The sequence below is a fragment of the Myceligenerans crystallogenes genome, assembly GCF_039529775.1.
Classification (GTDB): domain Bacteria; phylum Actinomycetota; class Actinomycetes; order Actinomycetales; family Cellulomonadaceae; genus Myceligenerans; species Myceligenerans crystallogenes.
In genome coordinates this window covers 57,672-115,342 of sequence record NZ_BAAANL010000001.1, presented here as the reverse complement: position 1 = coordinate 115,342, position 57,671 = coordinate 57,672, and the positions used below count along the sequence as shown (strand labels likewise).

Annotated in this window: 46 protein-coding genes and 1 tRNA gene (2 of these 47 cut by a window edge); 12 read left to right on the top strand and 35 right to left on the bottom strand. The window is 72.3% G+C overall.

Annotated features, from left to right (window positions below):
• Positions 1 to 1,237, bottom strand: the start of a protein-coding gene (locus ABD208_RS00495) for a glycoside hydrolase family 9 protein (protein WP_344098703.1). The gene continues 1,541 nt to the left of window position 1, outside the view; only the first 1,237 of its 2,778 coding nucleotides appear in the window; it begins with the start codon at positions 1,235 to 1,237; its stop codon lies beyond the left edge, outside the window.
• A 221-nt stretch (positions 1,238 to 1,458) separates the two neighbouring features.
• Between ABD208_RS00495 and ABD208_RS00490 the strand changes: the two genes are divergently transcribed.
• Positions 1,459 to 1,662 (top strand): ribbon-helix-helix protein, CopG family, encoded by a 204-nt coding sequence (locus ABD208_RS00490; RefSeq protein ID WP_344098702.1) that lies wholly within the window; start codon positions 1,459 to 1,461, stop codon positions 1,660 to 1,662.
• Complete coding sequence (locus ABD208_RS00485; RefSeq protein WP_344098701.1) at positions 1,659 to 2,036, top strand: type II toxin-antitoxin system death-on-curing family toxin; 378 nt, start codon at positions 1,659 to 1,661, stop codon at positions 2,034 to 2,036. The genes ABD208_RS00490 and ABD208_RS00485 overlap by 4 nt, the downstream gene beginning before the upstream one ends.
• A gap of 9 nt (positions 2,037 to 2,045) precedes the next feature.
• Here the strand turns inward: ABD208_RS00485 and ABD208_RS00480 are convergent, their stop codons facing one another.
• The 7 genes from ABD208_RS00480 to ABD208_RS00450 form a co-directional block, all read right to left on the bottom strand.
• Positions 2,046 to 2,933, bottom strand: coding sequence for a hypothetical protein (locus ABD208_RS00480; RefSeq protein WP_344098700.1), 888 nt, complete (start codon positions 2,931 to 2,933; stop codon positions 2,046 to 2,048).
• Positions 2,934 to 2,992: 59 nt separating this feature from the next.
• Positions 2,993 to 3,739, bottom strand: coding sequence for a glycosyltransferase (locus ABD208_RS00475; RefSeq protein ID WP_344098699.1), 747 nt, complete (start codon positions 3,737 to 3,739; stop codon positions 2,993 to 2,995).
• Between the two features lie 209 nt (positions 3,740 to 3,948).
• The gene (locus ABD208_RS00470; RefSeq protein ID WP_344098698.1) at positions 3,949 to 5,280 is read right to left on the bottom strand and encodes a glycoside hydrolase; all 1,332 of its coding nucleotides are present in this window, start codon (positions 5,278 to 5,280) and stop codon (positions 3,949 to 3,951) included.
• Between the two features lie 73 nt (positions 5,281 to 5,353).
• A complete protein-coding gene (locus ABD208_RS00465) occupies positions 5,354 to 6,892 on the bottom strand; it encodes a GH39 family glycosyl hydrolase (RefSeq protein WP_344098697.1) in 1,539 nt (512 codons plus the stop codon).
• 88 nt (positions 6,893 to 6,980) lie between these two features.
• Positions 6,981 to 8,636 (bottom strand): ABC transporter substrate-binding protein, encoded by a 1,656-nt coding sequence (locus ABD208_RS00460; RefSeq protein WP_344098696.1) that lies wholly within the window; start codon positions 8,634 to 8,636, stop codon positions 6,981 to 6,983.
• An 89-nt stretch (positions 8,637 to 8,725) separates the two neighbouring features.
• Positions 8,726 to 9,658, bottom strand: coding sequence for a carbohydrate ABC transporter permease (locus ABD208_RS00455; protein WP_344098695.1), 933 nt, complete (start codon positions 9,656 to 9,658; stop codon positions 8,726 to 8,728).
• Positions 9,652 to 10,683 carry an ABC transporter permease gene (locus ABD208_RS00450; RefSeq protein WP_344098694.1) on the bottom strand — a complete coding sequence of 344 codons (1,032 nt, stop codon included), beginning with the start codon at positions 10,681 to 10,683 and terminating at the stop codon, positions 9,652 to 9,654. Before ABD208_RS00450 ends, ABD208_RS00455 begins: the two co-directional genes overlap by 7 nt.
• Before the next feature lie 340 nt (positions 10,684 to 11,023).
• On the opposite strand from ABD208_RS00450, the gene ABD208_RS00445 reads away from it, so the two are divergent.
• Entirely contained in the window at positions 11,024 to 12,076 is a 1,053-nt protein-coding gene (locus ABD208_RS00445; RefSeq protein WP_344098693.1) for a LacI family DNA-binding transcriptional regulator, read from the top strand.
• A 27-nt stretch (positions 12,077 to 12,103) separates the two neighbouring features.
• Here ABD208_RS00445 and ABD208_RS00440 read toward each other — a convergent pair whose 3' ends face one another.
• Positions 12,104 to 13,111 carry an NAD-dependent epimerase/dehydratase family protein gene (locus tag ABD208_RS00440; protein ID WP_344098692.1) on the bottom strand — a complete coding sequence of 336 codons (1,008 nt, stop codon included), beginning with the start codon at positions 13,109 to 13,111 and terminating at the stop codon, positions 12,104 to 12,106.
• 63 nt (positions 13,112 to 13,174) lie between these two features.
• A complete protein-coding gene (locus ABD208_RS00435) occupies positions 13,175 to 15,733 on the bottom strand; it encodes an ATP-dependent Clp protease ATP-binding subunit (protein ID WP_344098691.1) in 2,559 nt (852 codons plus the stop codon).
• 302 nt (positions 15,734 to 16,035) lie between these two features.
• Here ABD208_RS00435 and ABD208_RS00430 point away from each other — a divergent pair, with 302 nt between their 5' ends.
• A complete protein-coding gene (locus ABD208_RS00430) occupies positions 16,036 to 16,653 on the top strand; it encodes a hypothetical protein (protein ID WP_344098690.1) in 618 nt (205 codons plus the stop codon).
• Between the two features lie 18 nt (positions 16,654 to 16,671).
• Here the strand turns inward: ABD208_RS00430 and def are convergent, their stop codons facing one another.
• Complete coding sequence (gene def / locus ABD208_RS00425; RefSeq protein ID WP_344098689.1) at positions 16,672 to 17,355, bottom strand: peptide deformylase; 684 nt, start codon at positions 17,353 to 17,355, stop codon at positions 16,672 to 16,674.
• Positions 17,356 to 17,559: 204 nt separating this feature from the next.
• Here def and ABD208_RS00420 point away from each other — a divergent pair, with 204 nt between their 5' ends.
• Positions 17,560 to 18,858, top strand: coding sequence for a glycoside hydrolase family 6 protein (locus ABD208_RS00420; protein ID WP_344098688.1), 1,299 nt, complete (start codon positions 17,560 to 17,562; stop codon positions 18,856 to 18,858).
• A gap of 101 nt (positions 18,859 to 18,959) precedes the next feature.
• Positions 18,960 to 19,742, top strand: coding sequence for a beta-glucanase (gene bglS, locus ABD208_RS00415; RefSeq protein WP_344098687.1), 783 nt, complete (start codon positions 18,960 to 18,962; stop codon positions 19,740 to 19,742).
• Between the two features lie 6 nt (positions 19,743 to 19,748).
• Here the strand turns inward: bglS and ABD208_RS00410 are convergent, their stop codons facing one another.
• The 5 genes from ABD208_RS00410 to ABD208_RS00390 all read right to left on the bottom strand — a co-directional run bounded on the left by ABD208_RS00410 (position 19,749) and on the right by ABD208_RS00390 (position 24,582).
• Positions 19,749 to 20,840: a LacI family DNA-binding transcriptional regulator gene (locus ABD208_RS00410; RefSeq protein WP_344098686.1), complete on the bottom strand. Its 1,092-nt coding sequence runs from the start codon at positions 20,838 to 20,840 to the stop codon at positions 19,749 to 19,751.
• A gap of 119 nt (positions 20,841 to 20,959) precedes the next feature.
• Positions 20,960 to 21,032, bottom strand: a tRNA-Thr gene (locus ABD208_RS00405).
• Positions 21,033 to 21,131: 99 nt separating this feature from the next.
• Positions 21,132 to 22,676, bottom strand: coding sequence for an alpha/beta hydrolase (locus ABD208_RS00400; protein WP_344098685.1), 1,545 nt, complete (start codon positions 22,674 to 22,676; stop codon positions 21,132 to 21,134).
• 77 nt (positions 22,677 to 22,753) lie between these two features.
• Positions 22,754 to 23,392 carry a hypothetical protein gene (locus ABD208_RS00395; protein WP_344098684.1) on the bottom strand — a complete coding sequence of 213 codons (639 nt, stop codon included), beginning with the start codon at positions 23,390 to 23,392 and terminating at the stop codon, positions 22,754 to 22,756.
• 161 nt (positions 23,393 to 23,553) lie between these two features.
• A complete protein-coding gene (locus ABD208_RS00390; protein ID WP_344098683.1) occupies positions 23,554 to 24,582 on the bottom strand; it encodes a GlxA family transcriptional regulator in 1,029 nt (342 codons plus the stop codon).
• 70 nt (positions 24,583 to 24,652) lie between these two features.
• On the opposite strand from ABD208_RS00390, the gene ABD208_RS00385 reads away from it, so the two are divergent.
• A complete protein-coding gene (locus ABD208_RS00385; protein WP_344098682.1) occupies positions 24,653 to 25,975 on the top strand; it encodes an MFS transporter in 1,323 nt (440 codons plus the stop codon).
• A gap of 156 nt (positions 25,976 to 26,131) precedes the next feature.
• Here the strand turns inward: ABD208_RS00385 and ABD208_RS00380 are convergent, their stop codons facing one another.
• The 5 genes from ABD208_RS00380 to topA form a co-directional block, all read right to left on the bottom strand.
• A complete protein-coding gene (locus tag ABD208_RS00380; RefSeq protein WP_344098681.1) occupies positions 26,132 to 26,728 on the bottom strand; it encodes a hypothetical protein in 597 nt (198 codons plus the stop codon).
• A 238-nt stretch (positions 26,729 to 26,966) separates the two neighbouring features.
• Positions 26,967 to 28,625, bottom strand: coding sequence for an enoyl-CoA hydratase-related protein (locus ABD208_RS00375; protein ID WP_344098680.1), 1,659 nt, complete (start codon positions 28,623 to 28,625; stop codon positions 26,967 to 26,969).
• A gap of 145 nt (positions 28,626 to 28,770) precedes the next feature.
• Positions 28,771 to 29,907 carry a DNA polymerase III subunit delta' gene (locus ABD208_RS00370; RefSeq protein WP_344098679.1) on the bottom strand — a complete coding sequence of 379 codons (1,137 nt, stop codon included), beginning with the start codon at positions 29,905 to 29,907 and terminating at the stop codon, positions 28,771 to 28,773.
• Complete coding sequence (gene tmk, locus ABD208_RS00365; protein WP_344098678.1) at positions 29,904 to 30,647, bottom strand: dTMP kinase; 744 nt, start codon at positions 30,645 to 30,647, stop codon at positions 29,904 to 29,906. Before tmk ends, ABD208_RS00370 begins: the two co-directional genes overlap by 4 nt.
• A 48-nt stretch (positions 30,648 to 30,695) precedes the next feature.
• Positions 30,696 to 33,563: a type I DNA topoisomerase gene (topA, locus tag ABD208_RS00360; RefSeq protein ID WP_344098677.1), complete on the bottom strand. Its 2,868-nt coding sequence runs from the start codon at positions 33,561 to 33,563 to the stop codon at positions 30,696 to 30,698.
• 304 nt (positions 33,564 to 33,867) lie between these two features.
• Between topA and ABD208_RS00355 the strand changes: the two genes are divergently transcribed.
• Together ABD208_RS00355 and ABD208_RS00350 are read left to right on the top strand one after the other, a co-directional pair.
• A complete protein-coding gene (locus tag ABD208_RS00355; protein WP_344098676.1) occupies positions 33,868 to 34,671 on the top strand; it encodes a response regulator transcription factor in 804 nt (267 codons plus the stop codon).
• Complete coding sequence (locus tag ABD208_RS00350; protein WP_344098675.1) at positions 34,668 to 36,281, top strand: sensor histidine kinase; 1,614 nt, start codon at positions 34,668 to 34,670, stop codon at positions 36,279 to 36,281. The genes ABD208_RS00355 and ABD208_RS00350 overlap by 4 nt, the downstream gene beginning before the upstream one ends.
• On the opposite strand, the gene ABD208_RS00345 is transcribed toward ABD208_RS00350, so the two are convergent.
• Entirely contained in the window at positions 36,266 to 37,741 is a 1,476-nt protein-coding gene (locus ABD208_RS00345) for a S1 family peptidase (RefSeq protein ID WP_344098674.1), read from the bottom strand. The two genes, ABD208_RS00350 and ABD208_RS00345, sit on opposite strands and share 16 nt — an antisense overlap.
• Before the next feature lie 296 nt (positions 37,742 to 38,037).
• Here ABD208_RS00345 and ABD208_RS00340 point away from each other — a divergent pair, with 296 nt between their 5' ends.
• Positions 38,038 to 39,120, top strand: coding sequence for a hypothetical protein (locus ABD208_RS00340; RefSeq protein WP_344098673.1), 1,083 nt, complete (start codon positions 38,038 to 38,040; stop codon positions 39,118 to 39,120).
• Between the two features lie 107 nt (positions 39,121 to 39,227).
• Here the strand turns inward: ABD208_RS00340 and ABD208_RS00335 are convergent, their stop codons facing one another.
• The 5 genes from ABD208_RS00335 to ABD208_RS00315 all read right to left on the bottom strand — a co-directional run bounded on the left by ABD208_RS00335 (position 39,228) and on the right by ABD208_RS00315 (position 46,982).
• Positions 39,228 to 40,181 carry a LysR family transcriptional regulator gene (locus tag ABD208_RS00335; protein ID WP_344098672.1) on the bottom strand — a complete coding sequence of 318 codons (954 nt, stop codon included), beginning with the start codon at positions 40,179 to 40,181 and terminating at the stop codon, positions 39,228 to 39,230.
• Positions 40,182 to 40,304: 123 nt separating this feature from the next.
• Complete coding sequence (locus tag ABD208_RS00330) at positions 40,305 to 41,957, bottom strand: DUF7059 domain-containing protein (RefSeq protein WP_344098671.1); 1,653 nt, start codon at positions 41,955 to 41,957, stop codon at positions 40,305 to 40,307.
• Positions 41,958 to 42,088: 131 nt separating this feature from the next.
• The gene (locus ABD208_RS00325; protein WP_344098670.1) at positions 42,089 to 44,437 is read right to left on the bottom strand and encodes a sodium-translocating pyrophosphatase; all 2,349 of its coding nucleotides are present in this window, start codon (positions 44,435 to 44,437) and stop codon (positions 42,089 to 42,091) included.
• 115 nt (positions 44,438 to 44,552) lie between these two features.
• Positions 44,553 to 45,302 carry an HAD family hydrolase gene (locus ABD208_RS00320; protein ID WP_344098669.1) on the bottom strand — a complete coding sequence of 250 codons (750 nt, stop codon included), beginning with the start codon at positions 45,300 to 45,302 and terminating at the stop codon, positions 44,553 to 44,555.
• Between the two features lie 6 nt (positions 45,303 to 45,308).
• Positions 45,309 to 46,982, bottom strand: a complete 1,674-nt coding sequence (locus tag ABD208_RS00315; RefSeq protein ID WP_344098668.1) for an NsdA family TPR-like regulatory protein — start codon at positions 46,980 to 46,982, stop codon at positions 45,309 to 45,311.
• 323 nt (positions 46,983 to 47,305) lie between these two features.
• On the opposite strand from ABD208_RS00315, the gene ABD208_RS00310 reads away from it, so the two are divergent.
• The gene (locus ABD208_RS00310) at positions 47,306 to 47,632 is read left to right on the top strand and encodes a recombinase family protein (RefSeq protein ID WP_344098667.1); all 327 of its coding nucleotides are present in this window, start codon (positions 47,306 to 47,308) and stop codon (positions 47,630 to 47,632) included.
• A gap of 35 nt (positions 47,633 to 47,667) precedes the next feature.
• Positions 47,668 to 49,056, top strand: a complete 1,389-nt coding sequence (locus ABD208_RS00305; RefSeq protein ID WP_344099981.1) for a M18 family aminopeptidase — start codon at positions 47,668 to 47,670, stop codon at positions 49,054 to 49,056.
• 13 nt (positions 49,057 to 49,069) lie between these two features.
• On the opposite strand, the gene ABD208_RS00300 is transcribed toward ABD208_RS00305, so the two are convergent.
• From ABD208_RS00300 to ABD208_RS00265, 8 genes are all read right to left on the bottom strand, one after another.
• Positions 49,070 to 50,014, bottom strand: coding sequence for a hypothetical protein (locus tag ABD208_RS00300; protein ID WP_344098665.1), 945 nt, complete (start codon positions 50,012 to 50,014; stop codon positions 49,070 to 49,072).
• On the bottom strand, positions 50,011 to 50,598 hold the full coding sequence (locus tag ABD208_RS00295) for an RNA polymerase sigma factor (protein ID WP_344098664.1): 588 nt from the start codon (positions 50,596 to 50,598) through the stop codon (positions 50,011 to 50,013). The genes ABD208_RS00300 and ABD208_RS00295 overlap by 4 nt, the downstream gene beginning before the upstream one ends.
• Positions 50,599 to 50,822: 224 nt before the next feature.
• On the bottom strand, positions 50,823 to 51,959 hold the full coding sequence (locus ABD208_RS00290; RefSeq protein WP_344098663.1) for a uroporphyrinogen-III synthase: 1,137 nt from the start codon (positions 51,957 to 51,959) through the stop codon (positions 50,823 to 50,825).
• A 149-nt stretch (positions 51,960 to 52,108) separates the two neighbouring features.
• The gene (locus tag ABD208_RS00285) at positions 52,109 to 52,528 is read right to left on the bottom strand and encodes a nitrite reductase small subunit NirD (RefSeq protein WP_344098662.1); all 420 of its coding nucleotides are present in this window, start codon (positions 52,526 to 52,528) and stop codon (positions 52,109 to 52,111) included.
• A gap of 74 nt (positions 52,529 to 52,602) precedes the next feature.
• On the bottom strand, positions 52,603 to 55,200 hold the full coding sequence (gene nirB / locus ABD208_RS00280) for a nitrite reductase large subunit NirB (RefSeq protein WP_425561065.1): 2,598 nt from the start codon (positions 55,198 to 55,200) through the stop codon (positions 52,603 to 52,605).
• 222 nt (positions 55,201 to 55,422) lie between these two features.
• Positions 55,423 to 55,917: a DUF6636 domain-containing protein gene (locus ABD208_RS00275; protein ID WP_344098660.1), complete on the bottom strand. Its 495-nt coding sequence runs from the start codon at positions 55,915 to 55,917 to the stop codon at positions 55,423 to 55,425.
• 85 nt (positions 55,918 to 56,002) lie between these two features.
• Positions 56,003 to 57,652, bottom strand: coding sequence for an FAD-dependent oxidoreductase (locus ABD208_RS00270; protein ID WP_344098659.1), 1,650 nt, complete (start codon positions 57,650 to 57,652; stop codon positions 56,003 to 56,005).
• Positions 57,649 to 57,671, bottom strand: partial view of a molybdopterin oxidoreductase family protein gene (locus ABD208_RS00265; protein ID WP_344098658.1) — the end only. Its footprint extends 2,320 nt past the window's final position; 23 of the gene's 2,343 nt are visible here — the last part of the coding sequence; its start codon lies beyond the right edge, outside the window; it ends in the stop codon at positions 57,649 to 57,651. Before ABD208_RS00265 ends, ABD208_RS00270 begins: the two co-directional genes overlap by 4 nt.

Here is a 57,671-nt window from a genome sequence, read left to right as displayed (position 1 = left end):
GCGCGCCCTCGGTCACCTGGTCGGCGTGCAGGGTCCGCTCGTAGGCCGAGAGCAGGCCGTAGACGGAGATGCCGGAGTTCACGACGTACTTGCCGTGGTCACCGGCGTCGTACCAGCCGCCGGACGCGTCGATCGCGTAGCCCTCGGGGCAGTCCCAGCCGTCGACGCCGTAGTGCTCGTTCGAGCCGGCGGCGGGGTTGCCGCTCGCGTCGACCGCGCCGGTGGGCGGCAGGCAGGGCACGTTCACGTCGCCCTGGTTGACGGCGTCGCCGCCGAACGGGGACACGTGGCCGGCCGGACGCGCGTACTCCGACTTCAGCGTCTCGCCGTCGACCTCGACCGGGACGATCTCCTGACCGGAGCGCTGCGTGTAGTAGATGCCGAGGGAGTCGGCGCGCAGCTGGTCGTAGATGTCGGCCGAGATGTCGAACGGGTACGAGACCTCGCCGTCGGCCTTCAGCGTGAAGCCGGTGCCGGTCGTGGTGACGTCCGAGAAGTCGATCGTGTGCACGTTCAGGCCCGCGGACGGGTCCGTGCCCTCGGGCGTCGAGTCGCCGGAGTCGACGACGGCGCCGTCCGCCCCGAGCAGCTCCCACGCCACCGGCGTGGTCGAGTCCGTGACGACGGTCGCGTTCTTCGGGCCGTCGGGGAGGTAGCCGACCTGGTTCACGCGCACGCGCGGGCCGGTGTCCGGCTCGTAGCCGATGATCTCGCCGCCGGTGAGCAGGGAGAACTCGTCGAGGCAGAGCTCGAAGGGCTCGGCGTTGCCGCCGAGCTGGATCTGGACCTGGCTGTCCGCGCTCTGCGCGACCTCGAACGCCTCGGTGAACACCTGGCCGTCGGCACGGAGGGTGATGTCGGCGTAGTAGAGGGGCGGCCAGTCGGCCGCCGGGTCCGGGACCATGACCCGGGCCGACGCCTCGGGCGAGGCGCTGGCCGCGACGCTGATCGTGTACGGGTCGCCCGTGGTGATCGGCACACCGCTCTGGCCCACGATGACGTCCCACTGGTTGCCGCCGGCGGGCACGGTGCCGCACATGGTGCCGTCGGCGGACTCGGTGAAGTCGACGCCACCGGCGACCCACCAGGGCTCCAGTGCGCCGTCGAATCCTGGGTTGGTCAGTAGTTCCGTACCGTCCGCGGCCTGGGCGGCCGCCGGCGTCAGCAGAACGCCCGTAAGGGCGATCGCTGCGACCGCTGCGGCCGCCGGACGGCGGCGCTGCTGTCTGGGTATCACGCTGACTCCTCGGTGAGAGCGCTTCCAAAGATGGACGCGGCCAACTTAATCGCGCACCGCCGACGGCGACACCCCTGGCTCCGAATTGATTCGATTAACATCGTGGTATCACCGTGGTATCACGCTGCTACCATCGTGATACCACGGCACTGTCGCCACGGCGGCGTTTCGGCCGCGCGTTCGAGATGCGATATGTTTCTAGGGAAGGCATGATCATGGCCATGACTCTCCGACTCAGCGAGGCCGAGGACGCCGCCCTGGCCAAGACCGCCGAGCAGCTCGGCATCTCCAAGCACGAGGCGGCGCGGCGCGCCATCCGTGAGCTCATCGACTCGGTGTCGACGCCGTCCATGTCGGACTGGCTCGCCGCCGCCGAGTACGTCGGCAGGCGTGACCGCGAGCTCCTGGACCGGCTGGCGCAGTGACCCACCTCGTCACACCGCTCGTCGCACTGCGGATGTTCGAGGCCGCGGAGGGGTTCAAACCTGTCGTCCGCGACCTCGGGCTCCTCGAGGGCGCGCTGACACGCGCGAACATGTCCTCGTACGGGCAGGAGCTGTACCCGGGCATCCATCTCAAGATGGCCGCCACGCTCGACTCGGTGAACCGGAACCACCCTCTGATCGACGGGAACAAGCGGCTCGCCTGGATCATCGTCGCGGCCACGTACCGCGTGAACGGACATCGCGATCCCGCGGGAACCGTCGACGAGCACGAGGCCTTCGTGCTCAAGGTCGCGTCCGACCATCCCGATCTCGACTGGATCGCCGCACAGCTGGAGCAGTGGTTCGGCGGCTGACCCGCCGGGTCATTCCCCGTTGCGGGCCTTCGCCGGGAGGCCGATCTCCCAGAACTCGATCGTCTGCAGGATCCAGAAGCCCGCGAAGATCAGCAGCAGGAGCGCCTCCACCACGAAGACCGTCTGGGCCGGCGCCCGCCACCCTAGGAACTCCGCGGCGCCCAGCGCGGCCAGCCCCACGACGATCACGGCCGTCATCGTGATCGCGATCGCCCGGTAGGCGCGGCGGTACGCCTGCGGCCGCAGCCCGCGCGTCCGCTCGCCGGGACCGCCCGTCACCTGCTGGTCCCGCCCGTTCACCCAGGCCACGGCGATCAGGCAGGCGAAGAACGCGAGCGCGGCGACGTAGTGCGCCCAGCCCAGGAACGCCGCGGGCCACAGCGACATCCAGGCGGCCACGGCACCCCAGGCCAGCCACGTCAGCCACAGGTCCCAGCCCGCACCCCGCACCAGGTCGCCCCGGCGCGGCCAGGCGGCCAGCAGCAGCACCGGGATCCCGGCGAGCAGCAGCGCGAGGACGTTGTTGGCCACACGCTCCGGCACGTCGAGACAGTACGGCTCGCCCGCGCAGCCGGCGGGCGTGAGCGGCGTCGGCACCATCGCGCTGAGGATCGCCGTCATCCCGGCGAAGTTCAGCAGCACGTCCTCACCGCCGTCGCGCCCCTTGACGGCGATCATGCAGATCCCCGCCACGAAGAGCACGCCCACGAAGACGTTCTGGACGGGCGTGTAGAAGTAGGTGCTGATGGAGGCGAACCACCATTCCTGCCCGGGCCCGGCCGCCGCCCGGTCGGCGGCGATCTGGAGCGCCAGCGCGATGAACAGCACCAGCACCATGGAGACGATGGCTACCCGTAGGTAGCGATAGCTGAGACTTACCCCCTGAGTCTGCGGCATGCCCCTAAGGTGCCAGAAATGCCGACAAACCACCAGTCAGGCGACTGGTACGGAAAGTTTCAGACGTCGCCCGGGCGAACGAACCGCTTTTCCACGTCGCTCACCAACGCCGCGTGGTTCCACAGCACCGCCGCCGACCACACCACCCCCAGCGCCCCGACCACGATGTCGCCCGCGGTCAGCAGCACCAGCCCGGCGACCACCACCAGCAGCAGCCCGCCCAGCGTGACCCGCCACTGCGCGAACAGGTAGTAGGCCGCCAGCCGCGCGACGTCGCGCACCCGGAAGCTGAAGAAGGACACGATGACCAGGGCGTGCATCGTCCACAGCACGACCGCCACGCCGAGCACGATGAGCAGCCCCAGGTACACGCCGGGGACGGCGGTGATGATGCCCACGCCGGAGCCGGCCAGCGCGCCGCCGTCGCCGACGACGCCCGCCCCCAGCCCCCCGATCGCCACGTAGACCAGCCCGGGAAGGGTCATCCACAGCGCGTCCGACCAGTTCAGCCGGTATCCGCGGAAGAACGACCGGGCCGGCGTCAGCCCCTCGGACCGCCGCCGGTCCCGCAGGCCGTACAGGCCCGCCGCGAAGGCCGGGCCGAGCGGCGCCAGGCACAGCGCGAGCACCGGGGCGTTGCCCGGCGAGCTCTCCAGGAACTGCATCGGCACCGCGCCCGGCAACGCGGCCACCACCATCAGCAGCCCGGTCACGAGATACCAGTAGACGACGTTGGTGACGCGTGCCAGCGGTCCCTCGCCGAACTCCTTGGCGGACGCCGCGCTGTCGCCCCCTTCGCCGCTCATCCCACTGGCTCCCCTCGGGTTTTCACCCTGTCTCGGTGTTCGTGCACGATATCCAGGTCGACCAGCGCAGGGGGCCTGATCTCGCGTCCGTTACCGAGATGGAACCACGTGTGACCGAACTGGTACCGTCCCCGGCCCGGTCCGGCCGGGCCGGGGACGGCTCCTGACCGGATCGGCCCCGGCCACGCCCTAGGTCTCCTGAACCGGGGTCACCTCACCTTGAACGTCGTCACGCTCTCGGGCGGCAGGGCGGCCGTGAAGCCACCGCCCCTGGTCCGGATCGCGGGCTGCACCTGGAGGTTGCGCGTCGCGTCCGTGAGCCAGGAGCTCGCGACGTTCGAGCGAGCGGCCCCGCCCAGGTCGAAGCGCTGCTCGACCGCCGTCGTCCCCTTGTTCACCGCCACGACGACCACGCCGCCACCGCCCACGAAGGCGGAGGTGAAGACGCCGTCGGCGGGCTGCGCCGTCGCGTCCACGCGCACGTACCCGGGCCGGACGAACTTCGACCAGTGCGCCATGTTCCAGCCGCGCTTGCTGATCACCCCGTTCTCCTTCAGCGGCCCGTAGTACCGGCAGATGTACCACCAGATGTACGTCTGCATCCCGCCGTCGACGAGCGTCCGGTGGATGTTCTCGCCGACGTCGAGGGCCTGCGGCCACGTGTCGGCGTCGTCCCGGCTGTTCGGGTGGTAGATCTCGGTGGCCCACAGCTCCTTGCCCGCGCCCTTCTGGTCCCACAGCGGGTAGGCGAACCAGTCGTCCGGGATCCCGTACAGGTGGGTGCCCAGGATGTCGAGGTTCGCGAGGGCCTGCGGGTCCTGCAGGATCAGGTCCGACGTCGCCTTGACGTACTGGAACGACTCCGGCGCCATGACGCGGGCCTGGATCGACCCCGCGTGGTCGCGCATGAAGCGCAGCAGCTCCTGGGGCGTCCACCAGGTCCAGCCGTGGGCGTAGTCCGGCTCGTTCTGGATCGACATGGCGTACAGGTCGACGCCGTTCTCGCGCAGGAACGCGATGAAGTCGTTGAGGTGCCGGGCGTAGGCCCCGTAGGCGTCGTGGCGGAGCCGGTTGCCCGGGGTGCCGTCGCGGTCGAAGGTCTCGACGAGGTCCGCGGGCGGGTTCCACGGGGCCGCGATGACCTTGCCGCCCCGGACGTTCACGTAGCGGGCCGTCTCGACGACCTTCTCCCAGTTGGCGCGGTCCTCCGGGACGGGGATGCGGACGATCGTGAAGCCGAGCTGGTCCGCCCCGTTCCCGAACGCCGTCTCGCGCTGCTCGGGGGTGAGGTCGGGACGCCAGACGGGGTGGTTCATGCCGCCGAACCCCTGGATGGTCTGGCGCCGCGCGGCGACGTCGACGACGACGGGCCGGGCCGCCGTCGCGACGCCGGCCGCAGCCCCCGCGGGAAGCACGGGGAGAGCCCCGGCGAGCGGGATCGCCCCGGCGGCGGCGAGGAAGACACGCCGGCTGAGCGCCGACGGGCTGGTCCGGGAGTCCCCGGCCGGGTGGTCACTGGTTCGGCTGTGGTGGTGCGACATCGTTGTCCCTGTCCTTTCTACGAACCGATGGTGCTGGTCACAAGCGTGAGATCACGTGCGAGGGCAGCGCGGGTCACGTCCCGAGGACGCGGCTGTCGTCGAGCCATTCCGGCGTCTCGTCCCGCACCACGTCGATCTCGACGAGCGTCACGCCGTGCCGCCCGAGCACGAGGTCGAGGTCGACGCGGCCGGTGCCGGCGCCGTCGGGCGCAGGCGTGACGGGGGACGACGACGCCGTCCGGGCGGGCTCCGCGAGATCCCGCAGCAGGTCGAGCTGCCGGGACGACGGCGAGGCCGGGCGGCCCATCTCCCCCCACGCGTGCCAGGCGTTGCCGCGCTCGGTGTCGACGTCGTACCGCACGACGAACGCCCGCCCGCCGGCGGCGGCGGGGACCGGGACGCTGAGGCTGAGCTCGTGGCGGTCCGGTTCGGCCGGGGCGTCCGTGCCGCCCACGGGCTGCCAGGCCAGGACGGTCACGCGGCCGGTGGCGTCGTCGCGGGTGACCAGGTGGTCGGCGCCGCGCGCCAGGATCTCCTGCCCCATGCGGGCCATGAACGCGTACAGGTGGTAGGTCGGCTTCCTGACCTGGCGGTGCGTGAGCAGGCCGAAGCCGCCGTGGAAGAACGACGTCGGGATGCCCACCTCCTCGAAGACGTCGCTGAAGGTCCAGTAGGAGAACGAGTCGACGACGTCGCCGCCCTCCGCCAGCACCGGCGCCAGGTAGGCGGCGTTGTACGCGGTGTCGTGGATCGGGTTGTCCGGCCGGTAGGAGGTGTTGAACTCCGACACGTGCAGCGGGAGGTCCGCGAGCGGCGTGCCGGCGAGCAGCTCCTTCGGACGGGCGAACTGCTCCAGGAGGTTCCGGGGCGGGCGCAGGGCCTGGTAGACGCCGAACGGCACGTGCTCGGCGGGTCCCGAGGTGTAGGCGTGCACCGAGGTGAAGTCGACGGGCACGTCGCGGGAGGTCACGAACTCGGCGAAGGGTTCCCACCAGTCGTCCGCGCCGGGCGAGAGCACCGGGCCGCCCACCTGCAGCTCGGCGTCGACCTCTTTGACCGCCTTCGCGGTGACCTCGTAGAGCCGGAAGTACGCCTCCTGGTCGGCGTCCTTCCAGAAGACATGGAGGTTGGGCTCGTTCCACACCTCGACCGGCCAGGTGCGGACCTCGCTCAGCCCGTAGCGGTCGATCAGGTGCCGCAGCACCGCGCGCACCAGACGCGCCCACTCGGAGTGGTCGCGCGGCGGGGTGATGTTGCCCTTCCACCAGAAGACGGTGTCGGTACCCGAGGCCAGCGCCTCCGGCATGAAACCCAGTTCGAGGAAGGGTTTGACCCCCAGGCTCAGGTAGGCGTCCACCACCTGGTCGACGTAGGTGAAGGCGTACCGCGTGCCCCGGTGGCCGGCGGCGTCGTACGGGCGGAACACGCCGACGTCGTCGGACAACAGGCCGTGGCCCCGGATGTACCGGAAGCCGATCTCGCGCTGCGCGAGGGCGAGCGACTCCTGGTAGTCCTGCCGCAGGGCCAGGTTGAAGCGCCCGGTCCCGACGCAGTGGCGCCAGGCGTCGCCCAGCCGGCCCGCCGCCTGGGCGGGCACGACGATCCGATTCACGTTTCTCTCCTCGATGGTGGGGGGCCGCGAGGCAGGGCCCGCGACAGGCCCTGCCTCGCGACCGGTGGGTCCGTCTCTCGGGGTCAGGTCACTCCGTGACGCCCGCGGCCGCGTTGGCCCGGTCGACGTACTCCGTCATGCCCGCGCCCTCGAGCTCGGCGACGTACGCGTCCCACTCGTCGAGCGAGCGCTCGCCCACGATGAACGCCGAGGTGTTCTGGAAGACGATGTCCTGCAGCGCCTGCTGCTGACGGCCCGCCTGCTCCTGCTCCATCTCGTCGTACAGCGGCGACGGCGGGATCGGGAGCTCCTCCTTCGTGGCGTTCATGCCGTCCACGAAGTCGATCTCCTCCTGCTCCATCATCGACTTGTCGAGGTCCTCGGTGGAGCCGTGCGCGATGGAGAACACGCCGTTGTAGTAGCCGAAGTCGGCGTTGAGCAGCTTGTCGGCGCCGACGTTCAGGGCGCCCCAGGTCACGTCGTCCGCCAGGACCCGCTTGTCGCCCTCGCGCTCGAAGGTCTCGCCCTCGACGCCCCACTTGGCGAACTCGAGGCCCTCGTCCGAGTAGTACAGCCAGTCCACGAACTGGAGCATGGCGAGGAAGTCGGGCTCCTGCGCGGCGTCGGCCGAGAACATCAGGCCGGACTCACGGCGCGTGCCGCCCGGGATGAGGTCGCCCGCCGGGCCGCCCGGCACGACGATCTGCGCCAGCTCGGCGTCCTTGTTCTTCGCGCCCTCGAACGCGGGCTCGTACTCCGCGATGATCGACTGCGTGTTGGTGCCGATCGCGGCGGACTCGCCGTTGGCGAGCTTCTCGATCGCCGACGCGTCGTCCTGCGTCACCGACTCGGGGTCCATGAGACCGTCCTCGACGAGGCCCGCGAAGTACTCGACGAGCGACCTGTACTCGTCCGACGCCCCCGCGTAGCTGTACCTGCCGTCGGCCTCGTTCCACTGCAGGCCGGCACCGTAGCCCCAGCCGGCCGCGGTACCGAAGTTCGGCGCGGCGGTCTGCATCGTCGCCTCGATCGGGCCGTTGATCGACCAGCGGTCCGAGTAGGGGTACTTGAGGTCCGGGTTCTCGTCCTTGATGACCTGAAGCTGCTCGGCGAACTCGTCCCAGGTCCTGGGGTGCTCCAGGCCGGCGTCGTCCCACAGGTCCTGCCGGATGGCGATGGAGTACTGCGGCTTGGGCACCTCGTGCAGGCCCGGGATCATGTAGTACTTGCCGTCGCCCTTCTTCTGGGCGTCGATCTCCTCCTGCAGGCCCCAGTCCTCGACCTTCTGCAGGAAGTTCGGCATGTGCTGCACGTAGTCGGAGATCGGCAGGAGCGCGCCGCTGCTGACGAACTGGTTCTCGTCGCCCGGGTACGTGACCGGCATGATGTCCGGGGCCTCGCCCGACCCGATCAGCACGCTGCGCTTCTGCTGCAGGTCCTCCAGGGTGACGTTCTCGTAGTCGAACGTGACGTTGTTGTCGTCCTTGAGGTGCTGGACGAACGCCCAGTCCTCCTTGAACGGGTAGTTCGGGTGGTCGCGGTACAGCAGGCCGAACTCGACCGGCTCGGTCGCCTGGAACGTGGTGCCGGCCTCGAAGTCCTCCATGTAGCCGACCTGCGACTCCAGGTCGACGGACGCGGTCTCGTCGGCACCCTCGCCGCCGCCGTTGCCGCACGCCGTCAGCGTGAGTGTCAGGGCGGCCGCGGCGGAGGCCGCCGCGGCTGCCTTGCGGTTGATCCTCATGATTTCTTTCCTCCGGTGGTGAACGTCGTCGTTCTCGACGGTCGGTCTGAATCGATTTCGAGGGGCGGCCCGGGCGGCCGTCCGCTGACCTACCCCTTGACGGACCCGAGCATCACGCCCGTCACGAAGTACTTCTGCACGAACGGGTAGACGGCGACGACCGGCGCCGCGATCAGGAGCATCGCGACGGCCTGCATGTTCGCGCTGATCTGCGCCGCCTCGGCACCGGCCTCCAGGCCGGCGCCGGTCACGCCCGCGAGCAGGTTGCGCAGGTAGAGCGTGACCGGCTGGAGGCTCCCGTCGCTGAGGTACAGGAACGCCGGGAACCACGAGTTCCAGAAGAACACCGCGTAGAACAGCACCATCGTGGCGACCACCGCCTTGGACAGCGGCAGCACGACGCGCAGGAACACGCCGTAGGTGGTCAGGCCGTCGATCGCGGCGGCCTCCTCCAGCTCGTCGGGGAAGTTCTCGAAGAAGGACTTCATGACCAGCAGGTTGAAGGCGCTGATCGCGTTCGGGAGCACGATCGCCCAGATCGTGTTCTTGATGCCCAGGTTGGTGATCAGCAGGTAGTTCGGGATGAGGCCGCCGTTGAAGAACATCGTCACCACGACCAGGCCGATGAAGAACTGCCGCCCCTTGAGGTGCTTCTTCGCCAGGGCGTAGGCCATCGTGGTGGTCAGCGCCATCGCGATGGCGGTGGCCAGGACCGTCTGGACGACGGTGTTGCCGTAGGCCGCCCAGAACTTCTCGTCGTTGAAGACCCAGTCGAACGTGGTCAGGTTGAAGCCCACCGGCCACAGGTTGACCTCGCCCGCGAGGATCGCGCCCGGCGAGCTGAACGCCATGGCGACGAGGTTCACGAACGGGTACAGCGTCACGACGCAGGCCAGGACGAGGACGACGGCGTTGGCCACGCGGAACACGCGGTAACCCGGGGTGTCCTTGACCGTCCGGGGCACGGTACGGACCGCGGCGAGGTCGGGGGTGATGTCAGGGGTCGGGTTCGTCGTCACCACAGGGAAGCTCCCACCACTCGCTTCGAGATCGCGTTGGCCGACAGGACCAGCGTGAGCCCGATGACCGCCTCGAACAGGCCGACCGCGGCCGCGTACGAGAAGCTGCCGGTCTCGAGGCCGACGCGGTACAGGTACGTCGAGATCACGTCCGCCGTCGGGTAGGTCAGCGGGTTGTACATGAGCAGGACCTTCTCGAAGCCGACGGCGAGGAAGGTGCCCGTGTTGAGGATGAGCAGCACCACGATGGTGGGGCGGATGCCCGGGAGCGTGATGTGCCAGGTCTGCTGCCAGCGGTTGGCGCCGTCGATGCGCGCGGCCTCGTAGAGCTGGTCGTCGATCGTGGTCAGGGTGGCGAGGTAGAGGATGGTGCCGAAGCCCACCGTCTGCCACACCTCGGAGCTGACGTACATCGTGCGGAACCAGTCCGGCTTCTGCATGAACGAGATCGCCTCGCCGCCCAGCGCCTGCACGATCTGGTTCACCGTGCCGTTCAGCGAGGTCAGCTCGTAGACGAAGCCCACCACGATGACCACCGACATGAAGTGCGGCAGGTAGGTGATGGTCTGCACCGCCTTCTTGAAGCGGCGCGAGCGGAGCTCGTTCAGCAGCAGCGCGAGCACGATCGGCAGCGGGAAGACGACGAGCAGCGTCAGCGCGCCGAGGATCGCGGTGTTGCCGAAGACGTGCCAGAACTTCGCGTCGCCGACCACCATCTCGAAGTAGTAGAACCCGACCCACTCCTCGCCGAGCATCGATCCGCCCGGCTGGAACCGGCGGAACGCGATGACGTTCCCCAGCATCGGGACGTACCGGAAGATGATCAGGTAGGCCACGGGCAGGATCAGGAACGTGTACAGCCGCCAGTCCCGGCGCAGCGAGCCGGCCCAGGTGTCCCGGTTCCGCAGCCGTTGCGGCGTGCCGGTGCCGGCGCGGCGAGCGGTCGCCCGCGGGGGCACGGGCCCGCCGGCCAGTGGTGTCAGCCCGGGCGGCGATGATCCGCCGGCCGTCTCCGTTGCTCGTGCCATCGATCCCTCCGGTCACGTCGTCGTGACGGAGCCCTCGCGGGCCCCCGGTACCACGTCGTCGTGGATAACGTTTTTCCGAAACTATCGGCCGGTTTGCCGATAGCCACTGAACGGGACAGTAGGGCTCGCCCCGACATCGAGTCAAGCGTTCCCCCGGGAACTTCCGGTCACGATCCGGCATCGGGCAATTCATCGGGCAACCGCAGGTCCGACGACGCCGGAGGCGCACCGGGATTCCGGGGCGCGAGCCCGCGGCCCGGTTCCGGCAGGCGGGCGACCGGGTGTAGCGTCAGCCTCGAAAGTTGCGCGAAAGTTCTGGGAAGAAGGAGGCCTCCGCGAGATGTCCACAACACCCGCGAGTGCGGGAGCGGTACCACCCCCACCGGCAGGGGGCGCCACCATCGCGACGATCGCGCGCGAGGTCGGGGTCTCGGTGCCGACCGTCTCGAAGGTGCTGAACGGCAGGTCCGACGTCGCCGCCGGCACCCGGGAGCGCGTGGAGGCGGCGCTCGAGAGGCACCAGTACCGGCGTCGCCGGGCCGCGCCCGCGCGGAAGGCCGGGGGGCTGATCGACCTGGTGTTCCACCGGCTCGGATCGGGGTGGTCGATGGAGATCATCCGGGGCGTGGAGGTCGAGGCGGGCGCACAGCGCACGAGCGTGATCCTGTCGGAGCTCGGCGGGGAGCACCGGCCCCCGCAGGACTGGCTCGACACCACGATGACCCGCCCGCCGCTCGGCGTCGTCCTCGTGGCGGCCAACCTCACCGAGGCGCAGCACCAGCAGCTGGACCGGCGATCCATCCCGTACGTCGTCGTCGACACCGACGGCGAGCCCCCGGCCGACGTCCCGTCCGTCGGGTCGGACAACTGGAACGGCGGGCTGCTCGCGACGAGGCATCTCATCGGGCTGGGCCACCGCCGCATCGCGTGCATCAGCGGGCCGACAGACATGCTCTGCAGCCGCGCCCGGCTCGACGGGTTCCGCTCGGCGCACGACGAGGCGGGGATCGCGCACGACCCCGCGCTCGTCGCGCACGGCAACTTCTACGTGGAGGCGGGCTACAAGCACGCCCTGCGCATGCTGTCGGCACCGGACCGCCCGACGGCGATCTTCGCCGGGTCCGACATGCAGGCGATGGGCATCCTGCGCGCGGCGCAGGAGCTGGGCCTGAGCGTCCCCCGCGACCTGTCGGTCGTGGGCTACGACGACCTCCCGCTGGCCTCCTGGATGAGCCCGCCCCTGACGACGGTGCGGCAGCCCCTGATGGAGATGGGCGCGGCCGCCACCCGGATGCTCTTCGAGATGGCGGCGGGCGGCGCCCCCGCGGTCCCCCGCCTCAACCTGGCGACGGACCTGATCGTGCGGGAGTCGACCGCCCCGCCGCCGGCCTGATCTCGTGACCGGTGCGCCGGGCGCTCGTCAGAGCGCTCGGGCGTGCGCCACCAGGCGGTCGAAGGCCGCGTCCAGGACCGGGTCGGCCCGCTGGGCCTCCGGGTGGGCGTCGTACCAGGCGAGCTGCTCGAACGCGGCGTCGTCGTACGTGATCGTCGTGGCGAACTCCGGGACGAGCGCGCGGAGCTTGGCGCAGTCGAAGACCATCGAGTGGGTCTTGTCGCCGAGCAGGCCCGGGCCCTCGCCGGGCAGCACCCGGGCGATGGTCTCGGAGGCGACGTGGACCAGTTCCGGGTTCTCGACGCCGGCCGCCCGGCCGAGCCACGTGTAGATCTGGTCCCAGGTGGGCGCGTGCGTACCCATGACCTGGAACGTGTCGCCGACGGCGAGGGGGTTGCCGAGCAGCCCCACGAACCCGACCGCGAAGTCCTCGGTATGCGTGAGCGTCCACAGGGACGCGCCGTCGCCGTGCACGACGACGGGCTTGCCCGCGCGCATCCGGGCGACGTCGGTCCAGCCGCCCGTGGTGGGCAGCAGCGTGCGGTCGTAGGTGTGCGAGGGCCGCACGATCGTCACGGGGAAGCCGTTGTCGCGGTGCTCCCGGACCAGCAGGTCCTCGCAGGCGATCTTGTCGCGGCTGTACTGCCAGAACGGGTTGCGCAGCGGCGTCGACTCCGTGACCGGCAGCCGCGCGGGCGGCGTCTGGTAGGCGGACGCCGACGAGATGAACACGTACTGCCCGGTCCGCCCGGCGAACCGGGCCACGTCCTGCCGGACGTGCTCGGGCGAGAACGCCCGGAACTGCGCGACGGCGTCGAACTCCCGGTCGCCGATCGCCGCCGCGACGGCCGCGGGATCGGCGGCGTCGGCGACGAGCCGCTCGACGTCGCCGGGGACCGGCCGCGTCGAGTCGAGACCGCGGTTCAGCACCGTGACGCGGTGCCCGAGCGCCACGGCCCGCGCCACGGAGGCGTGCGAGATGATCCCGCCCCCGCCGATGAAGAGAAGGTCCTTCGGGTTCCTCGTCGAATCCATTCGACCAGCATGCCAGAAAGGCCGGCTCCCGAGGGAGCCGGCCCATCCGTCGATCTCAGGCGATCACGCGCCCGCGATCATCTCGCCCGACGGCGGAAGGTCGCGCGGGGCCAGGCCCGCGCCCGCGGGGACCGCCTGGGTCTCCGCCTCCGCCGGCTTGCGGCGGCGGCCCCGGGTCACGCCCTTGAACGTGAACTCCCCGAGGATGCCCTCGCCCTCGCCGTCGATCACGATCGTCTGGCCGGCCTTGAGCTCGCCGAACAGGATCTTCTCGGACAGGGTGTCCTCGATCTCCCGCTGGATCGCCCGCTTGAGCGGCCGCGCCCCGAGGACCGGGTCGTAGCCCTTCTCGGCGAGCAGGTGCTTGGCGGCGGGCGTGAGCTCGATGCCCATGTCCTTGTCGCGCAGGCGGTTGTCCAGCTTGGCGATCTCCAGGTCGACGATCTGGATGATCTCGTCCTGGGTGAGCTGCGGGAACACGATCGTGTCGTCGACACGGTTGAGGAACTCCGGCCGGAAGTGCTGCTTGAGCTCCTCGTTGACCTTGGCCTTCATGCGCTCGTACGACGTCACCAGGTCGCCGCCGGCGTTGAAGCCGGTCTGAACGCCCTTGGCGATGTCCCGCGTGCCGAGGTTCGTGGTCATGATGATCACGGTGTTCTTGAAGTCGACGACGCGACCCTGGGAGTCCGTGAGACGTCCGTCCTCGAGGACCTGCAGCAGCGAGTTGAAGATGTCCGCGTGGGCCTTCTCCACCTCGTCGAACAGGACGACGGAGAACGGCCGGCGGCGCACCTTCTCGGTGAGCTGGCCACCCTCGTCGTAGCCCACGTACCCGGGCGGCGAGCCGAACAGCCGCGAGACCGTGTGCTTCTCCGAGAACTCGGACATGTCGAGCTGGATCAGGGCGTCCTCGTCCCCGAAGAGGAACTCGGCGAGCGCCTTGGCGAGCTCGGTCTTGCCGACACCCGTGGGGCCGGCGAAGATGAACGAGCCACCGGGACGCTTCGGGTCCTTCAGGCCCGCACGCGTCCGGCGGATCGCCTGCGACAGCGCCTTGATCGCGGTCTCCTGACCCACGACGCGCTTGTGCAGCTCGTCCTCCATCTTGAGCAGCCGCGCGGACTCCTCCTCGTTGAGCTTCACCACCGGGATGCCCGTGGACATCGCCAGCACCTCGGCGATCAGCTCCTCGTCGACCTCCGCGACCGTGTCGAGGTCACCCGACTTCCAGGACTTCTCCTTGTCGGCGCGCAGCTGCGTGAGCTGCTTCTCCTTGTCGCGCAGGCCCGCCGCCTTCTCGAAGTCCTGCGCGTCGATCGCGGACTCCTTGTCCCGGCGCGCGTCGGCGATCTGCTCGTCGAGCTGCTTGAGCTCCGGCGGCGCCGTCATGCGGCGGATCCGCAGGCGGGCACCGGCCTCGTCGATCAGGTCGATCGCCTTGTCCGGGAGGAAGCGGTCGTTGATGTACCGGTCCGCGAGGGTCGCGGCCGAGGCCAGCGCGGCGTCCGTGATGGACACGCGGTGGTGCGCCTCGTAGCGGTCCCGCAGGCCCTTGAGGATCTCGATCGCGTGCTCCAGGGACGGCTCGGCGACCTGGATCGGCTGGAAGCGGCGCTCCAGGGCCGGGTCCTTCTCGACGTACTTGCGGTACTCGTCGAGCGTCGTCGCGCCGATCGTCTGCAGCTCGCCGCGGGCGAGCATCGGCTTGAGGATCGAGGCGGCGTCGATCGCGCCCTCGGCGGCACCCGCACCCACCAGGGTGTGGATCTCGTCGATGAACAGGATGATGTCGCCGCGGGTGCGGATCTCCTTGAGCACCTTCTTGAGGCGCTCCTCGAAGTCACCGCGGTAGCGCGAGCCGGCCACCAGTGCGCCCAGGTCCAGCGTGTACAGCTGCTTGTCCTTGAGCGTCTCGGGCACGTCGCCGCGCACGATGTCCTGGGCCAGGCCCTCGACGACGGCCGTCTTGCCGACGCCGGGCTCGCCGATCAGCACCGGGTTGTTCTTGGTGCGGCGGGACAGCACCTGCATGACCCGCTCGATCTCCTTGGAGCGCCCGATGACCGGGTCCAGCTTGCCCTCGCGGGCGGCCTGGGTGAGGTTGCGCCCGAACTGGTCGAGGACGGCGGAGCCCGCGGGCTGTCCCTCGGCCGGGCCGCCGGCCGAGACCGGCTCCTTGCCCTGGTAGCCCGACAGCAGCTGGATGACCTGCTGGCGCACCTTGTTCAGGTCCGCACCCATCTTCGTCAGGACCTGAGCTGCGACGCCCTCACCCTCGCGGATGAGGCCGAGCAGGATGTGCTCGGTCCCGATGTAGTTGTGGCCGAGCTGCAGCGCCTCGCGCAGCGACAGCTCCAGCACCTTCTTCGCGCGCGGCGTGAACGGGATGTGCCCGCTCGGAGCCTGCTGGCCCTCGCCGATGATCTCGGTGACCTGCGTACGCACGCCGTCGAGCGAGATGCCCAGCGACTCCAGCGCCTTGGCGGCGACGCCCTCACCCTCGTGGATGAGTCCCAGGAGAATGTGCTCGGTGCCGATGTAGTTGTGGTTCAGCATCCTCGCCTCTTCCTGGGCGAGGACGACGACCCGGCGGGCCCTATCCGTAAATCTCTCGAACATCATCAACTCCTCACGCGCGGGCGGCGTTCGCCGCGCCCCGTGGCCGGCTTGAACCACAGGGGCCCAGCGGACGACACAGCCTGACTGCTATCGACTCTATGTGCTCGCAACGGCCCGGCGGGGCCACATGTGCCCATGTTCGCCAGGGGCGTGAAGGGGAATGGACGGCGAGGAGCACGGCTGTCAAGGGCTGTCCACCGACACGCCGTCGTCCGCGATGTCCGACGGCGTGTCGGCGCGGTTGCGTTGACCGGGCGCCCGGGGCACGGCAGGCTTCCGGTAGGAGCTGCAGGGGAGGGAACATGCCGGACGACGCCGGTCGTCAGCCCGAGTGGGAGCAGATCGTCGCACGGTTCGCCCGGTTCTCCGGCGTCGTCGGCGAGGTGCACGACCCCCTGACCTGGGGGCTCTACCTGGTCGACGAGGAGATCACGGGGGCGATCGATCCCGTCGACCCCACCGAGGAGCGCTTCGTGCGTGCGTACCGCACCGTGGGCGGGGACGTCCTGGAGGTCGAGACGCTGCGCGTGCCCGCGCTCAGCGACCAGATCGACGACGTCGTGCGGGCCGCGTGCAGCGGCGCGCTCGCCGCGCCGCTGCACACCGACATCGACACGAGCGAGATCGGGGAGGCGACGGATCCGTTCGACTTCGCCGAGGCCTACCAGGACTACCGCAGCGCGATGCGCGCGATCGTCGCGGAGGTGGACCAGGTGCCGAGCGACGCCCTGGAGTACCTGGTCGACGGGCGGCCGGTGGTGGCCACCGCGGTCGCGGTGCGGGACGTGATCGCGGTGTACGCGCCGCTGGCCGACCGCGCGCTGGTGGTCACGGGGCCGGCCGGGCTCGTCGATCGCATCGACGTGGTGACACGGCCCATCCGGAACCTCAAGCACGGGTCGGACGGCCCGCACTTCTGAGGTCCCGTTCGGTCGTCGCTACCTGCCGCCCGCCGGTTCCGCGGGGTACTCGGCGGGCTTCTTGCCGAGTTCCACCGCGATCTCGTGGCGCTGGGCGAGGACGTCGGCGCGTTCCTCGTCGCGCTGGCGCAGGGCGTCCTGCTGGAGGTCGGGCGTGAGGTGGTCCCAGTAGAGGGTGCCGTCCAGGTGCTGGGTCTCGTGGATGAAGCAGCGGGCGAGGTAGCCGGTGCCGCTGAGCTGGACGGGGGCGCCGTCGCGGTCGACGCCGCGCACCGTGGCGGCGCCCGGGCGCTCCAGGGGCTCGTAGGCGCCGGGGACGGAGAGGCAGCCCTCGTCCTCCTCCTCCGGGTCGGCCGTGAGGTCCATGGTGAGCTCGGCGTTGAGGACGTGGCCGACGTGGCGGTCGCCGTGGGCGTCGGTGAGGTCGTAGACGAAGACGCGCTGGTCCGAGCCGACCTGGGTGGCGGCCAGGCCGACGCCCTGGGCGACCTCCATGGTGGCGAACATGTCGTCGATGAGCCGGGTCAGCTCGGGGGTGGAGAACTCGGTGACCTTGCGGGTCGGGGTGTGCAGCACGGGCTCACCGATCTCCGTGATCCGCAGGACGCGGCCGCGGCGCGCCTCGGGGACCTGGGCGGGGTAGTCGTCCACCGGTTCCCCGAGCAGATACGTGACGGGCTTGCGCTTGCCGAGACTCCACATGGGCAACGAGCCTAGTCGGCTGCCGGCAGAAGCGCGGTCCCGCGGGCCGCCGGGCGGCGGCGGACGGGAGCGGACCGGGGTTGACAGCGTCGTCGGCTGCCTCGATCATGGACGAACTGGAAGCGCTTCCACTGATTTCCAGGATGTGCAGCCCCCCAGCGAGAACGCGATGACGCGCTCGCAGACACCTTGGGAGATTCCCGCATGGCCACACCAAGACACCACCGGCTCCTGGCCGCGCTGGCGACCTGCGCGCTCGGCGCCGCCCTGCTCGGCGGCGGCCCGGCGGCCGCGAGCAACGACGTCGTGACACCGGAGACCGAGTTCTTCACGAACCCCCTGAGCTCCACGAAGGAGGTCGCCCGGGAACTGCGCGGGCAGGCCAAGAAGGACGCTCTCCTGCTGAGCAGGTACCCCAGCGCGACCTGGTTCACCGAGGGCGCGCCCGGCGAGGTGGAGCGCGACGTCCGGAGGCTCGTCAGGCGCACCGGCGAGAAGGTTCCCGTCCTGGTCGCCTACAACATCCCGTTCCGCGACTGCGCCCTCTACTCGGCCGGGGGCGCGGCCGGCGTCGACGAGTACAAGGCGTGGATCGACGGCTTCGCCGCGGGGATCGGGGACCGGAAGGCCGTCGTCGTGCTCGAGCCCGACGGCCTCGGCGTCATCCCCTGGTACACGACGCTGGACGGGCAGCTCGAGAACTGCCGGCCGCCGGAGTACGACCCGGCCACCACCGGCCGGGACGCCACGGCGGAGCGCTTCGAGATGCTCAACTACGCGGTCGACCGCCTGGGGCAGCAGCCGAACGCCGTCGTCTACCTCGACGGCACGAACCCGGCCTGGCTCAACGTGGGCGAGATCTCCGACCGGCTCGTCAAGGCCGGCGTCGCACGCGCGGACGGGTTCTTCCTGAACGCGTCGAACTACCTGCTCACCGAGAACAACGTCGCGTACGGCACCTGGATCTCGCAGTGCATCGCCTACGGGACCGAGGTGGCCCCCGGGGACTTCGCCAACTGCGGCAACCAGTACTGGAACGGTGGCCCGGCCAACGACTGGACCGGCGTGGCGCTCTCCCACCAGGGCGTCTGGAGCCCGGACGCGACCGACCCGGCGCTGAACACCGCGGGTATCGAGTCGCGCTACGCGGCCGCGCTGGGCGACACCCCGGCCACGACGCACTTCGTCGTCGACACCAGCCGCAACGGGCAGGGCCCCTGGGCACCGCCCGCGGGCGTCTATCCCGACGCCGAGACCTGGTGCAACCCGCCGGACCGCGGCCTCGGCCTGCCCCCGACCGCCGACACCGGCACGGAACTCGCCGACGCCTTCCTGTGGATCAAGATCCCCGGCGAGTCCGACGGCGAGTGCTTCCGCGGCCTCGGCGGGCCCGACGACCCCGAGCGCGGGATGGTCGACCCCGCCGCCGGGCAGTGGTTCACCCAGCAGGCGCGTGAGCTGATCGAGCTCGCGCGGCCGGCGGCCGGCCCGCACCGGCCGTAGCGCCGGGCAGTTCTCCGGGCGGGCCGCGCACCGGCGTCGGCCCGTCCGGGACCACCCCGGCCCCGTGCCGGGATCACATCCCCGTACCGATGGAGGTACTCATGCGATCAACGACGACGCAGCACCGCACGACGCCGCACCGCCTGCTCCTGGCCCTGGCTCTCGCCGCCGGGCTCGCGGTCGCGCCGGCGGCCACGGCTCCCGCGGAGGCCGCCATCGGCGGCAGCTTCACCGACAACTTCGACTCGCACAACGGCGGACGCTGGCACAAGGCCGACGGCTGGAGCAACGGCGGCATGTTCAACGCCGGCTGGCGGGCCGACCACGTCTGGCACAACGGCGGGGTCACGGGCCTGAACCTGGACACGAACTCCTGCCCGGGCGGCTGCTCGGGCAAGCCGTACGCCTCGGGCGAGTACCGGACCAACGACCTGTACTCCTACGGGCGCTTCGAGACCCGCATGAAGGCGGCGTCCGGGTCGGGGCTCGTGAGCTCGTTCTTCACCTACACGGGGCCGAGCGACGGCCAGCCCTGGGACGAGATCGACGTCGAGATCCTCGGCAAGAACACCTGGCAGATGCAGACCAACTACTTCACCAACGGGGTCGGCGGGCACGAGACGGTCATCAACCTGGGCTTCGACGCCGCGGCCGGCTACCACAACTACGCCATCGAGTGGTGGCGCGGCGGCACCATCAACTGGTTCGTGGACGGCCGCCTCGTGCACCAGGAGAACGGCTCGCGCGGCCCGCTGCCGACGCGGCCCCAGCGCATCATGATGAACCTGTGGCCGGGGACCGGCGTCGACAGCTGGCTCGGGCCGTTCCGCTACTCCGGGCAGAAGACCGCGACCTACGACTGGGTCAAGTACACGCAGTACTGAGGCCGGTCACGCCTGATCGCCGGCGCCGGGGGCCGAACCACGCACGACCAGGCGCGTCGGCAGGATGATCGGGGTCGGCGACTCGCCGGCGATCAGGCGGACCAGCATCGTGGCCATCTCCTGGCCGAGCCCACGGATCGGCTGGCTGATCGTGGTGAGCGCCGGATCCGCGTGGCGGGCGATCTCCAGGTCGTCGAAGCCGACCACGGCGACGTCGTCCGGGACGCGGCGCCCTGCCTCCCTGAGGGTGCGCAGGGCGCCCGCGGCCATGTTGTCCGACGCCGCGAAGACGCCGTCGATGTCCGGGTGTGCCTCAAGGAGCCGCGCCATCGCGCGGGCGCCGCCCTCGAAGCTGAAGTCGGCGTGCCCCACGCGGTCCGCGGGCAGCCCCGCCACCGCCATGGCGTCGGTGAACCCCTCGGACCGGGCGACGGACGCCTGCAGGTCCAGGGGGCCCGTGATCGTGGCGATGCGACGGCGCCCGGAGGCCAGCAAGTGGTCGACGGCGACGCGGGCACCGTTCCGGTTGTCCACGTCGACGTACCAGCGGGCCTCGCCCGCCAGCGGGCGCCCGCCGATCACCACCGGCAGATCGGTCGCGGCCACCACGCGGTTCAGGGGGTCGTCGCCCCGCAGCGCCAGGAGCATCACGCCGTCGGACCGCCGCGACCGCAGCAGCCGCCCGAGCCGGGCCTGACCGCGCTCCGATGACGCCAGGATGAGGGTCAGGTCGAGCTCCGACCGGTCCAGCGCCTCGGCGACGCCGACGAGCACCTGGGAGAAGAACGGGTCCCCGAACAGCGCCGGGTCGTCGTTGGAGACCGCCAGGACCACCGATCCGCCCTTGCTCGTCGCGAGGGCGCGCGCCGTCGCGTTCGGGACGTAGCCGAGCTCGCGCGCCGCCCGCGCGACCGCCTCCCGCTTCGCCTCGCTCACGTTGCGCACGTTGTTCATCGCCCGCGACGCGACGGAACGCGAGACGCCCGCGCGCCGGGCCACCTCCTCGAGCGTCGGCGCCTTGGCGGCCAGGGCCGGCTCCTGGCCCGGCGCGGCGTCGCGAGGGCGGTCCACGGGACCGGCCGTCGTGGGGTCGGACATGCGGACCAGCCTAGGGCCTGTCCTCCGGGCGGTCCGCTCGCACGTTCACGGCCCGAGAAAGCGGAAACCCCGTCTGATCGAGGGATGTGATTCCCTGACCAGACGGGGTTTCCGTCCTGAGCCGCCTGACAGAATCGAACTGTCGACCTGTTCATTACGAGTGAACCGCTCTACCGACTGAGCTAAGGCGGCGTTACACCTGCTGGGAGAACCTGTTCCCTGCAGCGGCCACAACAGTACCTGACGAACGGCCATGTCTCCAAAGCGAATCGCGTGTGACGTGCGACCGCCTCAGCAGGTCAGCCCTGGCTCCGGCTGCGTGCCCTCCACGAGGTAGTCGTCGACGGCGTTGTTGACGCACTCGTTGGTGGCGCCGTAGGCCGTGTGCCCCTCGCCCTCCATGGTCACCAGGAAGCCCGAGTCCAGGGTCTTCGCCAGCGCCTGGGCGCCCTTGTACGGGGTGGCGGGGTCGTTCGTCGTGCCGATGACCATGATGGGCGCGGCACCCTTCGCGTGGAGGTCGAACTCCCGCTTCACGGCCGGGTAGGGCCAGCCCGCGCACTCCACGCCGCTGTAGCCGAACGCCTCGCCGAGCGTCGGCGCCTGCTGGAGGATCTCTGCCGCGAGCTGCTTCATCTGCCCCAGGTCCTCGGCGGCGCGCTCGTCGGCGCAGTTCACGGCGCGGAACGCCTCGGTGCTGTTGTCCTGGAAGGTGCCGTCGGCGTTGCGGCCGTTGTAGTTGTCGGCGAGCATCAGCAGCGTGTCGCCCTTGCCCTCGTGGAAGACCTCCTGGAACGCCGTGGTGAGCAGCGACCAGTTCCCCTTGTTGTACAGCGGGAAGGCGACGCCGTAGAACGCCAGGTTCTTCGTCACGACGCGGCCCGACGACGTCGGGATCGGATGCGCGGCGGCGTCGTCCAGCATCGCCGCGACCTGCCGCAGCCCGGAGTCGACGTCGCCCCCGAGCGGGCACTCCGAGCCCGCCAGGCAGTCCGTCACGTACGCGCGCAGCGCGTTCTCGAACCCGACGGCCTGCTCCGCCGCACCCTCGTCCGCGGTCAGCGTGACGTCGACGGCGCCGTCGAGCACGAGGCGCCCCACGTTGCCCGGGAACAAGCCGGCGTACGTGGCCCCGAGCTGCGTGCCGTAGGAGTAGCCGAGGTAGTTCAGCTTCGCGTCCCCGAGGACGGCGCGCAGCATGTCCATGTCGCGCGCCGCGCTCTGCGTGTCCACGTGGCCGAGCAGCTCGCCGGTGTTCTCGCCGCACGCCTGGGCCCACGCGCGGACCGCCTCGATGCGCTGCGTGATGCCCTCGTCGGTGTAGGGGTAGTCCTTGGTGAGGAACTCGTCCTTCGCGGCGTCGTCCATGCACTTCACCGGGGTGGACTGGCCGACGCCGCGCGGGTCGAAACCGACGATGTCGAACGCGGCCCGCAGGCGGAAGCCGAAGCCGCTGGTGTCCTCGACCAGCGAGATGCCGGAGACCCCCGGCCCGCCCGGGTTGACCAGCAGGGAGCCCTGCGGGCTCTCGCTGGTCGCCGGGAGCTTCTTCAGCGCGATCTGGATGCCGCCCTTGCCCGCGTCGTGCCAGTCGAGCGGGGCGTCCACCGTGGCGCACTGGAAGCCGTTGCAGTCGCTCCACGCGACGGTCTGCGTGTAGTACTCCTCGAAGCCGTCGGGCGCGCCGCTGGCCGCCGCGGTTCCGCCGCCGCCCGACTTCCCCACGTTCTCCAGGGCCACCTGTTCCTTGGGCGGAACGGAGCACGCCGCGAGCGTCAACGCCGCCACGAGCAGGAGGACAAGGGTGGCCGCGGGACGTCGGGCTGGTCGGGTCACCACGACAACCTATCGAAGCCGAGCGCCCTGGCCCGACAGCCCGCGGCAGGATTCACCGCACCCTCACCACGTCGATGTCACTTCGAGACCCAGGCGATCGCACCCGGCTCGCCCGCCGTCTCGCGGGCGGGCAGGTCGACGGACCCCTGGTCACCCAGCCGGAGGGTCACCGCGGAGCCGTCCGCGACGTCACCGGGCAGCTCCACGACGCTCGTCGTCGGGGCGAAGTCCATGGTGCACATGCCGTCCCGGCGCGGCAGCAGGCCCACGACGATCTCGCCGCCCTCCGCCGTCGCGTTCGGCTCGGCGATGATCGGGCACGAGCTGGAGTCGTTCGTCACGACGTAGACGAGCCCCGCCTCGGGCGACCAGGCGGCGCCCGCCGTGGACGACGTGCTCCCCTTCAGCCCCGGCGGCAGCCCGCGTCCGGTGGCCCCGGCCTCGAGCGGGTCGATGTCCTTGGCCTCGATCTTCGGCCGCGCGTTGCGCGGCTCGGTGCTGTCCATGTCGTTCTCCTCGTCCCCGCCGCCGGCCGATGCGGTGTCCGACGGCGTCGCGGCCTCCGACGGCGCGCTGGTGATCGCCGTCCCGTCCCCGGCCGGCGGGCCGCCACCGGTCGTGTCGGCGCCCGCGCAGCCGGTCAGCGTCACGCACGCGATCACGGCGCTGGTCAGGGTTGCGATCCGCAGCCCACGTGCGCCTGCCGTCCTGTTCATGTGGCGATCCTTCCACGAGACTCTGACATCGACCGGGGCCCGGACTCGATGCCCCGGTACACCTGCATCTGTCCCTCCCGGCCGGGGTCTTGCAGGTGGCGGCGCAATCCGCGCCGCACGGTCGCCGGCGCCCCGCGTCGTCGTCCCGCGGGCGCCCGCGCTCACGCCGCCGTGCGGAACGTGCGGCGGTACTGCGTCGGCGTGACCCCGAGCGCGGCCTGCACGTGCACCCGCATCGACTGCGCCGTCCCGAAGCCGCACCGGTTCGCGATCTGCTCCATCGTGAGGTCCGAGCTCTCCAGGAGGTGCCGGGCGCCGTCGACCCGCTGGCGCACGAGCCACTGCCCCGGGCTCTCCCCGGTCTCCTCCCGGAACCGCCGGGTGAAGGTCCGCACCGACATCGAGGCGTGCCGGGCCAGCTGGGCCAGGGTGATCGGCTCGGCCAGGCGGCCCACGGCCCAGGCCCGGGTCGGGGCGGTCCCGGGCCCGGCGGGGTCGGGCACCGGCCGTTCGATGTACTGCGCCTGCCCGCCGTCGCGATGCGGCGGCACGATCGTGTGGCGCGCGACGTCGTGGGTCACGGCCGCGCCGTGGTCGCTCCGCAGCACGTGCAGGCACAGGTCGATGCCCGCCGCGACGCCCGCGGAGGTCAGCACGTCGCCGTCGTCGACGAAGAGCACGTCCGGGTTCACCCGGACGTCGGGAAAGAGCCGCTGCAGCCGCTCCGCGAACGCCCAGTGCGTGGTCACGGGCCGGCCGTCCAGCAGGCCCACCGAGGCCAGCTGGAACGCGCCGGTGCAGATCGACAGGATCCGCGTGCCGGGGCGGATCCGCGCCAGGGCCTCTGCCATCTCGGGGATGGGGGTGCCCGTCAGGAACGCGGAGTTGTCGTCGCTCACCGCGGGGACGACGACGGTGCCGGCGGACTCCAGCGCCTCCGGGCCGTGGTCCACGAGGACCGTCACGTCGGAGTCGGAGCGCACCGCACGCGGCCCCCGCGTCGTGCAGGTGACGACCTCGTACAGCGGGGAGCCGTCGTCGGTGTTGCGGGCGTTCCCCAGGATCCGGTGGGGGATGCCCAGCTCGAAGGGGATGAAGCCATCGGTGATCAGTACCGCGACGCGGTGCGGGCGGGCCACGGCGTGCAGCCGTGAGCGGCCGGAGGCGTCGGTGCCGGGAAATCGGGCCATGGCTCGATCATATCGACACCCGACCATCAGGCCACTGTCGTCCGGCCGCGCCGCCCCGCAGGCTGAGCTCATGACACAGATCGACGGCGCCGCGCCGGCCACCGAACCGGGCGTGGCGCACCCGCCCCGCGACCCGGGCCGGGTCCACCCGGCGTGGTGGGTGGCCCTCGTCAGCTTCCTCACGATCCTGGGGGCGGCCGCGTTCACCGCGGCGCCCGGCCTGCTGATCGAGCCGCTGCACGCCGAGTTCGGCTGGTCGCGGTCCACGGTCGGGCTGGGGTTGTCCGTGCAGCTCGTGCTGTACGGCCTCGTCGCGCCGTTCGCGGCGGCGCTCATGGACCGCTTCGGGATCCGGCCGGTCGTCGCGACGGCGCTGACGGTGATCGGCGCCGGCTCGCTCTCCACGCTCTGGATGACCCAGCCGTGGCAGTTCGTGCTCACCTGGGGCGTCATGGTGGGCGCCGGGAGCGGGTCGATGGCGCTGGCGTTCACCGCGACCGTGACGCAGCGCTGGTTCGTCCACCAGCGCGGGCTGGTCAGCGGTGTGCTGACGGCCGCGACGGCGTCGGGCCAGCTGGTGTTCCTGCCGCTGCTCGCGTGGCTCGTGGAGGGGCAGGGCTGGCACGCCGTGTCGGTCACGGTGGCGCTGGCGTGCGCCGTCGTGCTGCCGCTCGTGCTGCTCCTGCTGCGGGACCACCCGGCCGATCTCGGGCTGGCGCCGTACGGCTCCGCCACGTTCGTGCCGAAGCCGCCGCCGCTGCACGGCGCCGTGCAGCGCGCGCTCGGGGCGCTGTGGATGGCGTCACGCACCGGCACGTTCTGGCTGCTGGCCGGGGCGTTCGCGATCTGCGGCGCGACGACGAACGGGCTGATCCGCACGCACTTCGTGCCCTCGGCCCACGACCACGGGATGGGGATCACGGTGGCCGCCTCGCTGCTCGCCGTCGTCGGCATCTTCGACGTGGTCGGCACGATCTTCTCGGGCTGGCTGACGGACCGGTTCAGCGCGCGCCTGCTGCTCGTCGTCTACTACACGCTGCGGGGGATCGCGCTGCTGTTCCTGCCGGCGCTGATGGCGCCCGAGGTCGAGCTCCCGATGATCTTCTTCATCGTCTTCTACGGCCTGGACTGGGTCGCGACCGTGCCGCCGACCCTCGCGCTGTGCCGCGAGATCTACGGCGACCAGGCGCCGGTCGTCTTCGGCTGGGTCCTCGCGTCCCACCAGGTCGGCGCCGGGATCGTGGCCTGGGCGGGCGGCCTGGTCCGGGACACGACGGGCTCCTACGACACGGTCTGGTACGCGGCGGGAGCCCTGTGCGCGGGCGCGGCCCTCATGTCGCTGGTGGTCCGCAGAAACTCGGCGACGATCACGAAGCCCTCCGCGGCAGCGTGACACGGTCCAACTCGGCCGCCCGGTGACGGGTGGTGGACGGTGCTCCGGCCCACACTCCGGAGCACCGTCCATCCCTCTCGTGTTCCCAGGGAGGGATGGCTTGCAGCGTACGCGAGAATTCACCCGTTCGGTACCCCGGAGGATGCCGGATCATCGTCAGTGATCTGCCGTGATCCACGCAGGAGGTCCCACCTGACCGGGGTTCACGCGGGGTGCCAGCTCGCTCCTGCCGATGCCCTCGATCCGCACGGTCACGGGGCTCCCGTGGTCCTTGCCCGCCGGGGCCGCGACCGCCGTCGTCGTCGGGACGTGGTCCGCGGTGCAGATCGCGTGCGGGTCGGGCTCGCGCACCTCGACGTCGATGTCGGCCACCTGCTCGGCGAGGGCCAGGCCGGACCCGGACGTCGTGTTGCGTGCCCGCGGCTCCGCGACGAGCGGGCAGCTGCTGGAACCCACCGTCACGACGTAGACCAGGCCCGCCTGGGGCGCCCAGACCACGCCGGGCGTGGCGCCGTCGCCCGGGCCGGGCTCGATACCCGGCGGCAGGCCCCGGAAGACGTCGCCGGGCTGGTGGTCGCGCCCGAGGCCGCCGGGCAGGCCCGCTCCGGTCGTCGCGCCGCCGGTCGTCGCGCCGGTAGGAACGGCGTCGGACATGACCGCGGCGCTGGCGCCCCCGCCGAGCAGCGCGAGCGCGACGCCCGCGGCTGCCACCGGGAGGGCGCGCGGCATGCGCCCGCAGGATGCACTGTTCATGGACGGACTCCCTGGTTCTGTCGTCAGGGCGGGTAGCGCCCTCACGACCAGGATGTCCACGGCGGGCCCGGCATCGCCCATCCCAGTGCGCGCGATTGCGCGCGGGCTACCTCACCCGCACGTCCTGACCCTCCGCCGAGCGCTTCGTCGGGTCCACGTTCATGCTGCCCCTCCTCACGCTCGGCTGCGGGCGAGTGCTCGTTCCTCGCCCTCACCCTCCGCCGAGCGCTTCGTCGGGTCAGTTGAACCGCAGCTTCGCCGGCGTCGCGTCCGCCGGGGTCTTGGACAGGAAGCGCTTGCGGAGCTCCGAGAAGCCGTTGCGGTCGTCGAAGAAGTCGCGCGCCATCTCGGCGAGCTCGACCGTCTGGTGGTAGGAGAGCGGCTTCGACCGGGCGCGGCGCTCGGCGGACTGCGCGAGCATCGTCGAGAGGGTGGCCGGCTCCGCGTAGGAGCGCGCGGCCCGCATGAGCCACTCGTCGAAGTCGGCCATGTCGCGCGGCCCGACGCCCGCGACCAGGCCGATCCGGTCCGCCTCGCCCGCCGAGATCGGCAGCTTGCGGTGCAGCAGGGTCTCGGCCCGCTGCTCGCCGACCCGCTGCGGCAGCGCCCAGGAGTGCAGCTCGGACCCGTAGATCCCCATGTCGTAGTACGGGTTCAGGACGACGCCGTCGCGCGCGACCGTGACGTCCGTGCACAGGCCCATCATCACGCCGCCGGCCCCGGCGTTCGCCGTGTAGGCGGTCATCGTGAGCTGGTCGGCGTTGGCGAGGGTGACGCAGAGCTCGTCGATCGCCCAGATGTTCTCCCAGGCCTCGGCGGCCGGGTCCGGCGCGGCGTCGATCACGCCGAGGTGGATGCCGTTGGAGAACGCGTGCTCGGTGCCCCGCACCACCAGGACGCGCGTGTCCTCGGTGAGCGCCTTCTCGACGGCGGTGGTGATGCGCCGGCACTGCTCGGAGTACATCGCGCCGTTGTAGGAGCGGATCGTCAGGTAGCCGGCGTAGTCGTCGCGGACGTACGAGGTCTCCGCGAGCGCCTCCGGCGCCTTGAGGAACGGGGTCCGGCTCGCGTCGATCACGCGGGACGCGGGCAGCTTGGGGCCGCGGCGGCCGGTGAGGGTGGCGGCGTAGCCCACCCAGAGCGTTCCGGTGCCGCAGGCGATCGCGACGGCGTCGAGATGGTGTCCGACGACGACGCCGGGCGGGGCGCCGGTCTCGGTGTCCGCGGCGACGGCGTCGTACAGGCAGAACCTGCGGCCCTGGAGGTCGGCGGGTGCGCCCGGGGCGCTGTCGGCCGCGGCGATGCGCTGGGCGAGCACCGTGGCGGGCTCGGTCCAGTCGAGCTCGAAGTCCTTGCGGCGCAGCAGCGGGAGCTCGCCGGTGCCGGCCACGACGCGCAGGCACTGGTTCGCGTCGAGCGGCAGGTCCCCGGCGGCCACCTTGCGGAGCACCTCGTCGACGCAGGCCATCGCGGCGTCGGCGACGCGGCTGTTGTAGAGGGCGGCCTTGGAGATCGGCTCTGCGGGCAGGTCGAAGACGCTGGAGGCCCAGACCGGGCCGGCGTCCATCTCCTCCACCGCGGACAGCGCGGTGACGCCCCACTGCTCGCGCCCGTCGAGGATGGCGTGGTCGAGCGAGGAGGGCCCGCGGTCGCCGACAGGGCCGGGGTGGACGATCACCGTGGGGTACTTGCGCCAGACCTCCTCGGGCACGCGGTGCTTGAGGAAGGGGCACAGGATGAGGTCCGGGGCGGCCGTCTCGACGGCGGCGGTGAGCTCCCGGGGCCCGTCGAACGTGCCGGCCAGCTCGACGCCGACGTCGTGGCCGTGTTCGCGCAGGTGGCACCACACGCGCTGGGTCAGGCCGTTGAATGCTGAGACGAGCAGCAGGATCCGCATCGCGACTATGGCTCCTTCTGGGAGGGTGAGGCAGCGCCCCTGTCTCGTCCGGGGTACCGAGCCGCGAGCCTAGCGAGGAAACCTCATTCCGGACAACACTTGCCCGGTGATGCACGGCCGCCGAACAGATGTGCCCTGAGCCGGCTCAGCCCTGCGGCCGGAGCGCGACGGCCATCGCCTCGCAGGCCAGCAGGGGTGCGACGTTGCCGTCGAGGCGCTGCCGGGCGAGCGCGACGGCGTCCATGCGGCGGATCGTCTGCTCCGGGGTGGAGTCGGTGGCGAGGCTGCGCACCATGCCCTCGTGCTCGGTGTTGACGAGGTCGACGCCGGCGCCGAGCTGGACCACGAGCACGTCCCGGTAGAGGGACAGCAGGTCGAGCATGGCGCGGTCGAGCACGTCCCGCTGGCGCCGGGTCGCGCGCCGCTTCTGCCCCTCCTCCAGCTGCTTGACCTGGGAGCGCAGCTTGGGCGGCAGGGTCTCGCCGTCGGCCACGCCGAGGGCGCGGAGCAGTTCCGCCTTCTCCTTGGCGTCGCGCTCCTCGGTCGCCGCGGCGGCCTCCTGCTTGGCGACCTCGACGAGCTCGCCCGCCGCCAGGACCGCGTCGCCCACCCCGCGGATGCGGCGGGCGACGCCGAGCACGGCCGCGCGCCGCTGGCGGGCCCCCGCGTCCCGGGCGAGGCGCCGGGCCATGCCGACGTGACTCTGCGCGGCCCGCGCGGCGGTCAGCGCGAGCTCCGGGTCGACGCCGTCGCGCCGCACGATGAGGTCGGCGACGTCCTGGGCGGGCGGGACGCGCAGCACCACCGTGCGGCAGCGCGAGCGGATGGTGGGCAGGACGTCCTGGACCGAGGGCGCGCACAGCACCCAGACGGTGTGCGGGGGCGGCTCCTCGATGGACTTCAGCAGCAAGTTGGTGGTGCGCTCGGCCATCCGGTCGGCGTCCTCGACGATGATCACGCGCCACCGGCCGAGCGTCGGGGTGCGGACCGCGCCGGAGACCAGCTCGCGCACCTCGTCCATGGTGATGACCACCTTGTCGGTGGCCAGCAGGGTGACGTCGGGGTGGGTGCCGGCGAGCGTCGTCGTGCAGGAGTGGCAGTGGCCGCAGCCGCCCTGCTCGCACTGCAGGGCCGCGGCGAACGCGCGGGCCGCGACCGAGCGGCCGGAGCCGGGCGGGCCGGTGACCAGCCAGGCGTGCGTCATGGCCTCCGCGCGGGTCACGGACGCGAGCAGGGTGGCGACCGCGGACTCCTGGCCCACGACCTCGTCCCAGACGCTCATGCGCGACCCTCCGTCCCGCGGGGCGTGCCCTCGGCCGCGGCCGGGCCCGGATCGGCGGCCGGCTCGCCGTCGCCCGGCGCGGCCTGGGTGAGCACCTCGGTCACGACCGGCGTCAGGCCCAGCCGCGCGGCGACGTCGACGCGGATCTGCGCCTGGATGTCCTCGACGCTCCCCGAGGCGTCCACGACGACCCAGCGCTCCGGATCCGCCCCGGCACGGCGCAGGAACGCCTCCCGCGTGCGCTGGTGGAACTCCGCGCCGGCGCGCTCGAGCCGGTCGGGGGACTCGCCGGTCGCCGCGCGGCGCTCGGCGGCGGTGGCCGCGTCGAGGTCGAGCAGCACCGTGGCGTCCGGGAGCAGGCCGTCCGTCGCCCACAAGGACAGCCGCTCCACCTCCTCCTCCGCGAGCGCCCGCCCGCCCGCCTGGTACGCGACCGACGAGTCGAGGTAGCGGTCCGTGACGACGACGGCGCCGCGCTCGAGCGCGGGCCGGATCAGCGCGTCGACGTGGTGCGCGCGATCCGCCGCGTACAGCAGCGCCTCGGCGCGCGGGCCCATCTCCTCGCCGTGCAGCACCGCCGCGCGCAGCTGCTTGCCGAGGTCCGTGCCGCCCGGCTCGCGGGTCAGCACGACCTCCCGGCCGGTCAGGCCGGCCAGCCAGTCGCCCAGCAGCCGCGCCTGCGTGGACTTGCCCACGCCGTCGCCGCCCTCGAAGGAGATGAAGAACCCGGATGCGCTCACGTCGGCCACACTAACCGTGCTCTCCGACACAGGCGTGATCGCCCGCCCTCACTTCTTGGACGTCGTCCTCGCGGCCGGCTTCGACGCGGCCGCCTTCGTCGTCTTCTTGGCCGCCGGCTTCTTGGCGGCCGTCGTCTTGCGTGCCGCGGGCTTCTTCTTCGGCGCCTGCGCCCGCTTCTCGGCCAGCAGCTCGATCGCGCGCTCCGGCGTGATCGACTCCGGCGTGACGTCGCGCGGGAGGGTCCGGTTGGTCTCGCCGTCGGTCACGTACGGCCCGAACCGGCCGTCCTTCACCACGATCGGCTTCTTGCTCTCCGGGTCCTCGCCCAGCTCGCGCAGCGGCGGAACCGCGGCGGCACGCCCGCGGCGCTTGGGCTGCTTGTACAGCTCCAGCGCCTCCTCGAGCGTGGTGGTGAACAGCGACTCCTCGGTCGGCAGCGACCGCGAGTCCGTGCCCTTCTTCAGGTAGGGCCCGTACCGCCCGTTCTGCGCGGTGATCTCCTCACCGCTCTCCGGATCGGTGCCCACCACCCGCGGCAGGGACATCAGCTTCAGCGCGACGTCCAGCGTGATGGTGTCCAGCGTCATGTCCTGGAACAGCGACGCCGTGCGCGGCTTCGGCAGCTTGGCCAGCGCCCGCTTGCGCGCCGCCGCCGACAGGTCCGGGTCGAGCTCCGGCTCCGGCAGCTGCTCGGTCACGTACGGCCCGTACCGGCCGTTCCGCGCCACGATCGGGTTGCCCGAGCCCGGGTCCGTGCCCAGCACGCGCCCGTCGTCGGCCCCGAGCGCGAACAGCTCGCGCGCCTTGGCCACGGTCAGCTCGTCCGGCGCGATGTCCTCGGGGATGCGCGGGCGCACGGGCTTCTCGCCGTCGGCGACCTCCGCCGCAGTGTCCTCCAGGTAGGGCCCGTAGCGGCCCACCCGCACCCGGATGCCCTCGCCGATCTCCACCGAGTTGATCGCCGCGGCGTCGATCTCGCCGAGGTTCTCGACCAGGTCCCGCAGGCCGCCGCCCTGGGAGTCGACGCCGTCGGTGTCCGACGTGCCGTCGGCGGCCTCGATCCCGGGCCCGTGCTCGCCGAAGTAGAACTCCCGCAGCCACGCCACGCGGTGCCGGTCGCCCGCCGCGATCTCATCGAGGTCGGCCTCCATGGCCGCGGTGAAGTCGTAGTCCACGAGCCGCACGAAGTGCTGCTCCAGCAGCCGGATCACCGCGAACGCCCGCCAGGTCGGCACGAGCGCCTGCCCGCGGGGGTACACGTAGCCGCGGTCCTGGATGGTGGAGATGATCGCGGCGTACGTCGACGGCCGCCCGATCCCCCGCTCCTCGAGCGCCTTGACCAGCGACGCCTCGGTGTAGCGCGCGGGCGGCGAGGTGGTGTGCCCCTCGGCGCCCAGGTCGCGGCCGGTCAGGGCGTCGCCCTCCGCCATGCGCGGCAGGCGCGTCTCCCGCTCGTTCTTGCCGGTCCTGTCGGACGACGCCGCCGCGTCCTCGCTCTCCGCCTCCGGGTCCAGGTCCCGCGACTCCTCGTACGCGGCCAGGAACCCGCGGAAGGTGATCACGGTGCCCGACGCCGAGAACACGACCTCGCGCCCCGTCAGCGTCCCGGCGGCGGCGCCCAGCGTCGCGCCGAGCTTCACCGTCGCCGTCGACCCCTTGGCGTCCTCCATCTGCGAGGCGACCGTGCGCTTCCAGATCAGCTCGTACAGCTTGAACTGGTCGCCGTTCAGCTCCCTCGCCACCTGCGCCGGGGTGCGGAAGGTGTCACCGGCGGGCCGGATCGCCTCGTGCGCCTCCTGGGCGCCCTTGCTCTTGGACTGGTAGACCCGCGGCTTCCCCGGCACGTAGTCCGCGCCGTACAGCTCGCGGGCCTGCGCGCGGGCGGCGTCGGTCGCCTCCTTCGACAGCGCGGGGCTGTCGGTACGCATGTAGGTGATGTAGCCGTTCTCGTACAGCGCCTGCGCGGTGCGCATCGTCTGCCGGGAGCTCATCCGCAGCTTGCGGCCCGCCTCCTGCTGCAGCGTGGAGGTGGTGAAGGGCGCCGCGGGGCGGCGGGTGTAGGGCTTGGTCTCCAGGCTGTTCACGCGGAAGCCCGCGCCGTCCAGCCCGGCGACGACGGCGGTCGCGGCGCCCTCGTCGAGCTGCACGACGCCGCTCCTGGCGGTGAGCCGCCCGCGGTCGTCGAAGTCCCGCCCGGCGGCCACCCGCTCGGCGCCGAGCTGGGCGAGGCGCGCGCGGAAGGCGGGCTCACCCCCGTCGGCACCTGCGTCGCCGGCCACCGCGAACGTGCCGGACACGTCCCAGTACGACGCGGCGACGAACGCCATGCGCTCCCGCTCGCGCTCGACGACGAGACGCGTCGCCACGGACTGCACGCGCCCGGCCGACGTGCCCTGGCCGACCTTGCGCCACAGCACCGGCGACACCTCGTAGCCGTACAGGCGGTCGAGGATGCGGCGCGTCTCCTGCGCGTCCACGAGGCTCTGGTCGAGCTCCCGCGTGGACTCCAGGGCGCGCATGATCGCCTCGCGGGTGATCTCGTGGAACACCATCCGCTTGACCGGGACCTTGGGCTTGAGCTCCTGGATGAGGTGCCACGCGATGGCCTCGCCCTCGCGGTCCTCGTCGGTGGCGAGGTAGAGCTCGTCGGCCTCCTTGAGGGCCTGCTTGAGCTCGCGCACCTTCTGCTTCTTGTCGCTGTGGACCACGTAGTACGGGTCGAACCCGTTGTCGACGTCGACGGCGAACTTGCCGTACGGGCCCTTCTTCATCTCCGCCGGCAGATCCCGCGGCTGGGGCAGGTCCCGGATATGCCCGACACTGGCCTCGACCTCGAAGTCGTCTCCGAGATAGCCCTGGATCTTGCGAGCCTTCGTGGGCGACTCGACGATCACGAGCTTGCGTGGCTGGGGCATCCGTTCCTGCTTCCTGGGGCCTTCGGGGTCGGTGGGCGGTGGGGGGTTCCGGGGAACTCAGGGCTGCGGTGCGCCGCATCGCCGGGGGCACCGGAAAACTCACGGTACGCCACGAGTGCCGACCAGACACTATCGACGCGACCGGAGTCACGCACCCAACTATGCAACGAATCACTGCTGAGGGTCGGTCAGAAACGGTCCCCGGGCCCCCGGCGGAACCTCGCCGGCGCACCGCCCGCGGAACGCACAGCGGGACCACAGGGTCGCCACAGCGGACCGTGAGGCTCGCGCGGAGACTGGATCCATGACCACGACCGCACCCGCCACGCCACCGGGCGCCACGAGCGTCCCGGCGCCCGGCAACCCGCACCTGACCCGGCCCGACGGCACCCCGCTGCGGGTGCTCGTGGTCGACGACGAGCCCGGCATCGCCGAGCTCCTCGCCGCCACCCTCCGCTACGAGGGATGGGCCGTCAGCACCGCGGGCACGGCGAACGCCGCCACCGCCGCGGTGCGGGAGAACACCCCCGACCTCCTGGTGCTCGACGTCATGCTGCCGGACTCCGACGGCGTGTCGATGCTGAGCCGCCTGCGCGCGGGCGGCCACGAGATGCCCGTGCTGTTCCTCACGGCCAAGGACGCCGTCGAGGACCGCGTCGCGGGCCTCACCGCCGGCGGGGACGACTACGTCACCAAGCCGTTCAGCCTGGAGGAAGTGGTGGCCCGGCTGCGCGGCCTGCTCCGCCGCGCCGGCGCGGCGGCGATCCGGCCCGAGCCCGCCGTCGTCGTCGGCGACCTCGTGCTGGACGAGGAGTCCCACGAGGTCACCCGCGCCGGCCAGGAGATCCGCCTGACCGCCACCGAGTTCGAGCTGCTGCGCTACCTCATGCGCAACGCGCGCAAGGTGCTGTCCAAGGCACAGATCCTCGACCACGTGTGGAACTACGACTTCGGCGGGCGCGCCAACATCGTCGAGCTGTACGTCTCCTACCTGCGGCGCAAGGTCGACAAGGGGCGCGCGCCGATGATCCACACGCTGCGCGGGGTGGGGTACGTGCTCAAGCCCGCGCCCGGCAGCGGCCCGGCGACGGCGGCCGCCGCCCCGTGACCCGCACCCTCCGCGGGCGCCTGGTCGCCGTCCTGCTGCTCGTGCTCCTCGCCTTCACCCTGCTCGTCGGCACCGCCTCCACCCTCGCGCTGCGGAACCACCTCGTGGACCGGCTGGACACCAAGCTCACCGAGGCCGCGCAACGCGCGGACGGGCCCCGGCAGGCGATCCGCGGCGACCTGCCGCGCCACCGGCTCCTCCCGGCACCGGACACCGGCACGCGGCCGGGGATCACCGGCACCACCGGCCCCGGCGACGACGCCCCGTCCCCCTGGACCGACCCCGGGAACCGCCTCATCGCCCCCTGGTTCGGCCAGTCCCCCGGAACCCTCGTCATGACCTACGCCGGCGGCCAGGTGATCCGCGCCGGCTACCTGAGCGGCGACCTCGGGTTCACCCCGCTCACCGGCGAGCAGACCGCGGCGCTCGAGGGCGTCCCGGCCGACGGCGAACCCCACGACGTCACGGTCCCCGGCCTCGGCACCCACCGCGCCCTGGCGACCACCACGCCCGGCGGCGAACCCCTCGTCATCGCCCTGCCCGGCAGCGAGGTCACCGACACCCTGTCCCGCTACGCCTGGGTCCAGGTCGTCGTCGGCGCCGGCGGCGTCGCCGTCGCCGCGGCCGCCGGGACCTGGCTGGTGCGGCGCTCGCTGCGCCCCCTCGACGAGGTCGCCGACGCCGCCGCGCACGCCACCGACCTGGAGCTCTCCCGCGGCGAGGTGGGCACGATCCCCCGCGTCCCCGCCCGGCACACCGACGAGCGCACCGAGGTGGGCAAGGTCGGCGCCGCGCTCAACCGGCTGCTCGGGCACGTCGAGCGCGCGCTCACCGCGCGGCACGACTCCGAGTCCCAGGTGCGCCAGTTCGTCGCCGACGCGTCCCACGAGCTGCGCACCCCGCTCGCCTCCGTGCGCGGCTACGCCGAGCTCGCGCGCCGCCCCGGCGCCGACGTCGGGCACGCCCTGCACCGCATCGAGTCCGAGGCCGACCGCATGGGCGGGCTCGTGGAGGACCTGCTGCTGCTGGCCCGCCTCGACTCCGGACGGCCGCTCGAGCGGGAGCCCGTGGATCTCGTGGCGCTCGCGGCGGACGCGGTCTCGGACGCGCACGCGGCCTCGCCGGATCACACGTGGGAACTGGACCTGGCGGACCTCGCCGGGGACCCCGCGGCGGAGGACGGCGCGCCCGAGGCCGTCGTCACCGGCGACGAGGCCCGGCTCCGCCAGGTGCTCGCGAACCTCCTGGGCAACGCCCGCACGCACACCCCGGCGGGCACGCGGGTGGTGGTGTCGGTCCGTACGGACCATGCGTCGTCGGACCGCACGACGACGCCGGACGGCGCGGGCGGGGAGACCCGCGGCGTCGCCGTCGTGGCCGTGTCCGACGACGGCCCGGGCATCCCCGCGGACCTGCGCGGCACGCTGTTCCGGCGCTTCACCCGGGGCGACCGGGCCCGCGGCCGGGCGAACGGCTCGACGGGCCTGGGCCTGGCGATCGTCCGGGCCATCGTCACGGCCCACGGGGGAACGGCCAGGGTGGTACCGCCCGTGACCGGCGGCACCACCCTGGAGTTCCGGATCCCGCTAGCGGGTCACGGGGTGTCGTAGGCGCCCGTGTAGGAGCCCGAGCCCGAGTAGGCGTCGACGACCCAGCGGTAGGTGCCGGAGGTGCCGGAGTAGCTCACCTTCTCGTCCGGGGCCGACGTCGTGCCCGAGGCGACCGTCGTCCAGGTACCGCCGCTGTACTTCTGCAGGTACAGGTCGAAGTCCGCGCCCGACGGGCCGTCGAGGCAGCCGCGGAACGTGCCCGAGGCGGCGGAGAACCCGCTGGCAGAGGGCTCGCCGTAGGCCGAGCCGGCCGAGGCCGTGCCGGAGAACGTCGACTCGTAGCCGGAGCACGTGGTGGTCGGCGGCGGCGTCGTGCCGCCACCGCTCGTGATCAGGGAGACGCCCGCGGCCGAGAGGGCCTCGCCCACCGGCTGGAAGTACGTCGTACCACCCGAGGAGCAGTTGCCCGAACCGCCGGACGTCATGCCCTGGGCGACGGTGCCGGCGAGCAGCGAGCCGCCGGAGTCGCCCGGCTCGGCGCACACGTTGGTGCGGATGAGGCCGGAGACCGTGCCCTGCGAGTAGGTCACCGACGCGCCGAGCGCCGAGATGGTGCCGCAGTGCCAGCCGGTCGTCGAACCGGAACGGCACACGGACGTGCCGACGGGCGCCACGGAGTGCCCGGTCACGCCGACCGTGCCACCCGAGTAGTTGTTGACGAGACCGAGCGGGGTGTCGTCCGAGCCGGTCGAGACGTAGGCGTAGTCGTTGCCCGGGAAGCTCGACACGGTGAACGTGCCGGACGGCTGCGACGTCGTCGCGCCGCGCGTGCCGCAGTGGCCCGCCGTGACGAAGCCGCCGGTGGCCGAGAAGCCGACGGAGCAGCGCGAGCCGCTGCCGATGTAGTAGGCGTTGCCGCCGATGACGTTCATGAGCGTGGTGGGCTGCTCGGTCGACGTCCGGTAGGCGACGGCGCCGGCCGGGACGCCGGCCTCACGGACCGCCTTGACCGCCTCGGCCCTGGCACCCGCGTGCACGTCGACGACGACCTGGTTGCTCTCGACGTCCACGTAGAACGACGGGACGCCCTCGAGGCCGGCGAGCGTGTCGTCGAGCGACAGCTTCCAGCTGCTGAGCTCGGCGATCGTGTGGTCGACGACGACGGCCTCGAGGCCCGCCTTCTCGACCGTCGCGACGTCGGCGGCGTCGGTCACGGCGACCGTCGCGGACCTGGCGCCGTCGATCCAGGCGCCCGCGTACGAGTCCTTGAGCTTCGCGGCGACGTCCTCGGTGCGGGATCCGGCGGACTCCTGGAACTCCATGAGCTCCACCGCCTCCGCCGCCTCCAGGCCCAGGTCGCGCTCCATTGCGCGGAGCAGGCCGGGAGCGTACTTGTCGGTGACCTCGGTGTCGGATGCGGGTACCGGTGAGGCGTTTGCCACGGCGGCCGCCCAGACACCGCCGGCGAGCGTCGCCGCGGCGGTGGCCGCGACAAGCGCGTGCGTGCGTGTGCGTCTCATCTCCAGTTACTCCTTGGTGTGGGTGTCGGGGGTGAGTTTCACCCGAAAACCACACTAGAGTCACAGGATTCACGTGCACAGATATCACTCAGGTCATACGCAGGGGTGATGACCGGCGTAGGCGGCTGGTCACCTCACACGAGGAAATCAGGCCCGATTTCACCCATCGCGGACAAGATTGGTCGGATTCGGGCCTCCTGATCGAGCCGCGCGGCCAGGTATCCTCGCGGATCATGGCGACAAGGCGGAAGCGCTCGCGAGGGGACCGGCCCGGCCCACGCGCCGGAGGTCCGCCGGTGAGCGATGCCCTGAGCTGGGCCGAACGCCTGGCGAACGGTGAGGCGGCGCCGGAACCCTCGGCGCTCGAGTGGGCCGAGGGCCTGGCCGCACAGGGTGACGAGACGCCCGCGGCGGTGTCGTCCCCGAACGCGTGGCCGACGCCGTCCGCCGCGGCTCCGGCTCCGGCGACCCGGGCAGGCGGGCCGATGACGCCGTTCGGGCCGACCGGCGGCAGCCCGTTCGGGGGCACCGGTTCCGGCGCGCCGGCGGCACCGCCCGCGGCCGCCGCGGAAGCGCAGTCGTCCCCGGCCCCCCGGAGCCGGGCGGAGCTGCGCAGCCGCAAGGAGCTGCGGGAGGGTTCCACGCGGGCCTCCCGCAGGGAACAGCCGCCCAGCTCGCCGGTGCAGGCCGTGCCACCGCCGGGCGAGCCCGCGCCCGCGAAGCCCGCGGCCGAGGTCGCCGCGGCGCCCGCCAGGAACAGGCGGTCCGGACCGGGCAAGGACGCCAGGAGCGGTCGTGCGGGGAAGCCGGATCGTGCGGGCACAGCCGAACGGGCGGGCAAGAGCAAGGCGCGGCCGCAGGGAGCACCCGCCGGGCCCGGCAGGCGGAACGTGCGGCGGGTACTGGCCAAAGGACTTCCCCGGGCAGCCGACCGGCCGACCGTGCTGGTCGTCGCGGCGGTGGTCGCCGTCGGGCTCGGGCTCGGCGTCGGCTGGACGACGAACTACTTCGGCTCGGGCAAGAACCTCGCCGCGGCGACCCCCGTGCAGTGCGCGGCGGCCCAGACCGCCTGGACCAAGGCCGCCAACGCCCAGACCGGGGTCTCCGAGGAGAACCCGGCGTCGCTGCGCTCGGGGTTCATCGACGCGCGGGACGCGATGGCCTCGGCCAGCGACGTGCCCGAGGCCATCGCCACGGACTGGGAGTACGCCCACACCTTCTACGCGACCATCGCGGACGCGATCGAGAAGAAGGATCCCGGCGACGCCGCGGGCATCGTGGAGGCGGCCGCGGCGGCGTCGGGCGACGTGGACACGGACACGATGCTGGAGACGAGCGCCCGCATCACCCGGTACGTGAACAGCGACTGCAACGCCTGAGCCCGGAGCTCCGCGGAGGGTGAGGGCCGAGGTACGAGGCACTCGCCCGTAGCGGAGCGGAGAGGCTCAGGCGTAAGAAAACAGCGCCTGAGCCCGGAGCTCCGCGCTCACCCCACGTTCGGGTGGCGCTCCATCCACAGGGAGTACTGCGGGCTGCGCGCGACGGCGTCGCGGTGGGCGCGGTGGGCGGCGTCCTCGATCAGCTCGGTGTCGAGCAGCCCGCGGACGTCGCGCCGCCAGCCGAGGTAGTGCGTCCGCCGCAGGGGAGCCTCCGTGAGCGGCACGGCGCGCACGCCCGGCGGGTCGGGCTGCCCGGGCTCGACAAGCGCGACGGCCCGGCCCGTGCGGACCTGGTCGACCGCGGTGGTCCAGTCGGCCTCGCCGATCGCGTTGGGCGTGAACCCCGCCCGCACGCAGGCCGAGACGAAGCACGACTCGAGGCAGCTGTGGTCGGGCACGCTGAGCCACTGCTCGTCGGCCAGCTCGGCGAGGGTGACCTCGGGTTTGTCGGCGTACTCGTGGCCGTCGTGCAGCAGCACGAACAGCGGGTCGGTGCCGACCCGCGTCCAGGTCACGGCCTCGGACGCTGGGGGCGGCGAGTCCGAGCACATCCCGGCCAGCGCCACCTCGACGGTGCCGCTGGCCAGCGCGTTCCCGAGATCGTCGTCGGCGCGGGGGAGCACGGTGGTCACGTCGGCGCCGGGCAGCGCCGAGTGGAGGCGGTTCACGAACAGGCCCCCGAGGCCGGAACCGGACAGGCCGACCCGGAGCGCTCCAGGATCGCCGGCCGCCGAGTTGACCAGCCGTCGCACGTCGTCGGAGAGGGTGGTCATGGCGGGCAGCAGGACGCGAGCGTGGCGTAGCACCAGGTCGCCGAGCTCGGTCGAGCGCGCGCCGTTGCGGTCACGTACGAAGACGTTCCCGCCGAGGGCACGGTCAATGCGGTTCAGTTGCGCCGTCAGAGCCGGCTGTGCGATGCCAAGGACGGCGGCGGCCTTGGTCACACTCCCGGACTCGGCAACGGCTACCACCATCCGCAAGTGGCGCAAGTCGAGTTCCACAGCAAGGAAAATAATCGCCAGACGACGCCCTGTCTTGGGGCTGGAGTCAATTGGCGGATGCCCGCCACCCACGGTTACATGCCGGAAACAGTGCCGTCCGAGGGTGAATCCTCTGGAAAGCACTTACGAGGATTGACCAAGGTCGGACCGAGGGTCGTTCACGTCCGGGGCAAGGAATCCATCGAGCACCAGGCCGCGCACGGCGGGCAGCAGCTCGGCCGCGAGCTCCTCCGCCTCGACCCCGAAGATCGCCGCCAGCGCGCCGATGATCTGCCCTGCCGTCAGCTCGCCGTCGCACGCGCCCACGAGCGCGGCCAGCGGCGACGACGCCTGCACGCCGCGCCCGAACCCGTCGCCCTGACGCACGACGACGACGTTCGGGTCCGCCGCTCCAGGTGTCAGATACCTTTCCTCCGTCACATCAGCGGCACTTACGAGGCGGGTTACCGCCACTTCATCGTCCTCGTGCGTGGCGAGCCACGTATGCGCGTCGAGCACGGCGCCGATGTGGGCGCCCAGGGGCTGGCGGACCGCCCCGGCATGCTCCTCGAGGCGCCGGAGACGGCGGGGTCGCGCGGCGGCCGGGCGGCGGAGCGTGATGATGCCGAAGCCGATGGACTCCACGTCGCGGCCGGCGAAGTCGTCGAGCCACGCCCCGTACGCCGCCGCCCACGCCTCGGGCTCCCGGTCCGGGGTGGTGCCGCCGTCGCGGATCCAGGTCTCGGCGTACTCCGCCGGGTCGAGCACCTCGCGCTGGACCACCCACCCGTCGAGCCCGTACCGCTCGTACGCCTCGTCGAGCCAGCCGCCGACCCGGTCCTGCCAGGTCTCGCCCCGCCGGTGCTCCCAGTTCCCGAGCAGCTGCGCGACGCCGCCGGGCGCCAGCACCTGCCCCACCCCGGTCACGAGATCCCGCACGAGATCATCCCCTGCCCGGCCGCCGTCGCGGTACTCGTAGTCCCCCAGCGCCTCCCGCACCGCCGCCCCGGCGTCCCCGGAATGCGGCGTGATCACGAAGGGCGGGTTCGACACGACCAGATCGAACTCCTCCCCCGCCACCGGCTCCAGCATCGACCCGTGCCGCACCTCGACCCGCCCGGCACGGTCACGGTCACCGCCGAGGTTCAGCGCCGTGTTGAACGCGGTGAACGCCAGCGCGCGCCGGGAGATGTCGGTGGCGACGACGACGTCCGCGTGCCGCGCGGCGTGCAGCGCCTGGATCCCGCACCCCGTCCCCAGATCGAGCACCCGCGAGACCGCCCTCCGCGCGGTCACCTGCGCCAGCGTGAGCGACGCCCCGCCGGCCCCGAGCACGTGGTCCCCGGCCAGCCGCACCCCGGTCACCGTCTCCCCGAGATCGGACGCCAGCCACCACCGCACCTCCCCCGACGCGTCCGAGGCGCCGTAGGGCCGCAGGTCCACCAGCGCCCGCACGACGTCGTCGTCCCCCGGCCCTCCGGCCCGCACCAGCCCGAGCCGCTCCGCCCCGGCCACCCCCACCCCGGGCAACGCGCCGTCGAACACCCTCCGGCTGACGCTCCCCCCGAGCATGAACACCGAGGTCAGCACCGCAAGGGCGGCCCCGCCGGCCGCCTCCACCACCCGCCGCGCGGGCAGCACCTGCTCCCGGTGCAGGGCCGCCGAGGCCACCGGCCCCAGCAGTTCCTCGACCCCGTCGACATGGAACCCGGCGGCCAGGAGGTCCCGGCGCAACGCACCGATCAAGACCTCGTCGACAACGGGAGCGAACTCAAGCGAAGAACCGGTAGCAGCCACGACCACATCCTCACCCACAGCCAGCTCCCCCGCCGATCAGGTCCCGGACCACCCCGCCGCAGGCCCTGACCGCACGGCGCGGCCCTCGTGCAGGAGGGATGTCCTCCTGCACGAGGGCCGCGCCGTCGGCACTACTTCACGCCGTTGGGAACCGCCTCCCGCTCCTCGGCCCGAGGCTCCGCCGCGGGAGATTCCGTCGCGGCGGACTCGGCAGCCGCGTTCTCCCGGTCGGCACGGATCTTCGACCACGCCACGGCCCCGAGAGCGACCGCCGCCGCGGCGACCGCGATCGCGATCCGGATCGCGTGGTTGGCGTCGGCCGGCACGGACAGCGCGACGACGGCCGGGGCGATGAGCAGCGCCACCAGGTTCATCACCTTGATGAGCGGGTTGATCGCCGGCCCCGCGGTGTCCTTGAACGGGTCACCCACGGTGTCGCCGATGATCGTCGCCTCGTGGGCGTCGGACCCCTTGCCGCCGTGGCTGCCGTCCTCGACGATCTTCTTCGCGTTGTCCCAGGACCCGCCCGAGTTCGCGAGGAAGACCGCCATGAGCACGCCGGCGCCGATCGCGCCGCCGAGGAACCCGGCCAGCGGGCCGACCCCGAGCCCGAAGCCCACCGCGATCGGCGCGAACGCCGCGAGCAGCCCCGGGGTGGCGAGCTCGCGCAGCGAGTCCCGCGTGCAGATGTCGACGACGCGCCCGTACTCCGGCCGCTCCTGATGCGTCATGATCCCGGGGTGCTCCCGGAACTGGCGGCGCACCTCCAGCACGATGGCACCCGCCGCACGGGTCACGGCGTCGATCGCCAGCCCCGAGAACAGGAACACGGTCGCGCCGCCCAGGATCACGCCGACCAGGGTGATCGGCGAGATGATCTCGTAGTTGATCATCGCGTCGACCAGGCCGGTGCCCCGCTCCGTGACCTCGCCGAGCGCGTGGGTCACGGCCTCCGCGTACGAGCCGAACAGCGCTGTGGCCGCGAGCACGGCGGTCGCGATGGCGATGCCCTTGGTGATCGCCTTCGTGGTGTTCCCGACGGCGTCCAGGTCGGTGAGGATCTGGGCGCCCGTCTCGTCGACCTCGCCGGACATCTCCGCGATGCCCTGCGCGTTGTCGCTCACCGGGCCGAACGTGTCCATGGCCACGATGACGCCCACCGTGGTCAGCAGGCCGCAGCCGGCCAGCGCCACGAGGAACAGCGCCAGCCAGACCGAGCCGCCGGCCAGCAGGAACACGCCGCAGATCGCGGCCGCGATCACGCCGGCGGTGTACACCGCGGACTCGAAGCCCACCCCGATACCGGCGAGGACGACGGTGGCCGCCCCGGTGCGCGAGGTCGCCGCGACGTGCGCGGTCGGCTTCTTCTTCGTGTCGGTGAAGTAGCCCGTGATCCACAGGATGACGCCGGCCAGCACCACGCCCACGAGCACGGCCGCGGACGCCACGACGCGCGGGTCGAGGCCGCTGACGTCACCGAGTTCCGCGGTGCCGTTCAGCTGGTCGAACGAGCCCGGCAGGTAGACGAACGCCGCGATCGCGGCGAGCACCGCGCCCACGAGCGCCGAGACGTAGAACCCGCGGTTGATCGCCGTCAGCCCGGACTCCGAGCCGCGCACGCGGGTGATGAACACGCCCAGCAGCGCGACGAACGCGCCGATCGCGGTGACGATCAGCGGGAAGACGAGGCCCTGCTCGCCCATCGCGGCCTTGCCCAGGATGAGGGCGGCCACGAGGGTCACGGCGTAGGACTCGAAGAGGTCGGCGGCCATGCCGGCGCAGTCGCCGACGTTGTCGCCCACGTTGTCCGCGATGGTGGCGGCGTTGCGCGGGTCGTCCTCGGGGATGCCCTGCTCGACCTTGCCGACCAGGTCCGCGCCGACGTCGGCCGCCTTGGTGAAGATGCCGCCGCCGACACGCATGAACATGGCGAGCAGCGCGGCTCCGAACCCGAAGCCCTCCAGCACGCCGGGCGCCTGCTCGCGGTAGATGATGACGACGAGCGCGGCGCCGAGCAGGCCGAGGCCCACCACGGACATGCCGACGACGCCGCCGGTGCGGAACGCGATCCTGGCACCTAACTGACGACGGAGCTCGGCCGCTCCGCTGCTCGCCGCCGCGGAGGCGACGCGCACGTTCGCTCGCACCGCCAGCCACATGCCGAGGTAGCCGATCGCCGCCGAGAACCCGGCGCCGAACAGGAAGGCGATGGACCGCCCGACGCGGACCCCGCTCTCCCCCGGCAGCAGGAACAGCAGCGCGAACACCACGACGGCGAACAGCGCGAGCGTCCGGAACTGACGGTTGAGATAGGCCGAGGCCCCCTCCTGCACGGCATGGGCGATGTCCTGCATCTTGGGTGTGCCCTCAGGCGCGGCGAGCACCTGCCGGCGCAGTACGAAGGCGCAGGCCAGTGCGCCCACGGCTATGAGGGCGATCACCGTGACAACGGTGATGCTGGTGGAGCCGAGTGTGAGCATCCGTCCTCCTCGACGGGGAAGAACTTGACCGTGTCAAGACCCCTGGTATGTGTGAACGTCCTGCTGGCAACGTTGACAGCGGGAATGGAGCGAGTGTACATACCTGTGACGCCGGTCACGAGCGCAAGGACACAATTGCCTTCATCAGGCGATTTACGTCGGTCAGATCCGCCAGGACGACGTCCGCCCCGGCCTCGCGCAGAGCGGAGGCCGACGTGCGCCCGCCCGCGACCCCGATCACGCGCGCCCCGCCCTCGATCCCGGTACGGACGTCCTCCAGGGAGTCCCCCACGATGACGGTGTTGGCCCGGGTGAACCGGCCGCCCCGGCGCGCCGCGGCCCGCTTCTGCGCGACCGCGACGAGCGCGGGCCGGTGCTCGTCGTCGGACGCGTAACCGCCGAGATCCGGGTCGATGTACCGGTCGAGCCCGAAGGCGCGCAGCTTGAGGCGGGCGTTCGCCTCAAGGTTCCCGGTGACGACCGTCGCGACGAACCGGCCGTCGGCAGCCACCGCGGCGGCCGCCTCCAGCGCCCCGGGCAGGAGCACGCCGTCGCGCCGGACGTCGTCCTCGTGCGCCGCGAGACGCTCGGGCACGAGCTCGAGCATCCGCGGCAGCAGGCGTTGCGTCTCGCCGTCGGACAGCCCGTTGTCGAGCAGCAGCCCGCGGATGGCGCGCGGCATGGTCACGCCGGTGCCGCGCGCCGGGAACCGTACCGCGGGCCGGCCGACGACCTCCTGGAACGCCTCCCGGTAGACCGCCCGGTCCACCTCCCCCACGTAGATCAGGGTGCGGTCGATGTCCCACAGCAGCAGGATCTTGCCGTGATCATCGAGTTCGCCGCGCGAGGTGGAACCGGGAGTCATCTCACCTCATGACGCCAGGACGGCGATCCGCTCGGAGAGATTCCGGGCGCCCGCGTGCGTCCGGCCCCGCGAGGTGCGCCGTGCGGCGGACCGCACGTCCTTCGCGACGCCGTCCAGGTGCTTGCGCAACCGCGCCGACTGCACGCGCTCCGCGATCGTGACCACCTCGCCGCCCGTCGCGCACGCCGCGTCGAGGTCGCCCGCGCGGGCGTACGCCTGCGCGGCCCGCGCGAGGAACAGCCCGCGGGTGCGCTGCTCCGCCGGGTTGAGGTTCTCGGCGGCCTTCCCGAACGACTGCACCGCCGCATGGGTGTCGTCCATGGCCAGGCTGGCCGAGGCCTGCTGCCCGTGGATCTCGCCCTCGTTCATCCAGTAGATCCAGTGCGGGTCGTCCTTGCCCGGGCCCTTGACGCAGAGCTCGGCGGCCAGGCCCAGCGCACGGTGCACCGCCTCCCGCTCGCCGAGCATCGCGTGACCGCGGGCCTGGCGGGTGAGCAGCACCGCCTCGAGGTGCGGCACGTCGAACCCGCGAACCTGCTGGCGGCCGGCCTGCGCCGCGACGATCGCGTCGCGCGGACGGTCGTTCGCGTAGGCGTGGATGGCCAGGTAGGACAGGGCGCCGGCGCCGAGCCGGGCGTCCTGGGCGGTGTGCGCCGCCCGCAGCGAGCCCAGCAGGTAGGCCTGCGCGGCCCCGTGCCGGTCCGCGTCGAAGGCGTACCAGCCGGCCTGGGACGCGGTGTCCGCGGCGACGCCGGCGAGCTTGCGCCCGACGGCCTCGTCGAAGTTCCCGTGCTCGAGCGCCCGCAGCACCAGGGCGAGGTGCGCGCGCGCCATGTCGGCGACGCTGCCGCTCCCCGCGCCCGCGTCCATGAGACGCAGCTGGTCGGTGGTGCCCTGCAGGTGATCGCACATCGCCGGGGTGACCCGCGCCCCGCCCACGGTGCGCCGCAGCAGCTCCGTCTCCTCCGTGCCCCAGTGGTGCACGTAGGCGGCGAGGGTCAGGCCGCTGAGCATCGCGGAGTTGCCCGCCGTCGGCTCCACGAACTGCAGGCCCGCGCCCGGGACGGCGTCCTCGGCGTCCACCCGCAGGGCCGCGCGCAGCGCGAGCGTGAGGCGTTCGTTCGTCCACGGCTGGTCCGGGTCCAGCATCGGGTCGTTGAGGCCCGGGATCACGGGCGCCTGCTCCGCGGTGCGGACGAGCTCGCCCGCGCGCGTGGTCCCGACCACCCGGACCGGACCGGTCCTGGGCCGGGCCGCGGCACCGTTGCCCGCGGTTCCGGCGGTCTTGCGGGTCCCCGTGGTCACGGTGACGTCGTCGGCACCGACGATGTCACCGCTCCGCGGCGCCCCCGGCAGCGGCAGCCGGACGAGGTCCGCCGGAGTGCCGAGGCCCGAGAGGAACTGGACCACGCGGGCGACGTCCGTCAGCTTGCGGTCACCGCACTCGAGCATGGACAGGTACGACTGGCTGAGCCCGGTCAGCGCGGCGACGTCCTCCTGGCGCAGCGGGACCAGCTGCCGCACCATCCGGCTCACCTGCCCGAAGTCCCAGTCGTCGAGCGCGGTACGGACGCCGGTGTCGTCCCAGACGTGGGGTGGGACCGTCGGCAGTTCGACGACCGGCACCCGTTCGGTGCGCCGGCACGCGGCGCACTGCTCCTCGGAGTTGTAACGGCTCAACACGCATCCGCATCGAGCACACGTTCGTGACTTCCTACTACCACTGGGCACTTTCGCCAGCCTCCCCCTTGTTGGCAACCCGTGTACGACTTACTTCCGTCTACTCAGTTCCCGCCTTGGTGTCGTTCTATGTACTGACTTTCCCAGATCATTGGGCAAGTCGCTCATCGACCGCGGAGATTACCTCTGTGATATCACCACGAACGAGGGCAGGCATTCCGAACGAGGCGGAGATTCGCATTGAGGAGGCCAGTGCGGACTTCGGCTGCCAGACTAGTCCCCACAGCTCCAGGGCACCAGGTTCTACCAGGAGGGACACCACGATGTCAGGCGCAGCGCTCGAACCCCTCGTGTACGGCTACGTGCGCGTGGAGGAGAACGCTCCGCCGGGCGCCGTGCGCCGGCTCGAGGACGAGCTGCGGGCCCTCGTGGAGTCCCGGGGAATGTGTTTCGGGGCAACCTTCTACGACGTGGTACCCGGGCAACGCGGCGGCCTGCGCGAGCTGACCGAGGAATTGCGGCGCTCGGAGTCGCGTCTCGTCGTCGTCCCGACGCTCGATCATCTGTCGCGGCACCCGGGCGTCCGGGCGGAGCTCCTGAACCAGCTCCGCGACGAGGCCCGCGCCACGGTGGTCCCGCTCGCCGCATAATGTCTCGGGTGAGCAGCCCCGAGAACCCTCCGCCGATGCCGCCGTCGATCCCGCCGCGGCAGCCCGCGCCCAAAGCTGCCAAGCAGCACGTCGAGGACCTCGCCTCGTTCGTCACCGCCGCGCCGTCGAGCTACCACGCCGCCGCGGAGGTGTCCCGCCGCGCGCGGGCGGCCGGCTTCGAGTCGCTCGACGAGTCCGCGGAATGGCACGTGGTGCGGGGCGGCCGGTACGTCGTCGTGCGCGACGGTTCCGTCATCGCGTTCGCCGTCCCGGCCGACGCCGGCCCGACGACGCCGTTCACCATCCTCGGCGCGCACACCGACTCCCCCGGGTTCAAGCTCAAGCCCAAGCCCACCACCGGTGCGCACGGCTGGTGGCAGGCCGGGGTCGAGGTGTACGGCGGCCCGCTGCTGCACACCTGGCTGGACCGGGAGCTGGAGCTCGCCGGGCGCGTCGTGACCACCGGCGGCAGCGAGCACCTGGTCCGCACCGGGCCGCTGCTGCGCATCCCGAACCTCGCGGTCCACCTCGACCGGGGCGTGAACGACGGGCTGAAGCTCGACCCGCAGCGCCACCTGCAGCCGGTCTGGGGCCTGGGGGACCTCTCGGGCGCCGACGTGCTGGCCGAGCTGGCGCCGCAGGCGGTGGATCCCGCGACGATCGCCGGGTACGACGTCTACGTCGCGGACACCCAGCTGCCCCGCACGTTCGGCGCGGGCTCGTCGATGTTCGCCTCGGCGCGGCTGGACAACCTGCTGTCCGCGCACGCCGCGCTCACCGCGCTGCTCGCCCACGTGAACGGCACGAAGCGGAGGAACGGCCGCCCGGCGCCGTCGTCGGCCGCCGCGAACGGCACGAACGGCACGAACGGCCCCGAGGGCGGCGCGACCACCGGGACCATCTCGATGGTCGCCGCCTTCGACCACGAGGAGATCGGGTCGGCGTCGCGGTCGGGCGCGGCCGGGCCCTTCCTCGGGGACGTGCTGGCGCGGGTCCAGGCGGCGCTCGGCGCCTCGGCCGAGGACGCCGCGCGCTCGTTCGCGACGTCGCTGCACGTGTCGTCCGACGTCGGGCACGCCGTGCACCCGAACCATCCCGAGCGGCACGACCCGGCGAACCGCCCGATCGCGGGCGGCGGCCCCATCCTCAAGATCAACGCGAACCAGAGGTACACCACCGACGCGCACGGCGCGGCCGCCTGGAACGCGGCCTGCGCCGCGGCCGGCGTGCCGGTGCAGGAGTTCGTGTCGCACAACGGCATCCCCTGCGGCTCCACGATCGGCCCGATCAGCGCGACCCGCCTGGGGATCCGCACCGTCGACGTCGGCGTCCCGATCCTGTCGATGCACTCGGCCCGCGAGCTGACCGCGGTGGTCGACCCCTGGTACCTGTCCCGCGCGATGACGGCGGCGCTGGCCCGGTAGCCGGCCGCCGCCGTCAGTTCACGGGGACGATCGCGCCGTCCTCGGCGACGCGGACCGTGACCGGGGCGCTCCACGAGGCCGGATCCGCGATGGAGGCGTCCACCGTGGCCGCGGACTTCCCCGCGCCCTCGGGCGCGAGGTACTGGTAGGCCCGCAGCTCGTAGGTGCCGGCCGGCAGGTTGGGGACGACGACGCCGTCCGTGCCGGCCGGGTCACCCGCCTCCGCCTCGGGCGCGCTCCCGCCGGCCTCGTCCGCCAGGCAGGTCGACGCCGCCGACGGCGAGTCCTGCCGGGTGCCGTCGTCGGGCTCGGCGAGCTCGCCCCCCACGATGTCGCCGGGCAACGAGACGACCTTGTCGCGCTGGGTCCAGACGTAGGAGACCTGACCCGCCAGGACGTCGCTCGACTCCGGATCCGAGACCCGCCGCACGGTCAGCGTGTTCCGGTCGGCGCCGAGGATCTCGAGGCCGTAGCCCGAGCTCGCCCGCCCGGCGTCGTCCCCGGACGGGGAGCCCGACGACGAACGGCTCGCGGCGGCGTCCGACGGCGAACGGCCCATGCCGAGCACCTCCGACAGCCGCGCCCCGCACGCCAGCAGCGTGCCCTGCCAGTCGGCGGGCTGATGACCGTCCAGGACCGCGGCTGTCAGCGACGAGCCGAGCCCGGGGACGCCGCTCGGGGCGGCGGTGAAACCCGACACCCCGGGTGCGTACCCCTTGTGGTCCGGCGGTCCGTAGAGCGCGCCCAGCGCGACGGCGCCGACCGCCGCCACGGAGAGCATCCCCGCGCCGGCCGTCTTGGCGGCGCGGCGCGCGCGGATCCTGCCCCGCACGGCGCGGTAGGCGTTCTCGGGGGGCGGGGCCATCGCCTCGCCCCGCTGGGACATCGACTCGAGAGCATCGGCAAGACTGGTTCCCGCCCGGTAACTGTCCTCGGGCCGATGGTCTGCGTTCGTCACGGGCTTCCTCCCGGCACTGCGTCCATGACGTTCTGGAGCGCTGACATCGCATCCGACAAGTGGCGCTTCACCGTACCCTGCGCGATGCCCAAGGTGGACGAGATCTGCGGAACCGTCATGTCCTCGAAGTGCCGCAGGACGACGATGGCGCGCTGCCGGGGCGAGAGCTGCGCCAGCGCGGCCTCGATGTCCGCGCGGGCCGACGCCGCGTCCTCGGGGCCGCGGACGCGGCCGTCGTCGGCCAGGAGGTGCTGGATGCCGAACCAGCGGGAACGACGCCGGAAGCCGTCGACGTAGATGTTGGTCATCGCGCGCTTCACGTAGCGCTCGATGCCCGCCGCCGGGTCGAGACCCGCGCCCGGGTCGAAGCCCTCGCTGGCGAATGCCGCCACCGTGCCGTCGGCGCTGGCCGCGGCCACCCGCGGCGCGGCCGGCCGCCGGAAGCGGGAGAAGGTGCGGACCAGTGCCTCCTGCACCAGGTCCTCGGCCTGGTGCCGATCCCCGCAGAGCAGGTAGGCATAGCCGTTCAGGGCGGGCCCTCGATGCATCATGAGGTCGGCCAACTCCTTGTCCCACTGCGGCACAGGGGCCTCCTGAAGGTTCTCATGTCAGGTCGTCACGAACGAGCGCCCCCGATCGTTGGGGGAACCGAGAGATTCTTCCGTATCGCGCGCTACGCCCGCGAAAGACATCTCACCCGACAGAGACGGGCCTCCTGGTGTTCTGATACATCGAGACTGTGAAGAGATTGTGGAAGCGGTCACATGGACCCCAACGGTCCGATTGTTACGAGACTTCAGGCCGTTCGTCAGGCCAGTTCGATGCGGTAGCCCCGCTTGACGACCGTGCGGATGAGGTTCTTGCCCGCGGTGTCGCGCAGCCGCGCGATCGCCACCTCGGCCGCGTGCGGGTCCGTCGAGGCGCCCGGCAGCGCCGCCAGCACCTGGTCCCGGGAGACGACGTCGCCCCCGGCCGACGCGAGCAGCCGCAGCACCTCGACACCGGTGGGCGACAGCGGCAGCACCTTGCCGTCCAGCACCGCGACCCGCGCGCGGATCTGCAGCGGCCCCGCCACCGTGGCCAGCGCCACCGACTCGATCTGCTCGTAGTGCCCCACCATGGCCCGGACCAGCGCCCCGAGCCGCCCGCGCTCGGGCTGCAGCGTCTTGATGCCGCGGTCCTCGAGCGGCTTGGCCGTCACGGGCCCGACGGCCGTCATGAGCAGCCGGCCGGCGTCCACGTGCTCCTTGACCGCGGACAGCACGCCCGCCTCGTCGACGGCCCGCAGCCACGCCTCGGCGCCCGGCGCCGAGGTGAAGGCGATCGCGTCGATGTCGCCGACCGCCGCGGCGTCGGCCGACGCCGTGACCGCGGCCGGGTCGGGCGCCGGGCCCCAGCGGTACACGACGAGGCCGGCCACCTGCGCGCCGGCCTTCTCGAAGACCTCGTCCAGCCCGTCGGCGCCCGCGCCGTGGTGCTGGATCGCGATCCGCTGCCCGGCCACGCCCTCGCTGAGCAGCACCTCGGCGATCTCCGCCGAGGTCTCGGACTCCGCGACCCAGTCGGCCTGCAGCCCGGCGGCCTGGATCGCGCCGCGCGCCTTGGGCCCGCGCGCCACGATGCGGATGCCGTCGAGCATGCCGGTGAGCCGGCCCTCGAGCCCGTGCGCGTCGGCCGCCTCGAGCCACGCGCGGAATCCGATGCCGGTGGTGACCACCAGCGTGTCCGGCGGGTTGTCGAGGATCGAACGCGTCGCATCCAGCAGGGTCTGGTCGTCGACGTGCGGGATCATGCTCAGCGCCGGGGCATGGCGGACCGTCGCGCCGCGTCGTTCCAGCGCGGCGGCCAGCTCGGACGCGCGCCGCTCGGCGGTGACCAGCACGGTGCAACCGGCCATCACCTGTCCGAGCGCGGGCCGGGCCTCGGCGGGGTTCTCTGAGCTCATCTGCGTTCCCGTTGCATGTCAGAACCAGAATAGTCGCGTTCCGGTACGACGCCGCCGCCGGGACACCGGGCGAGACGCGCCGCCGGTGCGCCGTGGGGCACCGGAGCCGGACGGGCCTGCCGCGCCGTCCGGCTCCGGTGGCTGTGGGGTCATCCCGCGACGGTGCCCGGGATGCCGACGTGGACGACGCCGTCGGTCACCCGGACCGGGTACGCCGTGAGGTCCTGGGAGTGGCCGCCCTTGGGCTCCTTGTCGGCCAGGACCAGGCATTCCCCGGTCACCAGCGAGAAGACCTGCTTGTAGATCGGCGACGCCGCGGTGGGCACGCCACCCCGCGTCCCGACGATGCCGCGCGACATCACGTACGCCCCGGAGAAGGGGTCGAAGTTCTGCAGCGCGAAGACGGACCGCCCGTCGTGCGGCTCGGCCAGGAGGAACAGCGCCACCTGGACGCCGTCGGCGCCCACCGCGCCCTGGGGCACCATCGCGGCCACCCCGCGCTCGGGGAGCAGGTCGTCGAGCGCGCACACGGCGTGCCACACGAGCTCTTCGGATTCCAGCACTGTCACTCCCTTGTCTCCTGCTCCGCCGGGTCCGGCCTGGTCGAGTTCCGCGGGTTCGCGGAGGTCCTGCGCCGCCGCGCTCACGCGCGCACCGCCAGGCTCGGGCCGGAGATCAGCACGGGCGCGCCCGGCGCCCCCGACGCCGCCGCGGCCCGCTCCTCGTCGGTCGCGGGCCGGTGCTGGCCGCGCTCCGCCACGTAGGCGAGGTTGGGGTCGGCGTCCTTGGGGGCGTTGACGAAGGAGGTGAACCGGCGCAGCTTCTCCGGGTCCGCCAGGACCGCCGCCCACTCGTCCTCGTAGTTCCGGACGTGGTTCGCCATGGCGGCGTCCAGGTCGGCGCAGATGCCGAGCGAGTCCTCCATGATGACCTTGCGCACGCCCTCCAGGCCGCCCTCGACCTCACCCATCCACGGGGCGGTGCGCTGCAGGCGGTCGCCGGTGCGGATGTAGTACATGAGGAAGCGGTCGATGGTGCGGATCAGCGTCTCGTGGTCGAGGTCCTCCGCCAGCAGCTTGGCGTGCGCGGGCGTCTGCCCGCCGTTGCCGGCGACGTACAGGTTCCAGCCCTTGTCCGTCGCGATGACGCCGACGTCCTTGCCCTGCGCCTCGGCGCACTCGCGGGCGCAGCCCGACACGCCCATCTTGAGCTTGTGCGGGGCGCGCAGGCCGCGGTACCGCAGCTCGAGCTCGACGGCCAGGCCCACCGAGTCCTGCACGCCGTACCGGCACCAGGTGGAGCCCACGCAGGACTTCACCGTGCGCAGCGACTTGCCGTACGCGTGGCCGGACTCGAAGCCGGCGTCCACGAGCCGCTTCCAGATCTCCGGGAGCTGCTCGACGCGCGCGCCGAACATGTCGACCCGCTGGCCGCCCGTGATCTTGGTGTAGAGGCCGTAGTCCCGGGCCACCTCGCCGATCGCGATGAGGCCCTCCGGCGTGACCTCGCCGCCCGGCATGCGCGGGACCACCGAGTAGGTGCCGTCCTTCTGCATGTTGGCCAGCATGTGGTCGTTGGTGTCCTGCAGCGCCGCCTGCTCGCCCGCGAGGATGTGCCCGTTGCCCTGGCTCGCGAGGATCGACGCGACGACCGGCTTGCAGATGTCGCAGCCGCGGCCCTTGCCGAGCACGTTGCCCTCGGCGTCGGCGATGTCGCGGCCGAACCGCTCGATGATCTCGGTGAACGTGTGCAGCTCCGCCACCCGGACGGCGTCGAACAGCTGGGCGCGCGTGAGCTCGAAGTGCTCGCACAGCGCGTTGCTGACCTCGATGCCGGCCTTCTCCAGCTCGGCGTTGGTGATCTTCTTGACCACCGGGAGGCAGGCGCCGCAGGTGGTCGAGGCCTTCGTGCAGGCCTTGACGCCCGGGATGTCGGTGCAGCCGTGCTCCGTGACCGCCGCGCGGATCGCGCCCGCCGAGACGTTGTTGCACGAGCAGACGGCGGCGTCGTCGGGCAGCTCGAGATTGGCGGCCGCGCCCCCGCCCTCCGGGAGGATGAACGCGCTCGGGTCGCCCTCTGGCAGCTGCGCGCCGAGCATCGGGCGCAGCATCGCGTACGGCCCGGCGTCGCCGACGAACACGCCACCCAGCAGGGTGCGGGCGTCGTCGGACAGCACGAGCTTCTTGTAGATGCCGGCGACCTGGTCGGCCCAGACGACCTCGACGCAGTTCTCGGTTCTCGCGTGCGCGTCGCCGAACGAGGCCACGTCGACGCCGGACAGCTTGAGCTTGGTGGCGGTGTCGGCGCCGGGGAACGTCGACTCGCCGCCCATGAGGTGGTCGACGACGATCTCCGCCATCGTGTAACCCGGCGCGACCAGGCCGATGCAGCGGCCCTCGATGCAGGCCACCTCACCGATCGCCCACACCGCGGGGTCGCTCGTACGGCAGGTGAGGTCGACGACGGCGCCGCCGCGCTCCCCCATCTCCAGGCCGGCCTCGCGGGCCAGCTCGTCGCGCGGGCGGACGCCGGTGGCGACGACCACGATGTCGGTGTCCAGCTTGCCGCCGTCGGCGAACTCCAGGCGCCCGACGTGGCCGGTGCGCTTGTGCGGCTTCATCTCCTTGGTCGCGGTCTCGGTGCGGACCGCGATGCCCTTGTTGTTGATGAGGCGCCGCAGGGCCTCGCCGCCGCCGAGGTCGATCTGCACGCCCATGAGGTGCGTGCCGAACTCGATGACGGTCGCGTGGGCGTCGAGCGCCTTGAGCGCGCCCGCGGCCTCCAGGCCGAGGAGGCCACCGCCGATGACGGCGCCGCGGATCGGCTTGGACGGGTTGTCCTCGCGCTTCTGCTCGACCCAGCCGCGCAGGGCCGCGAGGTCGTCGATCGTGCGGTAGACGAACACGCCCGGCAGCTCGGCGCCGGGGATCGGCGGCACGAACGGGTAGGAACCCGTGGCCAGCACCAGGTGGTCGTAGGTGTGGACGCGGCCGAGGCGGTCGGTCACCGTCTTGTGGGCGCGGTCGATCGACTCGATCTTCCGGTCGCGGTGGAGGGTGACCAGCGGGTCGTCCCACAGCTCCGGCTCGCCGAGCTGAAGGGAATCGGGGCCCTCGGTGAACCAGCGGCTCAGGCCGACGCGGTCGTACGGGGGGCGCGGTTCCTCGGCGAAGATCTCGACGGAATAGCGGCGCTCGGCATCGCGTGCGCGCAGGGCCTCGACGAAGCGCTGCGCGACCATGCCGCCACCGACAACGACGACACGCTGCGTGTCGCGACCGGCGGCTTCGCGTGGGGTGTCGCCCGCGGACTCGGGCACGGAGGAGTTGACCATGGCTTGACCGTAGGCGGACGATTTTTCCCAGCCATACGACATCGGTTGCGCGACGGGAACATCTTTCTCACTCTCGCCAGGCCCGGCGTGTGAGTGCATCCGGCCGCCGCGGCGGCCGGGCACCGTCCCCTAGGACGCCGGATCCGTGACGATCCCCGCCCTGGCGATGCTGAAGCCGTGGCCGGTGTCGTGGTCGTGGCAGGACATGCCGGTGCGGCGGCTCGTGCAGGTGAAGCCGTGGTGCGACATCGAGTCGTTGTACTCCAGCACCGGGAGACCCGCGGTCGGGTACGTGGCGCCGGTCGGCGACCGGCAGTCGAGGGCGCCGTCGTTCCCGACCACGACCTCGTGCAGACCCCGGCAACCCGGGCCCGCCTTCTCCACGTCGATCTCCACGATGGCGCAGCCCGCTTCGATCTCGGTGATCGTGCAGGTGATGTTGCCCGACGGCGCGACGAAGGAGAACTCCTCGCCGGCATCCGGCCGGCCGTCCCCCCGGACGATCCCGGTGATCTCCTCGTCGAACACCTGGATCAGCGCGGCACCCAGCGACGCGACACCGCCGATCACGGCGGCGATGATGGCGGCGTCGACGATGGGGTTCCGACCGGATCCGTCAGTCACGCACCCATCGTAAGCAGGAGGAATCCGTCACAGCGGCGGCGGCGCGCCGTCCTGACGTGCGCCGACGCGGCGTCCGGGGCGAGTGTCAGGCCGGTACCTGCTGCGTCTCCTCGGCGCCCGCGGGTCGCGAGGACCTCGCCCACGCCGCGATGCCGCAGACCGCCTCCTTGCACGAGCCGCAGCCGGTGGTCGCGCGGGTCTCCGCGGCGATCTGCTCCAGGGTGTCCTTGCCGGCGGCGCAGCAGCCGGCGATCTCGCCCTTGGTCACGCCGTTGCAGCGGCAGACCACCGCGTCGTCCGGCATGTGTTCCGGGGAGTCGACCGCCGCGGCCGTCGGCATGACCGGGGTGAGCAGCAGGAACGCCGGGTCCGCGGGGACCGGGGTGCGGCGGGTGTAGGCGGCCGTGAGGTCCGCCGCGACCCGGGCGTCGCCGACGCACGTCGCGCCCACCAGGACGCCGTCGGACACGACCGCCTCGATCCACCTGCCCGCGGCGGGGTCCGAGAGGTGGACCGAGCGTTCGCCCGGCCGCGTGCCGCGGCCGAGGCCGGCCGCGCCCATGCTGACCACGGAGATGTCGCCGGCCTTGACCTTGACGACATCGGTGCCGCGGGTCTCGATGCCCTGGTCCGACGGCGTCCGGGTGACCGCCTGCGAGCCCATCAGGGTGCCGAGGCGGACCGCCATGGACGGGCCCTCGCCCGCGTGCGGGATGCGGAGGTGCTCCTTGTAACCGCCGGTGATCTCCTCCGGCTCGCGCCGCACCGCCGCCGCGCGCGCCGCGGCCTGGTCCGCGAACCGCTCGGCGAGGCGCCGCGCCTGGTCCCAGCCCTCGGCGACCAGCCCGCGCGAACCCTCCGGCGGCTCGGCGCAGTCGCCGATCGCGTACACGAGCTCGTCGTCGGGGCTGCGCAGGTCGTGTCCGACGACGATGCCGCGGTCCGTCGTCAGGCCCGCGTCCCGCGCGATGGCCGCCCGGGGCACGACGCCGGTCGACAGCACGACCAGGCCCGCGGCGACGACGTCGTCGTCCCCGAGGCGGACGCCGACGATGCGCCCGCCCGCGACGAGCATCTCGCTCGGCAGCACCCCCGTGCGCACGGCGACGCCGTGTGCCGCGAGGCTCGCGGCGAGGACCTCGCCGGCGGGGCCGTCGAGCTGGCGGGCCATGAGGCTCGGCCCCCCGTCGACGATCGTGACGTCCAGGCCGCGGGCCGCCAGGCCCACCGCCGCCTCGACGCCGAGGACGCCGCCGCCCACCACCACGGCGCGCGGGGTGTTCACGGTGGCGGCGACGATCTCGCGGGCGTCGTCGAGGGTGCGCAGCGCGTGCACGCCGGCGGGCAGGCCGGTGCCGGTCTCCCGGCTCAGGCCCGGGATCGGCGGGATGCGGGCCTCGGAGCCGGTGGCCAGGACGAGGTGGTCGTAGGGGTGGCGGCTGCCGTCGTCGGCCACGACGACCCTGGCCGCGCGGTCGATGGAGACGGCGCCGACGCCGCGGCGCAGGTCGACGCGGTCGAGGTCGGGCAGCGGCATGTTGATGGCGGCCACGTCGGTGCGCCCGGCGACGACGTCGCTCAGCAGCACGCGGTTGTACGGCTCGTAGGGCTCGGCGCCGAGGACGGTGACGTCGAAGTCGTGGTCGGTGTCGCGGCGCATCAGGTCGTCGACGAACCGGCCGCCGACCATGCCGAAGCCGATCACGACGATCCGGGTGGGGACGCGCAGGTTCATGCGGGGGTCTCCTCGAGTG

Excerpts from the sequence above, each read along its gene's own strand:
- ABD208_RS00310 (WP_344098667.1), top strand. The coding sequence starts at position 47,306 with ATGTCAGGCGCAGCGCTCGAACCCCTCGTGTACGGCTACGTGCGCGTG.
- bglS (WP_344098687.1), top strand. The coding sequence starts at position 18,960 with ATGCGATCAACGACGACGCAGCACCGCACGACGCCGCACCGCCTGCTC.
- topA (WP_344098677.1), bottom strand. The coding sequence starts at position 33,563 with ATGCCCCAGCCACGCAAGCTCGTGATCGTCGAGTCGCCCACGAAGGCT.
- nirB (WP_425561065.1), bottom strand. The coding sequence starts at position 55,200 with ATGGTCGCGCAGCGCTTCGTCGAGGCCCTGCGCGCACGCGATGCCGAG.
- ABD208_RS00390 (WP_344098683.1), bottom strand. The coding sequence starts at position 24,582 with ATGGCCCGATTTCCCGGCACCGACGCCTCCGGCCGCTCACGGCTGCAC.
- ABD208_RS00325 (WP_344098670.1), bottom strand. The coding sequence starts at position 44,437 with ATGCTCACACTCGGCTCCACCAGCATCACCGTTGTCACGGTGATCGCC.
- ABD208_RS00480 (WP_344098700.1), bottom strand. The coding sequence starts at position 2,933 with ATGCCGCAGACTCAGGGGGTAAGTCTCAGCTATCGCTACCTACGGGTA.
- ABD208_RS00355 (WP_344098676.1), top strand. The coding sequence starts at position 33,868 with ATGACCACGACCGCACCCGCCACGCCACCGGGCGCCACGAGCGTCCCG.
- ABD208_RS00410 (WP_344098686.1), bottom strand. The coding sequence starts at position 20,840 with ATGTCCGACCCCACGACGGCCGGTCCCGTGGACCGCCCTCGCGACGCC.
- ABD208_RS00450 (WP_344098694.1), bottom strand. The coding sequence starts at position 10,683 with ATGGCACGAGCAACGGAGACGGCCGGCGGATCATCGCCGCCCGGGCTG.
- ABD208_RS00460 (WP_344098696.1), bottom strand. The coding sequence starts at position 8,636 with ATGAGGATCAACCGCAAGGCAGCCGCGGCGGCCTCCGCCGCGGCCGCC.
- ABD208_RS00440 (WP_344098692.1), bottom strand. The coding sequence starts at position 13,111 with ATGGATTCGACGAGGAACCCGAAGGACCTTCTCTTCATCGGCGGGGGC.
- ABD208_RS00490 (WP_344098702.1), top strand. The coding sequence starts at position 1,459 with ATGACTCTCCGACTCAGCGAGGCCGAGGACGCCGCCCTGGCCAAGACC.
- ABD208_RS00270 (WP_344098659.1), bottom strand. The coding sequence starts at position 57,652 with ATGAACCTGCGCGTCCCCACCCGGATCGTCGTGATCGGCTTCGGCATG.
- ABD208_RS00395 (WP_344098684.1), bottom strand. The coding sequence starts at position 23,392 with ATGAACAGGACGGCAGGCGCACGTGGGCTGCGGATCGCAACCCTGACC.
- ABD208_RS00470 (WP_344098698.1), bottom strand. The coding sequence starts at position 5,280 with ATGTCGCACCACCACAGCCGAACCAGTGACCACCCGGCCGGGGACTCC.
- ABD208_RS00290 (WP_344098663.1), bottom strand. The coding sequence starts at position 51,959 with ATGAGCTCAGAGAACCCCGCCGAGGCCCGGCCCGCGCTCGGACAGGTG.
- ABD208_RS00370 (WP_344098679.1), bottom strand. The coding sequence starts at position 29,907 with ATGAGCGTCTGGGACGAGGTCGTGGGCCAGGAGTCCGCGGTCGCCACC.
- ABD208_RS00375 (WP_344098680.1), bottom strand. The coding sequence starts at position 28,625 with ATGCGGATCCTGCTGCTCGTCTCAGCATTCAACGGCCTGACCCAGCGC.
- ABD208_RS00445 (WP_344098693.1), top strand. The coding sequence starts at position 11,024 with ATGTCCACAACACCCGCGAGTGCGGGAGCGGTACCACCCCCACCGGCA.
- ABD208_RS00345 (WP_344098674.1), bottom strand. The coding sequence starts at position 37,741 with ATGAGACGCACACGCACGCACGCGCTTGTCGCGGCCACCGCCGCGGCG.
- ABD208_RS00385 (WP_344098682.1), top strand. The coding sequence starts at position 24,653 with ATGACACAGATCGACGGCGCCGCGCCGGCCACCGAACCGGGCGTGGCG.
- ABD208_RS00430 (WP_344098690.1), top strand. The coding sequence starts at position 16,036 with ATGCCGGACGACGCCGGTCGTCAGCCCGAGTGGGAGCAGATCGTCGCA.
- ABD208_RS00320 (WP_344098669.1), bottom strand. The coding sequence starts at position 45,302 with ATGACTCCCGGTTCCACCTCGCGCGGCGAACTCGATGATCACGGCAAG.
- ABD208_RS00435 (WP_344098691.1), bottom strand. The coding sequence starts at position 15,733 with ATGTTCGAGAGATTTACGGATAGGGCCCGCCGGGTCGTCGTCCTCGCC.
- ABD208_RS00420 (WP_344098688.1), top strand. The coding sequence starts at position 17,560 with ATGGCCACACCAAGACACCACCGGCTCCTGGCCGCGCTGGCGACCTGC.
- ABD208_RS00380 (WP_344098681.1), bottom strand. The coding sequence starts at position 26,728 with ATGAACAGTGCATCCTGCGGGCGCATGCCGCGCGCCCTCCCGGTGGCA.
- def (WP_344098689.1), bottom strand. The coding sequence starts at position 17,355 with ATGTGGAGTCTCGGCAAGCGCAAGCCCGTCACGTATCTGCTCGGGGAA.
- ABD208_RS00475 (WP_344098699.1), bottom strand. The coding sequence starts at position 3,739 with ATGAGCGGCGAAGGGGGCGACAGCGCGGCGTCCGCCAAGGAGTTCGGC.
- ABD208_RS00305 (WP_344099981.1), top strand. The coding sequence starts at position 47,668 with ATGCCGCCGTCGATCCCGCCGCGGCAGCCCGCGCCCAAAGCTGCCAAG.